56 protein-coding genes (1 of these 56 only partly in view) are annotated in these 55375 nt (G+C 70.1%); 27 read left to right on the plus strand and 29 right to left on the minus strand.

Annotated elements, in window-relative coordinates; all coding sequences use genetic code 11:
- Positions 1–282 (plus strand): NUDIX domain-containing protein (locus ACFPZ3_RS41565; RefSeq protein WP_379519871.1); only part of this gene is annotated, 282 nt, incomplete at its 5' end.
- A gap of 281 nt (positions 283–563) precedes the next feature.
- Here the strand turns inward: ACFPZ3_RS41565 and ACFPZ3_RS41570 are convergent.
- The 3 genes from ACFPZ3_RS41570 to ACFPZ3_RS41580 form a co-directional block, all read right to left on the minus strand.
- Positions 564–1304 carry a succinate dehydrogenase/fumarate reductase iron-sulfur subunit gene (locus ACFPZ3_RS41570; RefSeq protein WP_379519872.1) on the minus strand — a complete coding sequence of 247 codons (741 nt, stop codon included), beginning with the start codon at positions 1302–1304 and terminating at the stop codon, positions 564–566.
- 76 nt (positions 1305–1380) lie between these two features.
- Positions 1381–3303, minus strand: a complete 1923-nt coding sequence (locus ACFPZ3_RS41575) for a fumarate reductase/succinate dehydrogenase flavoprotein subunit (protein WP_379519873.1) — start codon at positions 3301–3303, stop codon at positions 1381–1383.
- Complete coding sequence (locus ACFPZ3_RS41580) at positions 3300–4049, minus strand: succinate dehydrogenase cytochrome b subunit (protein WP_379519874.1); 750 nt, start codon at positions 4047–4049, stop codon at positions 3300–3302. The genes ACFPZ3_RS41575 and ACFPZ3_RS41580 overlap by 4 nt, the downstream gene beginning before the upstream one ends.
- Positions 4050–4183: 134 nt before the next feature.
- Between ACFPZ3_RS41580 and ACFPZ3_RS41585 the strand changes: the two genes are divergently transcribed.
- The 7 genes from ACFPZ3_RS41585 to ACFPZ3_RS41615 all read left to right on the plus strand — a co-directional run bounded on the left by ACFPZ3_RS41585 (position 4184) and on the right by ACFPZ3_RS41615 (position 11510).
- Positions 4184–5113 (plus strand): LysR family transcriptional regulator, encoded by a 930-nt coding sequence (locus ACFPZ3_RS41585; protein ID WP_379519875.1) that lies wholly within the window; start codon positions 4184–4186, stop codon positions 5111–5113.
- 34 nt (positions 5114–5147) lie between these two features.
- Positions 5148–6281, plus strand: a complete 1134-nt coding sequence (locus tag ACFPZ3_RS41590; protein WP_379519876.1) for a PP2C family protein-serine/threonine phosphatase — start codon at positions 5148–5150, stop codon at positions 6279–6281.
- A complete protein-coding gene (locus ACFPZ3_RS41595) occupies positions 6278–7420 on the plus strand; it encodes a sensor histidine kinase (protein ID WP_379519877.1) in 1143 nt (380 codons plus the stop codon). Before ACFPZ3_RS41590 ends, ACFPZ3_RS41595 begins: the two co-directional genes overlap by 4 nt.
- Positions 7417–7866 (plus strand): response regulator, encoded by a 450-nt coding sequence (locus tag ACFPZ3_RS41600; protein WP_379519878.1) that lies wholly within the window; start codon positions 7417–7419, stop codon positions 7864–7866. Before ACFPZ3_RS41595 ends, ACFPZ3_RS41600 begins: the two co-directional genes overlap by 4 nt.
- 192 nt (positions 7867–8058) lie before the next feature.
- Complete coding sequence (locus tag ACFPZ3_RS41605; RefSeq protein WP_379519879.1) at positions 8059–8847, plus strand: hypothetical protein; 789 nt, start codon at positions 8059–8061, stop codon at positions 8845–8847.
- Between the two features lie 12 nt (positions 8848–8859).
- Entirely contained in the window at positions 8860–10761 is a 1902-nt protein-coding gene (locus ACFPZ3_RS41610) for a fumarate reductase/succinate dehydrogenase flavoprotein subunit (RefSeq protein ID WP_379519880.1), read from the plus strand.
- Positions 10758–11510, plus strand: a complete 753-nt coding sequence (locus ACFPZ3_RS41615) for a succinate dehydrogenase/fumarate reductase iron-sulfur subunit (RefSeq protein WP_379519881.1) — start codon at positions 10758–10760, stop codon at positions 11508–11510. The genes ACFPZ3_RS41610 and ACFPZ3_RS41615 overlap by 4 nt, the downstream gene beginning before the upstream one ends.
- A 30-nt stretch (positions 11511–11540) precedes the next feature.
- Here ACFPZ3_RS41615 and ACFPZ3_RS41620 read toward each other — a convergent pair whose 3' ends face one another.
- Positions 11541–12878, minus strand: a complete 1338-nt coding sequence (locus tag ACFPZ3_RS41620; protein WP_379519882.1) for a hypothetical protein — start codon at positions 12876–12878, stop codon at positions 11541–11543.
- 74 nt (positions 12879–12952) lie between these two features.
- Positions 12953–13786 carry a hypothetical protein gene (locus ACFPZ3_RS41625; protein ID WP_379519883.1) on the minus strand — a complete coding sequence of 278 codons (834 nt, stop codon included), beginning with the start codon at positions 13784–13786 and terminating at the stop codon, positions 12953–12955.
- On the opposite strand from ACFPZ3_RS41625, the gene ACFPZ3_RS41630 reads away from it, so the two are divergent.
- Positions 13767–14276: a hypothetical protein gene (locus tag ACFPZ3_RS41630; RefSeq protein ID WP_379519884.1), complete on the plus strand. Its 510-nt coding sequence runs from the start codon at positions 13767–13769 to the stop codon at positions 14274–14276. The genes ACFPZ3_RS41625 and ACFPZ3_RS41630 overlap by 20 nt on opposite strands.
- Positions 14277–14304: 28 nt before the next feature.
- Here ACFPZ3_RS41630 and ACFPZ3_RS41635 read toward each other — a convergent pair whose 3' ends face one another.
- From ACFPZ3_RS41635 to ACFPZ3_RS41675, 9 genes are all read right to left on the minus strand, one after another.
- Complete coding sequence (locus ACFPZ3_RS41635; protein WP_379519885.1) at positions 14305–14700, minus strand: (deoxy)nucleoside triphosphate pyrophosphohydrolase; 396 nt, start codon at positions 14698–14700, stop codon at positions 14305–14307.
- A gap of 14 nt (positions 14701–14714) precedes the next feature.
- Complete coding sequence (locus ACFPZ3_RS41640) at positions 14715–15806, minus strand: C40 family peptidase (RefSeq protein WP_379519886.1); 1092 nt, start codon at positions 15804–15806, stop codon at positions 14715–14717.
- Entirely contained in the window at positions 15803–16429 is a 627-nt protein-coding gene (locus tag ACFPZ3_RS41645; protein WP_379519887.1) for a hypothetical protein, read from the minus strand. Before ACFPZ3_RS41645 ends, ACFPZ3_RS41640 begins: the two co-directional genes overlap by 4 nt.
- A gap of 3 nt (positions 16430–16432) precedes the next feature.
- The gene (locus ACFPZ3_RS41650) at positions 16433–18718 is read right to left on the minus strand and encodes a type IV secretion system protein (protein ID WP_379519888.1); all 2286 of its coding nucleotides are present in this window, start codon (positions 18716–18718) and stop codon (positions 16433–16435) included.
- A complete protein-coding gene (locus tag ACFPZ3_RS41655) occupies positions 18715–21192 on the minus strand; it encodes an ATP-binding protein (protein ID WP_379519889.1) in 2478 nt (825 codons plus the stop codon). The genes ACFPZ3_RS41650 and ACFPZ3_RS41655 overlap by 4 nt, the downstream gene beginning before the upstream one ends.
- 47 nt (positions 21193–21239) lie before the next feature.
- Complete coding sequence (locus tag ACFPZ3_RS41660) at positions 21240–24617, minus strand: TcpE family conjugal transfer membrane protein (protein WP_379519890.1); 3378 nt, start codon at positions 24615–24617, stop codon at positions 21240–21242.
- 54 nt (positions 24618–24671) lie between these two features.
- Positions 24672–24917 (minus strand): hypothetical protein, encoded by a 246-nt coding sequence (locus tag ACFPZ3_RS41665; protein WP_379520119.1) that lies wholly within the window; start codon positions 24915–24917, stop codon positions 24672–24674.
- A gap of 81 nt (positions 24918–24998) precedes the next feature.
- Positions 24999–25718, minus strand: a complete 720-nt coding sequence (locus tag ACFPZ3_RS41670; RefSeq protein WP_379519891.1) for a conjugal transfer protein — start codon at positions 25716–25718, stop codon at positions 24999–25001.
- 620 nt (positions 25719–26338) lie between these two features.
- Entirely contained in the window at positions 26339–26638 is a 300-nt protein-coding gene (locus tag ACFPZ3_RS41675) for a hypothetical protein (RefSeq protein WP_379519892.1), read from the minus strand.
- Between the two features lie 193 nt (positions 26639–26831).
- Here ACFPZ3_RS41675 and ACFPZ3_RS41680 point away from each other — a divergent pair, with 193 nt between their 5' ends.
- Positions 26832–27020: a hypothetical protein gene (locus ACFPZ3_RS41680; RefSeq protein ID WP_379519893.1), complete on the plus strand. Its 189-nt coding sequence runs from the start codon at positions 26832–26834 to the stop codon at positions 27018–27020.
- 5 nt (positions 27021–27025) lie between these two features.
- On the opposite strand, the gene ychF is transcribed toward ACFPZ3_RS41680, so the two are convergent.
- Entirely contained in the window at positions 27026–28102 is a 1077-nt protein-coding gene (gene ychF, locus ACFPZ3_RS41685; RefSeq protein WP_379519894.1) for a redox-regulated ATPase YchF, read from the minus strand.
- Positions 28103–28113: 11 nt separating this feature from the next.
- On the minus strand, positions 28114–28830 hold the full coding sequence (locus tag ACFPZ3_RS41690; protein WP_379519895.1) for a hypothetical protein: 717 nt from the start codon (positions 28828–28830) through the stop codon (positions 28114–28116).
- Between the two features lie 87 nt (positions 28831–28917).
- Here ACFPZ3_RS41690 and ACFPZ3_RS41695 point away from each other — a divergent pair, with 87 nt between their 5' ends.
- Positions 28918–30183 carry a DNA recombination protein RmuC gene (locus ACFPZ3_RS41695; RefSeq protein ID WP_379520120.1) on the plus strand — a complete coding sequence of 422 codons (1266 nt, stop codon included), beginning with the start codon at positions 28918–28920 and terminating at the stop codon, positions 30181–30183.
- A 13-nt stretch (positions 30184–30196) separates the two neighbouring features.
- Positions 30197–30706 carry a DUF6542 domain-containing protein gene (locus ACFPZ3_RS41700; RefSeq protein WP_379519896.1) on the plus strand — a complete coding sequence of 170 codons (510 nt, stop codon included), beginning with the start codon at positions 30197–30199 and terminating at the stop codon, positions 30704–30706.
- Here the strand turns inward: ACFPZ3_RS41700 and ACFPZ3_RS41705 are convergent.
- A complete protein-coding gene (locus ACFPZ3_RS41705; protein WP_379519897.1) occupies positions 30703–31668 on the minus strand; it encodes a 4-hydroxy-3-methylbut-2-enyl diphosphate reductase in 966 nt (321 codons plus the stop codon). The genes ACFPZ3_RS41700 and ACFPZ3_RS41705 overlap by 4 nt on opposite strands.
- 101 nt (positions 31669–31769) lie before the next feature.
- On the opposite strand from ACFPZ3_RS41705, the gene ACFPZ3_RS41710 reads away from it, so the two are divergent.
- Genes ACFPZ3_RS41710 through ACFPZ3_RS41720 form a run of 3 tightly spaced genes read left to right on the plus strand, consistent with a single transcriptional unit; the run spans position 31770 to position 34305 of the window.
- Entirely contained in the window at positions 31770–32672 is a 903-nt protein-coding gene (locus ACFPZ3_RS41710) for a hypothetical protein (RefSeq protein WP_379519898.1), read from the plus strand.
- Between the two features lie 27 nt (positions 32673–32699).
- Complete coding sequence (gene xseA, locus ACFPZ3_RS41715; RefSeq protein ID WP_379519899.1) at positions 32700–33923, plus strand: exodeoxyribonuclease VII large subunit; 1224 nt, start codon at positions 32700–32702, stop codon at positions 33921–33923.
- Between the two features lie 25 nt (positions 33924–33948).
- Positions 33949–34305 (plus strand): VOC family protein, encoded by a 357-nt coding sequence (locus ACFPZ3_RS41720; protein ID WP_379519900.1) that lies wholly within the window; start codon positions 33949–33951, stop codon positions 34303–34305.
- Here ACFPZ3_RS41720 and ACFPZ3_RS41725 read toward each other — a convergent pair.
- Positions 34295–34894 (minus strand): TetR/AcrR family transcriptional regulator, encoded by a 600-nt coding sequence (locus tag ACFPZ3_RS41725; protein ID WP_379519901.1) that lies wholly within the window; start codon positions 34892–34894, stop codon positions 34295–34297. The two genes, ACFPZ3_RS41720 and ACFPZ3_RS41725, sit on opposite strands and share 11 nt — an antisense overlap.
- A gap of 84 nt (positions 34895–34978) precedes the next feature.
- Here ACFPZ3_RS41725 and ACFPZ3_RS41730 point away from each other — a divergent pair, with 84 nt between their 5' ends.
- Positions 34979–35392 carry a nitroreductase family deazaflavin-dependent oxidoreductase gene (locus ACFPZ3_RS41730; protein WP_379519902.1) on the plus strand — a complete coding sequence of 138 codons (414 nt, stop codon included), beginning with the start codon at positions 34979–34981 and terminating at the stop codon, positions 35390–35392.
- Between the two features lie 21 nt (positions 35393–35413).
- On the opposite strand, the gene ACFPZ3_RS41735 is transcribed toward ACFPZ3_RS41730, so the two are convergent.
- Genes ACFPZ3_RS41735 through ACFPZ3_RS41745 form a run of 3 tightly spaced genes read right to left on the minus strand, consistent with a single transcriptional unit; the run spans position 35414 to position 36841 of the window.
- A complete protein-coding gene (locus tag ACFPZ3_RS41735) occupies positions 35414–35641 on the minus strand; it encodes an exodeoxyribonuclease VII small subunit (RefSeq protein WP_379519903.1) in 228 nt (75 codons plus the stop codon).
- 49 nt (positions 35642–35690) lie between these two features.
- Entirely contained in the window at positions 35691–36221 is a 531-nt protein-coding gene (locus tag ACFPZ3_RS41740) for a DUF4245 domain-containing protein (RefSeq protein ID WP_379519904.1), read from the minus strand.
- Between the two features lie 11 nt (positions 36222–36232).
- A complete protein-coding gene (locus ACFPZ3_RS41745; RefSeq protein ID WP_379519905.1) occupies positions 36233–36841 on the minus strand; it encodes a TetR/AcrR family transcriptional regulator in 609 nt (202 codons plus the stop codon).
- Positions 36842–37010: 169 nt separating this feature from the next.
- Here ACFPZ3_RS41745 and glpX point away from each other — a divergent pair, with 169 nt between their 5' ends.
- Entirely contained in the window at positions 37011–38045 is a 1035-nt protein-coding gene (gene glpX / locus ACFPZ3_RS41750; RefSeq protein WP_379519906.1) for a class II fructose-bisphosphatase, read from the plus strand.
- A 3-nt stretch (positions 38046–38048) separates the two neighbouring features.
- Here the strand turns inward: glpX and ACFPZ3_RS41755 are convergent, their stop codons facing one another.
- Positions 38049–38699: a DUF1707 SHOCT-like domain-containing protein gene (locus ACFPZ3_RS41755; RefSeq protein WP_379519907.1), complete on the minus strand. Its 651-nt coding sequence runs from the start codon at positions 38697–38699 to the stop codon at positions 38049–38051.
- Positions 38700–38753: 54 nt separating this feature from the next.
- Positions 38754–39305, minus strand: a complete 552-nt coding sequence (locus tag ACFPZ3_RS41760; protein ID WP_379519908.1) for a TetR/AcrR family transcriptional regulator — start codon at positions 39303–39305, stop codon at positions 38754–38756.
- 73 nt (positions 39306–39378) lie between these two features.
- Here ACFPZ3_RS41760 and ACFPZ3_RS41765 point away from each other — a divergent pair, with 73 nt between their 5' ends.
- The 3 genes from ACFPZ3_RS41765 to ACFPZ3_RS41775 are packed head-to-tail and all read left to right on the plus strand — an operon-like array spanning position 39379 to position 41592.
- Positions 39379–40086, plus strand: coding sequence for an SDR family oxidoreductase (locus ACFPZ3_RS41765; protein WP_379519909.1), 708 nt, complete (start codon positions 39379–39381; stop codon positions 40084–40086).
- Positions 40083–40889, plus strand: coding sequence for an SDR family NAD(P)-dependent oxidoreductase (locus ACFPZ3_RS41770; protein WP_379519910.1), 807 nt, complete (start codon positions 40083–40085; stop codon positions 40887–40889). The genes ACFPZ3_RS41765 and ACFPZ3_RS41770 overlap by 4 nt, the downstream gene beginning before the upstream one ends.
- Before the next feature lie 34 nt (positions 40890–40923).
- Entirely contained in the window at positions 40924–41592 is a 669-nt protein-coding gene (locus ACFPZ3_RS41775) for a DUF998 domain-containing protein (RefSeq protein ID WP_379519911.1), read from the plus strand.
- 43 nt (positions 41593–41635) lie between these two features.
- Here ACFPZ3_RS41775 and ACFPZ3_RS41780 read toward each other — a convergent pair whose 3' ends face one another.
- Positions 41636–42226, minus strand: coding sequence for a TetR/AcrR family transcriptional regulator (locus ACFPZ3_RS41780; RefSeq protein WP_379519912.1), 591 nt, complete (start codon positions 42224–42226; stop codon positions 41636–41638).
- Between the two features lie 87 nt (positions 42227–42313).
- Here ACFPZ3_RS41780 and ACFPZ3_RS41785 point away from each other — a divergent pair, with 87 nt between their 5' ends.
- A complete protein-coding gene (locus tag ACFPZ3_RS41785; RefSeq protein ID WP_379519913.1) occupies positions 42314–43471 on the plus strand; it encodes an MFS transporter in 1158 nt (385 codons plus the stop codon).
- An 83-nt stretch (positions 43472–43554) separates the two neighbouring features.
- On the opposite strand, the gene ACFPZ3_RS41790 is transcribed toward ACFPZ3_RS41785, so the two are convergent.
- Genes ACFPZ3_RS41790 through pdxR form a run of 3 tightly spaced genes read right to left on the minus strand, consistent with a single transcriptional unit; the run spans position 43555 to position 46828 of the window.
- Complete coding sequence (locus ACFPZ3_RS41790; RefSeq protein ID WP_379519914.1) at positions 43555–44418, minus strand: Cgl0159 family (beta/alpha)8-fold protein; 864 nt, start codon at positions 44416–44418, stop codon at positions 43555–43557.
- Positions 44419–44445: 27 nt separating this feature from the next.
- A complete protein-coding gene (locus ACFPZ3_RS41795) occupies positions 44446–45384 on the minus strand; it encodes a Gfo/Idh/MocA family protein (protein WP_379519915.1) in 939 nt (312 codons plus the stop codon).
- 49 nt (positions 45385–45433) lie between these two features.
- Positions 45434–46828, minus strand: coding sequence for a MocR-like pyridoxine biosynthesis transcription factor PdxR (pdxR, locus tag ACFPZ3_RS41800; protein WP_379519916.1), 1395 nt, complete (start codon positions 46826–46828; stop codon positions 45434–45436).
- A 68-nt stretch (positions 46829–46896) separates the two neighbouring features.
- On the opposite strand from pdxR, the gene ACFPZ3_RS41805 reads away from it, so the two are divergent.
- The gene (locus ACFPZ3_RS41805) at positions 46897–47772 is read left to right on the plus strand and encodes a DMT family transporter (RefSeq protein WP_379519917.1); all 876 of its coding nucleotides are present in this window, start codon (positions 46897–46899) and stop codon (positions 47770–47772) included.
- A 52-nt stretch (positions 47773–47824) separates the two neighbouring features.
- Positions 47825–49477, plus strand: a complete 1653-nt coding sequence (locus tag ACFPZ3_RS41810) for a fumarate hydratase (protein ID WP_379519918.1) — start codon at positions 47825–47827, stop codon at positions 49475–49477.
- 158 nt (positions 49478–49635) lie between these two features.
- On the opposite strand, the gene ACFPZ3_RS41815 is transcribed toward ACFPZ3_RS41810, so the two are convergent.
- Complete coding sequence (locus ACFPZ3_RS41815; RefSeq protein WP_379519919.1) at positions 49636–50142, minus strand: GNAT family N-acetyltransferase; 507 nt, start codon at positions 50140–50142, stop codon at positions 49636–49638.
- Entirely contained in the window at positions 50139–50327 is a 189-nt protein-coding gene (locus tag ACFPZ3_RS41820) for a DUF5999 family protein (RefSeq protein ID WP_379519920.1), read from the minus strand. The genes ACFPZ3_RS41815 and ACFPZ3_RS41820 overlap by 4 nt, the downstream gene beginning before the upstream one ends.
- A gap of 582 nt (positions 50328–50909) precedes the next feature.
- Between ACFPZ3_RS41820 and ACFPZ3_RS41825 the strand changes: the two genes are divergently transcribed.
- The 4 genes from ACFPZ3_RS41825 to ACFPZ3_RS41840 form a co-directional block, all read left to right on the plus strand.
- A complete protein-coding gene (locus ACFPZ3_RS41825) occupies positions 50910–51137 on the plus strand; it encodes a Fe-Mn family superoxide dismutase (protein ID WP_379519921.1) in 228 nt (75 codons plus the stop codon).
- Between the two features lie 70 nt (positions 51138–51207).
- Positions 51208–52317, plus strand: coding sequence for a serine/threonine-protein kinase (locus ACFPZ3_RS41830; protein ID WP_379519922.1), 1110 nt, complete (start codon positions 51208–51210; stop codon positions 52315–52317).
- 35 nt (positions 52318–52352) lie between these two features.
- Positions 52353–54293, plus strand: a complete 1941-nt coding sequence (locus tag ACFPZ3_RS41835) for a serine/threonine-protein kinase (protein WP_379519923.1) — start codon at positions 52353–52355, stop codon at positions 54291–54293.
- Between the two features lie 119 nt (positions 54294–54412).
- A protein-coding gene (locus ACFPZ3_RS41840) for a class II fumarate hydratase (RefSeq protein WP_379519924.1) crosses the window boundary here: on the plus strand, positions 54413–55375 show its 5' portion. The gene runs 423 nt beyond the window's last position; 963 of the gene's 1386 nt are visible here — the first part of the coding sequence; its start codon is at positions 54413–54415; its stop codon lies off the right edge, out of view.

The raw sequence follows: 55375 nt of genomic DNA on the forward strand, positions 1-55375 counted from the left end.
GACGCCGCCCGTGAGGTCGAAGAGGAGACCGGCTGGCGACCCGGCCCCCTACGGCCACTGCTCTACACTCAGCCGACCAGCGGCATCTCCGACTCCGAGCACCACATCTTCCGCGCCGACACCGCCCAGCGCATCGGACCGCCCACCGAGGCATGGGAGGCCGAGCGCATCGAGTGGATGCCGCTTACTGATATCCGACGCTTGATCGACAAGCGCGACATCGTCAGCGGGACCAGCATGAACGCCTTGTTGTACGTGCTCACAGATGACCCTGTTCGGTGATGGCCGAGCCAACATTCCGAACAACCATCCCGGTCAACAACCCAGCAAGCCCCGGGGCGACACCATTGGAGGGCCACCACGGCTGACCACCACCGGTGCTTTCCAAGGTCGGGGTGGGCATTAGATGGCCCACCGTGTAGCTGGGCAACGGGTGGGCTCGATGGCCGGAGGCGGGGGTTGCGCCGGGAGGCGCCTCAAATAGAACAGCCTGAGCCCGACCCGCGCGAAGCGCTTCATAAGCGAAGCCCTTTTGCCGGGACGGGAATCAGGCGGTCTACGAACTACTTGGTGTTGGCTTTCAGGTAGTCGGTGTTCATTTGGGCGATGGTGTCCAGGGGGATGCCCTTCGGGCAGACCGCCGTGCACTCTCCCGTGTTCGTGCAGCCGCCGAACCCCTCAGCGTCCATCTGGTCCACCATGGCCTTCGCGCGCGACACGCGCTCCGGCTGGCCCTGCGGGAGCAGGCTGAGGTGGGTGATCTTGGCGGCGGTGAAGAGGGAGGCGGAGCCGTTCGGGCAGGCGGCCACGCAGGCGCCGCAGCCGATGCAGGTGGCCGCGTCGAAGGCCGCGTCCGCGTCCTCCTTGCGTACCGGGATGCTGTGGGCGTCGGGGGCCGAGCCGGCCGGGACCGAGACGAAGCCGCCCGCCTGGATGATGCGGTCGAACGCGCTGCGGTCCACCACCAGGTCCTTGACGACCGGGAACGGGGCCGCGCGCCACGGTTCGATGGTGATCTCGGCGCCGTCCTCGAAGTGGCGCATGTGGAGCTGGCAGGTGGTCGTGGCGCGCTGTTCGCCGTGGGCGACGCCGTTGATGACCATGCCGCACATGCCGCAGATGCCCTCGCGGCAGTCGTGGTCGAAGGCGATCGGGTCGTCGCCTTCGAGGATGAGGCGCTCGTTGAGGACGTCCAGCATCTCCAGGAAGGACATGTCCGGCGAGACCTCCTCCACCTTGTACGTCACCATGCGGCCCGCATCCGAGGGGCCGCTCTGACGCCAAACGCGCAGGGTCAAATTCATGCCCGGGGCTCCTTCGCTTCGCTCACTCGCCCGAACCCGGGCATCAATGGATTGCCGCGTCTGATGGTTCCCTCGCTCACTTGTAGCTCCGCTGGGTCATCTTGACGTACTCGTACTCGAGCGCTTCCTTGTGCAGCACGGGCCCGTCCGGGGAGAACTCCCAGGCCGACACGTGCGCGAAGTTCTCGTCGTCGCGCAGCGCCTCGCCGTCGGCGTCCTGCGACTCGGCGCGGAAGTGGCCGCCGCAGGACTCGGTGCGGATGAGGGCGTCCAGGCACATGAGCTCGGCCAGGTCGAAGAAGTCGGCGACGCGGCCGGCCTTCTCCAGCACCTGGTTGAGCTCCTCGGCGGTGCCGCTCACCTTGACGTTCTGCCAGAACTCCGCGCGCAGCTCCGGAATGCGCTCCAGCGCCTTGCGCAGCGACTCCTCGGTGCGTTCCATGCCGCAGTAGTCCCACATGAGCTTGCCCAGCTCGCGGTGGAAGGAGTCGGGCGTGCGGGTGCCGTTGACGGACAGGAGCCGGTCGATCTTGTTGCGGACCCTGATCTCGGCCTCGGCCACGGCCTCCTCGTCGACGTCGCCGAAGGGGCCGGCGGCCAGGTAGTCGCCGAGGGTGGTCGGAAGGACGAAATATCCGTCGGCCAGGCCCTGCATCAGCGCGGAGGCGCCGAGGCGGTTCGCGCCGTGGTCGGAGAAGTTGGCCTCGCCGACGACGAACAGGCCGGGAATCGAGGACTGCAGGTCGTAGTCCACCCACAGCCCGCCCATCGTGTAGTGGACGGCGGGGTAGATGCGCATCGGCACGTCGTACGGATTCTCGCCCGTGATGCGCTCGTACATCTCGAACAGGTTGCCGTATTTCTTCTCCACCGCGTCGCGCCCGAGGCGGTTGATGGCGTCCCGGAAGTCCAGGTACACCCCAAGACCGCCCGGTCCGACGCCGCGGCCCTCGTCGCAGACGTTCTTGGCGGCGCGGGAGGCGATGTCACGCGGGACGAGGTTGCCGAAGGCCGGGTAGATGCGCTCCAGGTAGTAGTCGCGCTCCTCCTCCGGGATGTCGCCGGGGGCGCGGTCGTCGTTCTTGCGCAGCGGCACCCACACCCGGCCGTCGTTGCGCAGCGACTCGGACATGAGCGTGAGCTTCGACTGGTACTCGCCCGACACCGGGATGCAGGTCGGGTGGATCTGCGTGTAGCAGGGGTTGGCGAAGTACGCCCCGCGCTCGTGCGCCCGCCAGATCGCGGTGGTGTTGCAGCCCTTGGCGTTCGTGGACAGGAAGAACACGTTCCCGTAGCCGCCGGAGGCCAGGACCACGGCGTCGGCCAGGTGGCGCTCGATCTCGCCGCTCACCATGTCGCGCACGATGACGCCGCGGGCGCGCCCGTCGGAGATGATCAGATCGAGCATCTCGTGCCGGGTGTGCATCTCCACGGTCCCGGCCGCGATCTGCCGCTCCAGCGCCTGGTAGGCCCCCAGCAGCAACTGCTGGCCCGTCTGGCCGCGGGCGTAGAACGTACGCGAGACCTGGGCGCCGCCGAAGGAGCGGGTGTCCAGCAGGCCGCCGTACTCGCGGGCGAACGGCACGCCCTGCGCCACGGCCTGGTCGATGATGTTCACCGAGACCTGGGCGAGGCGGTAGACGTTCGACTCGCGGGCGCGGAAGTCGCCGCCCTTGACGGTGTCGTAGAAGAGGCGGTAGATGCTGTCGCCGTCGCCGCGGTAGTTCTTGGCGGCGTTGATCCCGCCCTGCGCGGCGATGGAGTGCGCGCGCCTGGGCGTGTCCTGGTAGCAGAAGGACTTGACGTTGTAGCCCAGCTCGCCAAGGGTCGCGGCGGCCGAGCCGCCCGCCAGGCCGGTGCCGATCACGATCACGTTGAGCTTGCGCTTGTTGGCCGGGTTGACCAACTTGGCACCGAACTTGCGCTTCTCCCAGCGTTCCTCGACGGGGCCGGAAGGAGCCTTGGTGTCCCGGATCTCCGGGCCTTCGGTGTACTTCACTTGACGACTCCGAACGTGATCGCGAGGGGCGGGGCCAGGAAGCCGACGACCAGGACGATGGAGACCAGGCCGGCCGTGGCGCGCAGGACCTTGTTACGGTCGCGATTGGCCCAGCCCAGCGTCTGGAAGCTGCTCCAGATGCCGTGCCGCAGGTGCAGGCCGACCATGACGACGGCCACGAAGTAGATCAGCGTCACCCACCAGCGGGACGGCTCGAAGCCGGCGACCATCCGGTCGGCGGGGGCGGCGTCGAAGCCCTTGGGGTTCACGACCCCGAAGGTGAGGTCGAGCAGGTGCCAGACCACGAAGAGCGCGATGGTCAGGCCGCCCCATCGCATGATGTGCGTGGCATAGCCGTTGGCCTGCGACTTCTTGGCCACGTACTTGACGGGCCTGGCCTTGCCCGCGCGGCGGGACAGCGAGATCGCGGCCCACATGTGCAGGACGACCGAGGCCACGAGGACGATCTCCACGATCGTCAGCAGCGTGCGGTAGGGGGCGATCGGCTCCAGCAGCGTGCGCAGCGCGTGGGCGTATTCGTTGAACGAGTCCCGGCCGAGGAAGATCTTGAGGTTGCCGAGCATGTGGCCGAGGAGGAAGAGCACCATCACGGCGCCCGTGACGGCCATGACGACTTTCTTGCCGTTCGAGGAGCGCAGGAACCCGCCCGGCTTCTTCCTCGTCGGCGCTTTCTTGGGAGCGGTAACAGGCGCAGTGGCGGCGCCGCGCTCTATCGTGGCAGTCACGTCTTCAGACGCTAGGTATCCAGGGATGATCCGTCCAAGTCATGATGAGCCTGGTTTCGATAGCCGCCGGCTATGATGTGGGAAGGTGCGGCTTTTATCGGGGTCTTATGTCGTGCCGGTGCGAGGAAAATCACATGCAGTTCCAGCAGCTCGCGTACTTCGTCGCGGTGGCGGAGGCCAGGCATTTCACCCAGGCGGCCGAGCGCATGCGGGTCGCGCAGCCCTCGCTCAGCAAACAGATCAAGGCGCTGGAGGACGATCTCGGCGCGCGGCTGTTCTCGCGGGCGCGCGGAAACGTGACGCTCACCGCGGCCGGGGAGGCGCTGCTGCCGCTCGCCCGCCGCATCCTGGCCGACGCCGACACCGCCAGGCAGGAGGTGGCCCAGCTCGCCGGGCTTCGCCGCGGCAGAGTGCGTCTGGGGGCCACGCCCTCGCTCTGCGCCGGGCTGATGGCCGACGCGCTGGCCCGCTTCCACCGCTCCTACCCGGGCATCGAGCTGATGGTGGAGGAGGGCGGCTCGCGTGACCTGATCAGGGCGCTGGCACGGGGGCAGCTCGATCTGTCGCTGATCATCATGCCGCTGCAGAGCGACGACCCGTCGCTGGTCACCGAGGAGATCCTGCGCGAGAACCTCGTGGTCGTCTCCCCCTCCCACGAGCAGATCAGGGGCCCGTACCTGCGGATCGAGGACCTGCGGGGCCGCTCGATGGTGATGTTCAGGCGCGGCTACGACCTGCGGGAGGCGACGCTCGCGGCGTGCCGGCAGGCGGGGTTCGAGCCCAGGTTCGCGGTGCAGGGCGGCGAGATGGACGCGGTGCTGCGGTTCGTGGAGGCCGGGCTGGGAGTGGCCGTGGTGCCGTCGATGGTGCTGGACGGGCGCCCGGGGCTGCTGGGCACGCCGCTCGCGCCGCCGGGGCTCAGCCGTACGATCGCGCTGGCGCACCGCAAGGATGTCGAGCCGACGAGGGCCGCGCAGGCGTTCAGAGAGACGTTGTTGTCCTTCGTCGTGGAGGCCGGGCACGAAGGCACGCTTCCGCAAGGGGTCGAGCTCATCGCAGAATGAGCAACAAGTGCTCCCACTCCCATGAAGAGGCGCTTTGACGGCAAATCTCGCAGAAACGCTGACGCTGCTCCTCATCGAAGACGATGACGGCGACGCTTTCCTCGTCGAGGAGCTGCTCAAGCAGGCCGTGGCACCGCCGAAGATCTTCCGCGCGCGGAGTCTGGAGGAGGCCAGGGCGAAGCTGACCCCCCAGATCCAGTGCGTGCTCGTGGACCTGTCCCTGCCGGACGCGAGCCGATTGGAGGCCCTGGAGGCGGTGCTGGCGGTCGCGCCGCACACGGCGGTCCTGGTGCTCACCGGGCTCAACGACGTCCAGACGGCCCTGTCCGCCGTGCAGTCGGGGGCGCAGGACTACCTGGTCAAGGGGGACGTGGACGCCCGGCTGCTGGCCAGGTCCATCACGTACGCGATGGAGCGCAAACGCGCCGACGTGGCCCAGATCAAGCTCATGCAGGCGGAGCTGACCGCCAAGGAGAACGCCAGGCTGGAGAGCGCCCTGCTGCCCGGCCCCCTGCTGCGCGGCGCGCCGATCGAGCACATGACCCGTTACCTGCCGGGCAGCGGCGGCACCCTGGCCGGCGACTTCTTCGACACCGTGCAGACGCCGGACGGCTCGGTGCACCTCGTGATCGGCGACGTCTGCGGGCACGGCCCCGACGAGGCCGCGCTCGGGGTGGCGCTGCGCATCGCCTGGCGCACGCTCGTGCTGGCCGGGCAGACGGAGGCCACGCTGCTGCGTACGCTGGACACCCTGTTACGCGCGGAACGCAAGGCCCCGGAGATCTTCACCACGCTGTGCACGGTCACGATCACCCCCGACCTGCGGCACGCCAAGATGCGCGTGGTCGGCCACCCGCCGCCCGTGCTCGTGCGCGACGGCGTCGTGGAGGTGGTGGCCGGCACGCCGTCCGGCCCGCCGCTCGGGATCTTCCACGACGTGGAGTGGCCGGTGATCGAGGTGCCGCTGGGTGCGGAGTGGTCGATGATGCTCTATACGGACGGCCTGATCGAGGCGGTGGTGAGCGAGCCGGGCCGGCTGCTCGGCGTGGACGGCCTGCTCGACCTGGTACGCGAACACGGCGTCATCGACCTCGACCGGCTCATCACCCACGTGGGAACGTTGAGCGACGACCTGGCCGTGATCATGGTGCAGAAAGGGAGAGCATGAAGATCCACCCGCTACCTCCCCCCAAGGAGCCGACCGGCCTGGGCAAGCTGCCCGCCGCCCGCTGGTTCCTGGTGACCGGGACGGCGGCCGGCGTCACCTTCGTCGCCGGCGTGGTCATCATCATGGCGATGACCGCCAGGACCGCGGAGCTCAACCCGCGGCCGGAGGTGGGCGCGCAGCTCGACCGGCTGACCGTGGCCCTGATCGTGGTCTTCGTGCTCCTGCTGGCCTGCGGCGTCGGGCTGGCGCTGATCGTGCGCCACGCCGTGCTGAAACCCATCGCCCAGCTCACCGAGCAGGTGCGTACGGTGGCCGGCGGCGACTTCGACCACGCCCTGCACGTGGACCGCCCGGCGGAGCTGGCCGAGTTGTCCAGCCACATCGACTCCATGCGCGCCCGCATCGTCTCGGCCTGGCGGACGGCCTCGGACCAGACGGAGGAGCTGCGCAGGTCGAACGGCGAGCTGGAGCAGTTCGCGTACGTGGCCAGCCACGACCTCCAGGAGCCGCTGCGCAAGGTCGCCAGCTTCACCCAGATGCTGGAGCAGCGCTACGGCGAGCAGCTCGACGAACGGGCCAGGCAGTACATCCACTACGCGGTCGACGGCGCCAAGCGCATGCAACTGCTGATCAACGACCTGCTCGACTTCTCCAGGGTCGGCCGGGTCACCGGTGAGAAGGCCGAGATCGAGTCGGTCGAGCTGCTGGACCGGGCTATGGAGAACCTCGCGGCCACGATCGAGGACACCGCGGCCACCGTCACCCGCGACGAGCTGCCCCGGGTCACCGGCAACGAGCTGCAGCTCACCCAGCTCTTCCAGAACCTGATCGAGAACGCCGTCAAGTTCCGCTCCGAGGAGCCGCCGCGCGTGCACATCGGGGCCAGGCAGGTCGGCGAGATGTGGGAGTTCAGCTGCGCCGACAACGGCATCGGGGTCGAGTCCAAGTACGCCGACCGCATCTTCCTGATCTTCCAGCGCCTGCATCCGCGCGATGTGTACCCGGGGACTGGCATCGGACTGGCGCTATGCCGGAAGATCGTCGAGTACCACGGGGGTCAGTTGTGGCTCGACGGCGATACTGATGGCCACGGCGCCACGTTCCGCTGGACGTTGCCCGCGGCGGGAGGCGAAGGATGAACGAAGGGCGCCCGATCGAGGTGCTGCTGGTCGAGGACGACCAGGGGGACATTCTGCTCACCAAGGAGGCGTTCGACCTCAACAAGGTGCGCAACCGGCTCAACGTGGTCAACGACGGCGAGCAGGCGATGGCCTACCTGCGGCGGGAGGCCGGCTTCGCCGACGCGCCGCGCCCCGACCTGATCCTGCTCGACCTCAACCTGCCCAGGATGAGCGGCATGGAGGTGCTGAGCGAGGTCAAGGCCGACGCCGCGTTGCGCACGATCCCCGTGGTGATCCTGACGACCTCCGAGGCGGAGGAGGACATCCTCCACAGCTACCGGCTCCACGCCAACGCTTATGTCTCGAAACCGGTAGATTTTGAGCAATTTATCCGGGTTGTCCGTCAAATCGACGATTTTTTCGTGACTGTGGTTAAGTTGCCCGCCCCGGGTCAGCGCCTGTGACGCCCGTACGTGACAGGAATCACAGCCGGTCATCGAAAAAGTGAGTGACCCCGCTCACAAATCACGATCCTGTCGTCGTAACGTATCCCCCACCAACGCGCGCCCGACGCGGAGTACCGCCGTGAGCGCGCCCAGCGAAACGAACCACGGACCCCCTGCGCTAAGGGTCCGCGGGAGGTGGAGAGGTCCGCGATGACCCAGACGACGCCCGAAGCTCCAGTCCGAAGGCAGCGTGCGCAAGTAAGGGTGCGCACGCTGCGAACAGACAGATGGTGGCTGGTCCCGCTCGTGACATTCCTCGGGCTGGCCTCATTCCTTGTCTACGGCGTATGGGCGATCATCGACAACAGCATCTTTATCGAGCCGTACATCGCCCCGTTCGCCTCACCCTGCCTGGCCGAGCTGACGTGTCCCGAGGGGGCGCGACTGTTCGGCTGGGCGCCGATCGGCGACTGGTACACGCTGTCGCCAGGATTGCTCATCCTGGCGCTGCCCGGCGGGTTCCGGCTGACGTGCTACTACTACCGCAAGTCCTACTACCGCTCGTTCTGGCTGTCCCCGCCGGCCTGCGCCGTGCAGGAGCCGCACGGCAAGTACACCGGTGAGCGGCGCTTCCCGCTGATCATCCAGAACGTCCACCGGTACTTCTTCTACGCGGCCATCGTGATCGGCATCATCCTGGCCTACGACGCCATCCTGGCCGTCGTCCACAAGCCGCTGGGCCTGGGGAGCTGGATCCTGATCGCCAACGCCGTCCTGATCAACGCCTACACGCTGTCGTGCCACTCCTGCAGGCACATCACCGCGGGCAGGCTCAACCACTTCTCCCGTCACCCGCTGCGGTATCGGGCCTGGACGTTCGTCTCCAAGCTCAACGCCAAGCACCAACCCCTCGCGTGGGCCTCGATGTTCTCGGTCATGGGCGCCGACCTGTACGTGCGCCTGGTGGCCAAGGGCATCATCGCCTTCCCGTACGCGTAAGGACAGTTTTCAGTGGAAACCACGCACAACACAGAGCGCCACGAGTACGACGTCGTCGTCATCGGCGCGGGCGGAGCCGGGCTGCGAGCCGCCATCGAGGCCCGCCAGCAGGGCAAGCGGACGGCGATCATCTGCAAGTCGCTGTTCGGCAAGGCGCACACGGTCATGGCCGAGGGCGGCGCCGCCGCCGCGATGGGCAACGTCAACTCCGACGACAACTGGATGGTGCACTTCCGTGACACCATGCGGGGCGGCAAGTTCCTCAACAACTGGCGGATGGCCGAACTGCACGCCAAGGAGGCGCCCGACCGCGTGTGGGAGCTGGAGGCGTGGGGGGCGCTGTTCGACCGCACCAAGGACGGCAAGATCAGCCAGCGGAACTTCGGCGGGCACGAGTACCCACGGCTCGCACACGTGGGCGACCGTACCGGGCTGGAGCTCATCCGCACGCTGCAGCAGCGCGTCGTGGCGCTCCAGCAGGAGGACTACGAGACGCACGGCGACTACGAGGCCTACATCAAGGTCTTCGCCGAGTGCACGGTCACGCGGCTGCTGAAGGACGGCGACGCCATCTCCGGCGCGTTCGGCTACTGGCGCGAGACCGGAAACTTCGTGCTCTTCGACGCGCCCGCGGTCGTCCTGGCCACCGGCGGCATCGGCAAGTCCTACGTCGTCACCTCCAACTCCTGGGAGTACACCGGCGACGGCCACGCCCTGGCCCTCCTCGCCGGCGCGAACCTGATCAACATGGAGTTCATCCAGTTCCACCCCACGGGGATGGTCTGGCCGCCGTCGGTTCGCGGCATCCTCGTCACCGAGTCCGTACGCGGTGACGGCGGCGTGCTGCGCAACTCCGAGGGCAAGCGCTTCATGTTCGACTACATCCCCGAGGTGTTCAAGGACAAGTACGCCACCACGGAGGAGGAGGGCGACCGCTGGTACACCGACCAGGCCAACAACCGGCGCCCGCCGGAGCTGCTGCCGCGTGACGAGGTGGCCCGCGCGATCAACTCCGAGGTGAAGGCCGGTCGCGGCTCCCCGCAGGGCGGGGTCTTCCTCGACGTCTCCACCCGGCTGCCCGCCGAGGAGATCAAGAGGCGGCTGCCGTCGATGCACCACCAGTTCAAGGAACTGGCCGACGTCGACATCACCGCCGAGCCCATGCAGGTGGGCCCGACCTGCCACTACATCATGGGCGGCGTCGAGGTGGACGCCGACACCGGCTCGTCGAACGTGCCCGGCCTGTTCGCGGCCGGCGAGGTCTCCGGCGGCATGCACGGCTCCAACCGGCTGGGCGGCAACTCGCTGTCCGACCTGCTGGTGTTCGGGCGCCGGGCGGGCGCGGGCGCGTCCTCGTACGTGGACTCGCTCACGGCCCGGCCCAAGGTCGAGCCCGAGCTGGTGGAGACGGCCCTGGAGGAGGCTCTGGCGCCGCTGGGCCGCAGCGGCGAGAACCCCTACGAGGTCCACCACGAGCTCCAGCGCACGATGAACGAGCTGGTCGGCATCATCCGCAAGTCCGAGGAGGTCTCCGAGGCTCTGGAGGCCGTGGAGAAGCTCAAGGAGCGCGTGCACCTGGTCGGGGCGGCCGGCTCCCGCATCTACAACCCCGGCTGGCACCTGGCGATCGATCTGCGCAACATGGTGCTGGTATCGGAGTGCGTGGCACGCGCCGCGCTCCTGCGCGAGGAGAGCCGTGGCGGGCACACCCGCGACGACTTCCCGGGGATGAACCCGGGATGGCGCCGCAAACTGCTCGTCTGCTCCACCGAGGACGGCTCCGCCGTCACCGTCGAGGAGAAGGTCCAGCCGTCCATGCGCGACGACCTGATCACCCTCTTCGACCGCGACGAGCTGCAGAAGTACCTCACCGACGAAGAGATGACCGAGTTCGACGGGATAGCGGAGAAATGAGCTACAAGGCAAAGTTCAAGGTCTGGCGCGGTGAAGGTGGCGAGGGCGGACTCGAGGACTTCACCGTGGAGGTGAACGATGGCGAGGTCGTCCTCGACATCATCCACCGCCTCCAGGCCACGCAGGCGCCCGATCTGGCGGTGCGGTGGAACTGCAAGGCCGGCAAGTGCGGCTCGTGCAGCATGGAGATCAACGGCAAGCCGCGGCTGGGCTGTATGACCCGCATGTCCACCTTCGAGGAGGACGAGACCATCACGGTCACGCCGATGCGGACGTTCCCGGTCATCAAGGACCTCGTCACCGACGTCTCGTACAACTACCAGAAGGCCAGGGAGGTCCCCTCCTTCACGCCGCCGAGCAACGTGCGTCCGGGCGACTACCGGATGAAGCAGGTCGACGTCGAGCGCTCGCAGGAGTTCCGCAAGTGCATCGAGTGCTTCATGTGCAACAACGTCTGCCACGTGATCCGCGACCACGAGGAGAACAAGACCAACTTCTCCGGTCCCCGCTTCCTCATGCGGATCGCCGAGCTGGACATGCACCCGTATGACGTGGCTGACCGGCAGGAGGAGGCCCAGCAGGAGCACGGGCTCGGCTACTGCAACATCACCAAGTGTTGCACCGAGGTCTGCCCCGAGCACATCAAGATCACCGACAACGCGCTGATCCCGATGAAGGAGCGCGTGGTGGACCGCAAGTACGACCCGCTGGTGTGGCTGGGGAACAAGATCTTCAAGCGCGGCAGCTGATGAGAAAGGGGGGCCGCTGGCCCCCCTTTTCTACTTCTTCCTGCCGAAGCGCCTGCGCTTGGAGTCCGGCATCTCCTTGGTCGGCTCGGGCTCGGGCCCGACGGGCGGTAGCGGCTGGACCGCCGTCACGTCCTCGTCGGCCGGCACGTACGGCGGCGGCTCGTAGTCCTGCGGCTCCCTGGTGACCGGCTCGAACAACGAGCCGGGCTGCCACGGCTCCGAGTCGCCCTGCTCGGCGGCCGAGGCCGCCCCGAGGGGCAACTCCTCCCCGCCTTCGTACGGGCTCGCACCGCCCGGCGGGATGTCCGACGGCGGCGGCGTGGGCGGGACCAGCGGCTCGAACGGGTCGCGCTCGCGGGACCTGGGCGGCTCGTTGTAGGAGTCGAACTCGTCCGGGTGCAGCACCACCGGCTCGTGCAGGGGCTCCGCGGGCGGGAAATCCTCCTGTACGTAGCCCTGGGGCGGGTACGGGTGGTTCGGGTCCTGGTAGCCGTACTGCTGGGGCGGGCCGCCCGGGTAGGTCTGCACCGGCACGAAGCTGATGATCGGCGCGTACGCCGTGCCGCCCGGGTATCCGGGGGCCTGGAAGCCCGCCGAGGCGTACCCCGGCCCCGCCGGGTAACCGCCGCCGGGCGGAGGCGGCGGCATGTCGGACCGGCCCATCATCGGCGGGCCCATCGGCGGGCCCGCCTTCCGCACGGCCGCCGCGTGGGCCATCCTGCGCAGGCGTCCCTCGAAGATCAGCACGGCGAAGAGCGCGAGCAGGACCAGCACCAGAGCGGGGATGCTGAGCTTCTGCGTCAGCGTGCGCTGGTCGAACTCCGGCGCCGCGTTACGCAACTCCAGCGGCACCTCCTCGGTGGAGGCGGCCTCCGTCTGCGCGGGCGGTGCGGTGGTCAGCGTCTCGGACGGCGCGATGCTCGGCATCTCGACCGACGCCTCGGGCGTCGACGACGTGGGCGTCGCGCTGGGCACCTCGACGCTCTGCGAGGGCAGCGGCTGCAGGTTCTGCGACGGCGTGCTCTCGGGGGTCGGCGCGGGGGGCGAGGTGGTGGTCTTCTTCGGGGTCGGCGACTTGGTGGTCTTCGTCGGAGTCGCGGTGACGGTCTTGGTGACCGTCGTCTCCGGCGCCCCGTCCTCCGGCTGGTCAGGCGCCGGCGAGCCCAGGGTGGTGGTGACCGTGACGGTGGTCTCCGGAGGATCGACGTCGCAGACATCGCCGGGGTTGCAGCCGGGCACCTCGCTGCCCGGGTCGTACGCCGACACCGAAGCGCTCGCGCTCTGCACGATGAACGGTGTCGCGCCGGCGCCGGTCAGTCCGAGCGCAAGGACGATAGCGGACACGGCCGTCGCTCGTGTGCGTGCCACCGGAGCCCTCCGCGTAGTCCCGTAACCATGGTCAAGGGAATACTAGCCGGGTAAAAGGAACAGTAAAGACGGAATTACAACACCTTTTTCCGTTTACTCCCTCGTTGTACCGTGACAATCAGCCACAGGCTCCCCATCAGTACTCCGATGGCTCCGGCGACCACGGGCAGAGCCCCGGGCCCATCGAGCGGACTTACCCATCCGACAGGGCGAACGGGCTCCTTGGACACCGCCATTCCCCACGGCAAAGGCGCCTCGCCGCCCGCGCCCGCCGCTTGGAACGAGACAAAGGGATTCGGCTGGGCACTGATCGCGCCGCTGGGCAAGGTCTGCGGGATCGCCCCAGGGCTCGGAACGGCGCTGGGGGACGTCTGAGGCACCACGGCGGGCTGAGCCGCCGGGGCGGGCTGCGGCACGACTTCCGGCAGCGTCAGAGCGGCCTCCGCGCCAGTCGGCCGCGCCTCGACGTCGCCGCCGCTCCTCGTGCCGGGCTTGGTGGCGGCCTTGGTGGCGGCCTGGGTGGCGGCCTGGGTGGCGGCCTGGGCGGTGGCCTGGGCGGTGGCCTGGGCGGTGGCCTTCGTGGTGGCCTGGGTGGTGGCCCGCCCTTCCGGCCGCAGGAGCCGGGCGAGACCGCTGAACGTCGCCGCGTCCCCCGTGATCGCCTTCTGGTCCGTGATCGCCTTCTGGTCCGTGACCGGCTCCCGGACCCGTACGGCCGTGGTCCTGCTCATGATCGTCAGCCCGGCACCCTCGGCGCTCCGCAACCTGGCCACCGCCGCCAGGACCACTTCCTTCGCCCCCACCGGCGCCTTCACCGTGATGTCCAGGGCCCGTTCCCCGGCGACCCTCCCCAGCCTGCACACCCGCGCCCCAGGAAGGACGGCGCCCGTGAGAGCCGAAACCCCCATGACGGTCAGCGCCCCGGCCGCGACGGCCCCCGTAGCGGGTGGCACCGCGGAGGACCCGGTTACAGCCCCGGAGGATCCGGCGGCGGCGCCCGAGGATCCGGCAGTAGCGCCGGAAAGCCCGGCGGCGGCGTCAGAAGGCCCCGCCACCGCCCCGCCGACAGGCGGGCTGCTGGCCTCCGGGCGGGCCGTCCGTGAGGCCTGCCCCGGCGACGGCAGGCAGGCCACCTCCGACAACGCCTCGGCCGGGCTGGCCGCCACCGCCACCCTGGCGCCCCTGGCCATCCCGTTCAACCGCACCCGGAACCGCTCCATGTCCCCGGTCCTGACCCATTTCCCGACACCGTCGGCCGAGTTCACCCGTTCGAGCACCAGCGACACCCCGGCCGCCGCCACGGGAACGGAGGGCACCGCCGCCAGGACCAGCACCCCGGCGACGACCCACCCACGCCGCATCGTCAACATCTCCCCCGCCGTGACAAATTACGCCTAGTAACCATTGTGTCACAGAGAGGGATGTCCTAATCACGTAGGAGCAGATTCTCCACGGTCTTCATGATGGCCAGGTCCGCCCCCAGCCACTCGACGTCGTAATATTCGCCGGGCCCCAGCCAGCGCAGCGCCAGGTGCTCCTTTGCCTGCGGTGTCCCCGAGGCCAGGGAGCAGAGCCAGACGCGCACCACGTACCCCCCGTCGATGGGCCAGTCCTCGCCCACCCGCTCGCCGACGGAGACCTCCACGCCGAGCTCCTCACGGCACTCCCTGACCAGCGCCGCCACCTCGCTCTCCCCCGGCTCCACCTTCCCGCCGGGGAACTCCCAGCCACCGGCCAGCGCGGCGGGCTCGGCCCGCTGAGCGGCCAGCACCCGGCGGCCGGGGGCGACGATCACCGCGGCGACAACCACAACCGTGCTCACAAGGGGTACGTCCTCTACAGGGATGAGTTCAGCTTCTGGACTTGGCCGAGCACGTCGGCGTTCTGGAGGGGACGGGTGAAGCCCACGCGGTTGTCGCGCGCCTGGTAGCTGGTGACCTTGATCGGCCCGCACAACGTGCACCGGGCCTCCAGCATCTTGCCCTTCGACACGACCAGCCCCACGTGGCCGGGGCTGCCCGCGGAGGTGCCCGGTCCCGCGTTGAAGAACACCAGGTCGCCCGGCTGCTCCTCGCCCTCTAACACCTTCACGCCGAACGGCCACTGCGTGAACGTCGTACGCGGGATCGTCAGCCCCGCCGCCTTGTACGCCGCGTAGATGACCCCCGAGCAGTCGAAGGCGTCGGGCCCCGTGCCGCCCCACAGGTACGGCTTGCCGCGCTGCGCCAGGGCGAACTGCAGGATCTTGGCCACGACGTCGCTCGGCGCGGCCTCGACCAGCGTGTCGTCGCACTCCGGCGATGCCTGGGGCGGCACCTCGACCGCGCCCGACTTGGCGTATTTCCTGGCGATCTCCTCGACCTGGTCCACGTACCACCAGGCGCGGTTGTAGACGAACAACGCACTCCGTACGTTCTCGGGGGCGCCGTTGCGCTTGAGCATCTTGGCTGCGCCCAGGATGGCGTCGGCCGGGTTGTACACATCGGCCACGCCGTCGCCGTCGCCGTCGGAGGCGTACCCGTTGATCGAGCCTGGGAACGGGAGCCTGGCCTTGCCGCCCCACGTGGAGATCAGGAACTGCATCGGCCCGGCCGCGCCCGCGGAGTTCGTGCCGCTCTTGACGCCCGGCAGGTCGGAGCGGCCGTGATCGGTCTCGCGCTTGCCGACGGCGGCCAGGATGTTCCACTGGACGCCGATCTTCTTGCCGTACTCCTTGTACAGCTCCAGGTATTCGGCGGGGATGTCGGACGCGGCCGAGTCGGACGCCTCCTCCACGTGCGCCGTGTCCTCGCAGTCCACGGTGGCGCCGCCGTCGCTGAGGAACGAGGGCATCGACATGAGCAGCAGCGGCGACACGATGACCGCCACCAGGAGCAACATTCCGGCCAGGCCGATGACGAGGGCCAGGCGCGCTCGTGAGAGTTTCACCCGGGTGTGTCTCCGTCCTGGCCCGCGTCGGACGGCAGGATGTCGTAGATCCGCCAGTCGGCTCCTGACTGGCTGACCGTGACCGCGTACTCCTCCGTGGCCGCCTTGTTGCCGCTCTTGGCGTTGACCTGCCTGATCGCGGTGACCACGAAGACGATGGAGGACTTCTCCACCTGCCTGATCTCCTTCAGACTGGCCGTGGCCGTGGAGACGATCTCGTCGTTGCGCTTGTCCTCGACCGCGCCCGCCGACGTCATGGTCCTGGCCAGGGTGTTGCCGAGCTCGGCCGTCGTGTACGCCTTCAGCCGGCCCGCGTACGCCGCCGGGTCCTCGTCGTAGCGGAAGGTGCCGTACGCGGCGGTGAACCGCTCCGCCAGGTCCGCCGCCGCGGCGAGCTGCTCCTTCTTCATCGGCAGGTAGGAGTACACGTCGAACGGCGCGGCACTCGCGGTCGCCAGCGGCGTGCTCGACGCCACGGCGGAGCTCGTGACGCGGGGCGCCTCCTGCTCGGGCGCGGCCTGCTCGGAAGCGTCCGGCCACATCGTCAGGTAGATCCCGACCGCTGCGATGACCACGACGATGGCGGCGAAGGCCACCCCCCGCCTGTCACCTGGCTGCGCCATGTTTTAGTCCTTGTCCGGATTGCTCGCCTTGAGCCAGAAGGGCACGGAGGGGCTGTCACCGCCGGAGCCATTGCCGTTACCGCTGCTGCGCAACCAGAGCGGGGGCGCGTCGGAGGAACGGGAGGACGGCTCGTCGGAGCTGAAGATCCGCGGGCCTGAGGAGGCGCCGCCGCCGGACCGGGACCCGCCGCCGCCCGACCTGGCGCCGCCGGACCCACCGGACCCACCGGAGCCGCCCGACCTGCCCGAGCCGCCCGACCCGCCTGACCCACCTGATCCGCCGAAGAGCCCGCCCGAGCCGCGTGAGCGTGTCCCGCCCGTACGCGAGCCACCCGAGCCGCCGAAGCGCGAGCCGCGAGAGCCACCGGAGGCCGGGGTACGTGAGCCGCCCCCCGAACCGCCACGCCGGGCCCAGCCGCCACCGGACCCCCCGCCGAACCATCCGCCGGAGCCACCGGAGCCACCGCCTGAGCCGACTGCGGACCCTCCGGTCGCGGACGTACCGCTCACCTGGGGACCCGCCGCCGGGCCGCGTGAACGGGTGGGCGCGCCCAGGTTGAGCGGCGGCGCCGTGCCCCTGCGCGGTTCGAGCGGAGCCCGCCCGGCCTTGCCGCCCTGCTGGTCGGTGTCGAGCGGCGCCGCCGTGGCCGGGATCCGGGTGCCGGAGGACACGCCCTCGCCTTCCTCGCCGCGCACGCGGACCTGGCCGCTCGCCGCGGCCGTCGCCGCCGCGCCCGCCGGGTTGGCCGCCCCTGCCGCCCTGATGAGCGGCTCGGCCTTGCGCAGCCCCCAGCGTCCGATCCGGGCCGAGGCGACCGGCGGCAGCACGCCCGCCGACCGCTCCAGGACCGACGAGCTCGCCGCCTCGCCCAGCATGCGGGTGGCCACCGTGTGGCCGTTCATCGAGGCGAACAGGTGCTGGAACGGACGCCGGTAGAAGAACACCGCGATCGTCAGCAGGGCCATGAACAACACCTGCATGCCCCAGGGCATGGCGGTGGAGATGATGAGCGCGTACCCGTACACGAGGACGCTGAGGACGATCGTCAGCACGGCCTGTCTCAGCAGCGTGCCGACGAGCATCTCCACCCAGCGCATGGCGACGATCCGCCCGCTGCCCGGATGCACGCCGATCAGCAGGAAGATCGGCCCCAGGATGAGCAGCAGCAGGAAGCCCACCTTCAGCACCAGCAGCGAGACCGCCACGAGGAAGATGAGCGTCCCGGCCACCAGGGCCGCGATGAACGCGCCGACGGCCACGCCGAGCCGGTTGGACCAGTCGCGGCCGGAGAAGGTGGCGTAGCGGGGGTCGTTCCTGAGCTTGTCGGCCAGCGAGGCGTACTCGGACTGCCGCGCCCCCACGTCGGGAGCCGGCTGCCCGGCCACGGCCTGTGGTACGGACTGCATCTCCAGCACCTTGCGGCCCCAGTCGCGCACGATCGGCTGCTGCGGGTCGGCGGTGCCGAACAGGCCGACCAGCCAGGGCTTGCAGACCAGGGTGGACCACAGCGCGTCGGCGTTCTGGTCGACGCCCGGCGTGCCGGTCTGGGCGTACCCGCCCGCCTTGACCTGCGCGTCGCCGCTTCCGGGCGGCGGCAGGCAGGACGCGCCGCCCGCGCCGGGCAGGCCGGAGAAGGCCGAGTTGACGACCTCGCCGGTCTTGTCGGTGATGACCTTGCCGAGCCCGGTGAAGTCGCCGGGACGGCTGAAGAACCAGACCGCCACGGTGACCGCCAGGACCATCCAGATCACGCCCTCGGCGGTCGTGGTGGCGCGCTTGCGGATCAGGCCGTACCAGGCCAGCCAGATGGCGCCGAGGATGACGATCGGCTGGAGGTACTGCCAGTACATGGCGTCGGCGAGGTTCTTGACGATGTCGTCGACGACGTCCTTGATCGACTGGAGCGGTCCCTCCGTGGCCGCCGCCTGGTACGTGGTGATCGTCAGCCTGTCCACGGCCTTGGCCGCGGTGAAGACGCCGTTGGCCCACATGTTGCCGAGCACGGCCACGTAGTCGGAGCAGGTCAGCTCGTGCGTGTTCCAGAACTGGCCGCTCATGCCGAACTGGCCGTAGTTGGTGGTCGGCGTCTGCGGGCCGCCCTCGGGGGGCGGCGGCTGGATCAGGCCGTCGAGACCGCTGCCGACCATGTCCGGCTGGAGCGGGCCCGACAGGTCACACGGAGCCGCGGCGACCGGTGTGGCGAACGCGCCCAGCACGAGCGGCACCACGAGAACGCCGGTGACGAGCGCGAGGAGCAGCGCGAGTCGTCGGGATAGCCGGATCTTCATGACCGTACCTCCTGCGCTCTGCCCACGCCCCCTCGAAGATCATCATGCCCGGCGCCGTCGGGTTTGTCGTGTGTCGGGTTCGTGTCGAGCCAACGGAGAAGTTCCTCGGAGATCAGGTCTACTCCGATGCGGCCCGCCCTGCCATCCAGATCGCGGAATACGCATTCGCCGTTGCCCAGCGAGCGCAGCACGGCCTTGTGCTCCTCCGACGGCTCCACCCCGAGCAGGGACATGACGTGGTCCACTTCCACCCGTTCCGTGGACCTGAACGCGAAGACGGACGACAGGCAGTTGGTCACCTGCTCGTTCAGCAGGTCTCCCGCGTTCTGCGAGACCAGCACCAGAGCGGTGTTGCGGGAGCGGCCCATCCGGCTGACCTCGGGCACCAGCTTGGCGCCCTCGGGTGTGGAGGTGATCGCCCACGCCTCGTCCAGGAAGATCGCCTTGGGCGAGCGCCGGTCGAGGCCGTTCATCAGCCTGCGCGCGAACTGGGACACCAGGTAGAGCAGCGCCACCGACAGCCGCTGCTCGTAGGAGTAGTCCTCCCTGGTCGTGGCCACGTCAGGCAGCGTCAGCCCGCCCAGCGTGAACACGGTGGTCCACCCCTCGGTGTCGATCTGGTCGCCGCCCGAGGGGTCGAAGCAGAGCCGGGCCAGGTGCATCTCCGACATCGAGCGCAACACCGCGCCCAGGTTCTTCGAGGCGGGGTCCTCGGCCTGCTCCAGGAAGTCCACGACCTTGCCCAGCGAGGGGTCCTCGCCGTTGGACACCGCCGCCACCGCCTGGATCATCGCCGACTCGCGCTCCTCCGACATCCGGGGCAGCAGCAGCCGCAGCGTCTCGGTGGCCATGGTCTTCTTCGCCGCGATGTCGTCGCCGAACGAGAACGGGTCCAGCAGCCCCGGCGCCGCCGAGCCGAGCGGGATCACCCGGGCCTTGCGCCCCCGCTTCTCCAGCAGTTGCACCAGCGACTCCGCGTCGCCCTTCGGGTCGATCACCGCGACCGTCACGCCGCGCAGCGACATCTGGTAGATCATCAGCAGCGCGAGCGTGGTCTTGCCGCCGCCCGGCTCGCCGGTGATCGCGATGGCGGTCGGCCGGTTGCGGGTGGCCGCCACCAGCGGGTCGAAGTGCACGATGCTGCGGGCCCTGCCGACGCTTTCACCGATGTACGGGCCGAGCCAGCCCTCGCTGCCGTCATCCAGCCGGTCGCCGAGGTCCACGGTGGCCGTGGCCATGCCTCCGGCGATCGTGCGCAGGGGCTGGCGCTGGGCGTAGGCGTTGACGCGTACCCGCTCGCCCGGCAGCGCCTCGCTGAACAGCGAGAACTGGTCGCCGGTCGAGTTCACCACGTCGATGCCCATGTCGCGGTAGTGCTCGACCACCGCCTCCACCCGTTGCACGCAGATCTCCTCGGTGGGGGCCGAGATGATCAGCCGGTGCCAGCCGTACACGAAGGGCAGCCGCTCCTTGGTGATGCCGTGCTCCAGCATCCGGGCCGCGTCGATCTGCTCGGCCAGCGCCAGCGGCGCCTCCGCCCCCGCCTCACGGATGTGGTGGTCCATGTCACGGGCGTGCGCCAGCTTGCGCGCCACGTCCTTGGACGCCTTGACCGGCGGGATCAGCCGCATCCGCGAGGAGACCTCCACCGGGAACGGGAGCTGGTCCGCGAAGTGCATCCACGGCTCCCCGTCGGGGAAGGGCATGAGGTCGGGGAAGCGGGCGAACGACAGGTGGGCCACGTACGAGTCGCCCTGCGACTGCACGATCCGCAACAACGACCTGCCGTTGTGGATCTCGCCCTCGACCAGCGACTCGATCTCGCCCCTGCCCCAGCGCCGCCGCGGACTGGCCGACGGCGGCGGGTCGCCGAGCGCGCCCGAGGCCGCGTGCTGGAACAACCACGCCACCTCGACGGAGGTGGCGTGACGCGCGTAGAGGGCGCTCGATGCGAGCGCCCGGCCGAGACGTTCCGCGGACTCGGTCCACCGCCCGATCTCACTGTCGGGTACGTGGTCGTCCTCCATCCCCAGCGCCTTCTCCGTCTTCTGGTAGAAGCCGAAGAGCTGGGACAACACGCCGCTGCCGAGCTGCTTGCCCCGCGGGCCGAGCCGCACGCCCAGGTAGACCTCCTTGGACCAGAAGTCCTTGGCCCAGACGTGCCGGTACATCTCCTCCAGGTAGTCGCGCCAGCCAGGCCCCTCGTCGGACGTGGCATTGAGCGCCATGGCCCACTCCGCCGCTGGGTACGTGCGGTGCGCGACCCTCAGGTGGACCTCGGCGTCGGGCATCCTGATCGCGGCCAGCGCGATCGTGATGTTGGTGGCCAGCGCCTCGCGCTCTTCCGGCGTGACGAACTCGTAGCTGACCGTCGGGAGCCGGAAGTACGCCCATGCGCAGGTGTCTGTGAGCAGGATGCGGTCGTCGAAGTAGCGGACCGCCAGGCGCTGGTGCGCTCGGGACGCCCTGCTCATGCCGCCCCCTCGGCGCATGAACGGGCCAGACCTGCTCGCTTGTTCACTTATCGCTCACCGATTCTCGTGCCCGGGGGGTCACTCGCCAACTCCTCTTCGCTCGGTCGTACGGTCTGTGCCGCGAAACCCGCGACCACCACACCGGCGAGGGCGAGGTAGGCCCGCCGCCCGGCCGCGCGCAACTGCCCTGGATCGACGACCTCCGCGCCGCCAGGCGCCAGATCGTCCTCCCAGGGGACCCTGACGATGGCCCGGCACCTGCCTCTGGCCACCGACTCCGCCTGCTCGACGTCGGTCATCGAACGCCTGCTCACGCCGTTGACCACCATCACGGCCCGCCTGCGCAACTCCGCGCAGCCGTGCCCGTCGAGCCACTCGTACGTCATCGCCACCGCCTCCGACGCCTCCTCGCTCGCCGGAACCACCAGGACGAGCTGGTCCGCGTACGGCAACAACCGGGCCGCCAGCGCGGCGGCCGGGTCGATGACGGCCAGCTTGTAGTGGCGGTCGAGCAGGCGCATGGATTCGCCGAGCCGGTGGTCGGAGAAGAAGGATCGATCCGCGAGCCGCTGCTCGGCGCCCGCGTCGGTGTCCGCGCTGATCACCTCCAGGCCGGAGGCGGTCCGCGTGGTGTACCCCCGCATCGTCAGATAGCCGCTGACCCGATCGAGCCCCGACAGCAGTGAGGTCAGGGTCTCGGGGGTCTCCGGCTGAATCTTGCTCGTCAGCGTGCCGCCACCGGTGCTGGCATCGACCGCCACGACCCGGTCGTCCCGGTAGTGGGCGAAGGCGTGCCCCAGCATCAGCGCCGTCGTGCTCTGCCCCGCGCCCCCGGTGCACCCCAGCACCACGATCCTCCGGCTCCCGCCGAACACGCCCCTGGCCCTGGCCTCGTCGATCTCGGACCCGTCGGTACGCACCCCGCCGCCGCCGACGACGACCTGGGCGATCCGCCGCCACCCCCCGGAGTCCCGCCCCACAACGGACTCGACCCTCCGCACCCGCCCGTCACCGGCCCTCGGCACCGGCACACCGATCTCCCCGACAGGCTCCCCCTGCCGCCCCGCACCATCACGCCCCACCACCGGCTCACGCGCATCCACCACGGAACCGTCACCCACCGACTCGTCAGCAGACGCCGCCGACGCCATACCCGTACGCCCCACCTCACGACCACCCACCGACTCGTGAGCGGACACCGCAGGCACCACGCCCTTACGCCCCGCCCCACGACCACCCACCGACTCGTCAGCCGGCACAACGCCCTTGCTCGGCACCTCACGACCGCTCACCGGCTCGTCAGCCGACACCGCCGGGGCCACGCTCTTGCGCGCCGCCTCACGCCTGCCCGTCGTCTCGGCCGTCCGCTCACTCGCCGCCTCACGAGCGCCTTCGTCCGTGGTGCCGCGCCCGCTCACCACTTCGCGAGCGTCCGCTACCGGGGCCGTGCGCTCGTCCGCCGGCGTCTCGTGGCCGACTTCCGTCTTCACGGCGTCGCCTGCTGCGGGCGCGGGACGATCCTCCGACGACGTGGCGAGGCTGTCTGCCGCTGCCTCGCGATCGCCCGTCGGCGCCGCGCTCTCGCTTCCCACCGCACTGTTGCCGTCGGCCGTCGCCCTGTCGCCGCGCTCGCCCTTCTTCGCGCCGCCACCGGCCGTCGCCGCGCCGCCACGATCGCCCTTCTGCATGTCACGGCCGTCGGTCTTCGCTGCGCCGCCACGATCGCCCTTCAGCGCGCCGCCACCGGCCGTCGCCCTGTCGCCGCGATCGCTCTTCGGCGCATCGCTGCCATCGGCCGTCCCCGGTCCGATGTGGTCGCCCGTCTCACCGGGCTTCTGCACTGCACTGACGACGTCTGGCGCCTCGGTGGCCTCGCCCGTCCGTCGCGAGCCGTCACCCTCCGGCGCTCCACCGACGGCACCGACCACCCGGTCGGCGACCTGCGCCTCAACAACCGGCTGCGGCGCAGCCTCCTGCGGCGCGCCCTCCTGCGACACGGCCTCCTGCACCGCGGAGGCATGCGGCGCGGCCTCCCGCTGCCCGGCCTCCTGCGGCCCGGTGCCCTCCGGCCCGGTGCCCTGCGGCGCGGTGCCCTGCGGCGCGGAGACACGCTCCACGGCGTCCTGCTGCAGGGGGACGGGTTGCACGGCGTCTCGTGGGGTGTCCACGCGGCCTTCGGCTCGGCGGGTGCTGGGGCGGGGGATGGGCTTGGCGTCAGGGTTGAGCGGGGGCCAGACCCGCTGCGTGCCCGACAGCACCAGCCCAGGGCCGAGCCTCGGCGGCTGCCCCTTCCGATGCTGGTCGCGGGCGCGCTCGTCCTCCGGCCGCTCCCCTTCGCGCGCACCGCCCTCGACGCGCCCCGCCACATCAGCAGGGACGTCGGCGGTGGCCGCGAGCCGGCGCAATCTCCGCAGCGCCTCGGTGTCGATGGGCTTGCCCGCCGCGGGCTTCAGGCTCTCCGCCGTCTTGATCGGCACCCCGGCCTCACGCGCGGCCAGCGCCTCAGCGCTCATCTCCGCGTGCACGACCTCGGCCGCACGCCGTCCCTCAGCGGCGACGTCCCGACCCGGTACTGCGGCGGCCTCTCGGCCCGTGTCCTCTTCGTTGGCGGTACCGCCAAAGAAAACCTGCGGGGCGGCGCCTTCCTGGCCGTGGGTCCCGGCTCGTACGCGGCGGACCGGACGGCGAGTGCCCGAACGCCCCTCATCGCTCACGACTTCGCGGACAGCGGTTCCGCTGTCAGCGACATGTTCCACCGGTGTGGCCGCCGCTGCGGGCGCGGACCCCGTACCCAAGGCTTCTTCCACCAGCGCCCGCTCCCGACGCGGCCCAGGCCCCCCTGAGCCCCCCTCAGCGGCACGCACGCGGCCCTTGAGCGCGGGTGCGGTGCCGCGGCGGGAACCCCAGCCTGTGCGGGGAGGCTCGGCGACGGGCGCGGTCGAGGCGGCGGCCGCCGCGGCGGCGACGGCGGGGCGGACCTGACGGGGGCCCGTGACGCCCTCGCGCCTGCGCTGCGGGTGGCGGACCTTGCGCGGCCCCTTCGTCCTGGCCCGGGCGGGCATGGTGCGCCAGACGCGACCGGAGAACGTGACGGCCTCGGGCTCGGAGGTGGGCGCCATGCGGTACCACGCCTTCGGCTGCCCCAGGTAGCGCAGGTGGGACTCCAGGAGTTCGGTGAGCCGCTTGCCCTCGATGACAGGACGGGTGGACAACCACGTCACGATGCCCGGCGGCACCAGGAACAGCACGTGCCAGGGCATCTCCACCGGCACGCCCACCAGGACCAGCAGGAGCGACCACGGTACGAACACCCCGACGAACACGCCGATCCAGACGATCGGCAGCGGCATCGGCAGGCGTAGGTCGTACAGCTTGTAGAGCCGCTTCTCGATCCGCCAGATGTTCGTATACGTGGGCAGGTCCACGCGGTCCTCCTCTCCACCCGCTCGTACATGACCGCCGCGGAGCGGTCTCAACCCTTACTTGATGCCCAGTGCGCCCGCGATTGCCCTCGCCGTCACCTCAATGATGTTGGGAACGTAGAAGATCACTCCGATGGCCACGGCCAATATCAGGAACTGTACGAATCGCGTGATCTCGCGGGTGAAGAGGAAGAAGAGCGCGACCACGGACACGACGACAAGGAACAAGGGGGCGAAGAACGCGCGCAGGAAGTTGGCCAGCCCTCCGGTGTCTATGCCGGTGGGCGTCGGTGTCGGCGTCATCTCCACCAAGGTGAGCAATACGGTCTTCAAGATCACTTCTTGTCCTCCCGGGGGGTACCGATCAGCAGCGCGGCCGTGCGTCTATCCAACAACCCGGCCGCCGCCGCGGATGTCAGCGACGAACCACTTGTCGCCCTGCTTTTCGACGGTCAGGCGATAGACCTGCTCCAGCGTGCCGCCGACCGCCGCTGGGTCGGTGGCGTTGGGAGTGGGCGGGGCGTCGCCTGCCGGCACAGCCCACACCACGACCGCCTGGATCTCTCGGGTGGCACCCCCCACAGGCACCACGACTTCCTTGAGCTGCGAGAAGGTGAACGCGCCGCCGAAGCTGGGCAGGCTCTTGCCCGCGGCGACGTAGCGCTGCAGCCCGGCGACGTTGCCGGAGGCGTATTCCTGGAAGAAGCCCTCCAGTTGAGGCTTGAGCTCGGCGGCGGCCGCGTCGTCGGCCTCCGGCGCGGCCACCTGGGGCAGGTCGGCCGGAGCGGGGGCGGGCAGGATCGCCGGGCGGCCGGACACGACGAAGCGCCCGCCCTCGTCGTCGCCGGAGTAGTAGATCGGCACCGACAACATCATCCGGCGGGGGCCGGACTGGAAGGCCACGCTGACCACGGCGTTCTTGCCGTCGCTCGGCTCGACGTCGTAGGGCTGCACGGCGACGGCCGCCAGCTTGCCGTAACCGTCCCAGCCCATCTGCGGGTCCATGCCCTCGGCCAGGAACGCCTTCAGCTTGTTCGACCTGCTGGCGGCGTCTTCCGGGCTGAAATTGAGATAGACCCCGGCGAACTGGGCGGCGAATGCCATGCCGCGGTCCGCGGGGAATCCCTTGTCGGCCTGCACGGCGCCATTGGGCGTAGCAGGCTCTTGCTGGGTAAACCGCTCAAATGGGGCACGAACCCCATTCACCACGATAACCAGAATAAGCGCCCAAAGAACGATGCGGCCGGTCCACACCAGCCATCGTCCGCCGCCACCCGACCAGCCACCGCGCCGCGGCCTGCGGGGCGGCGGCGCGTCGAAGTCAGCCGTATCGAGGGTTGCGGAAAGCCCGGGCCCGTCAGCGATCCGAGGATCGTGCTGGACGGTAGACCTACGAGCCATCACGCCTCCGCTCGCGCCGATCCCCCCGGCTGGCGCGGTGTCGTCCGTTGCCGATCCCCATCATCCGCGGTGAAGTCACCCTATCCGGTCTCCGCCATTGTTCCAGGAAAGCCACGCCCATGCTGCGGCATGACCGTCCTGAACGGCAAACCGGGCCCGTATGACAGGCCACAGTGCCGATTCCTGTCACTTCCCGGTTGAATCGGCTTTTGACCAGGCCAGACGCCTAAAATCGCATAGCGCGGCGGCCACGGATTCCTGTCCAAAATAGGCATGGACCGCTCGCGACCTGCGGATTCGGCATGGGTCGGGCGGAGGGCGCGTCAGGCCGGCTCGGGGTCCTGCGAGGTGCGCGCCTGACGCCTGCTGTGCAAATCGACGACCGTCGGCCCGACCGCCCGCTCCAGCGAGCCGCGCAGATCGGCCAGCATCTCGGCGGGCTCGCGCTCTCTCATCCGGTTCGCCATCTCGTTGCGCTCGTCGACCTTCCTGCGGAGGTACGCCTCGCGGTTGACGCGCAGGCCGTACATGAGCTCGACCCTGATGAGGGCGAGCTCCTCCTCAAGGCTGATGCCGGCGAGCGTGGGCGCCGGGCGTCGTTTCCGGATGATGCGACGGATCATGATGGCCTCCCGAGTCAGCGTGAACGCCGTGACGATTCGACGCGCGGGGGCCCAAAGTGGTTGACGCATCAGTTGTCCCGGGATCAAACATCCGGTCGCATCCGGGAATCAGCCGTCCAAGAGGGCTTCGCCGCCGTTCGCCGTCGGTAACCTACTGTAACGAAGACTCGCTCTACGTGATTGGACTCATGACATGCGACGAATGGCCGCCGCGCTCCTCACCGCCTACGCCCTCACGGGGTTCTCCCCCGCCGCCGCCGCGCCCGCCTGGGTGACCGCCGGCGAGTGCACGGACGACGGCGGCAAGATCACCCCGGTCGGGGAGGGCATGGCGATCTGCAGCGGCGGCATGTGGGACCAGGAGATGGTCCACCCCGACTGACCGGCTCAGACGTTGAAGCGGAACTCCACCACGTCCCCGTCGCGCATGACGTAGTCCTTGCCCTCGACGCGGGCCTTGCCCGCCGAGCGGGCGTTGGCGATGGAGCCGGCGTCGACGAGCTCGGCGAAGGAGACGACCTCGGCCTTGATGAAGCCGCGCTGGAAGTCGGTGTGGATCACGCCGGCCGCCTCGGGCGCCGTCGCGCCCTTGCGGATCGTCCAGGCCCTGGTCTCCTTCGGCCCGGCCGTCAGGTAGGTCTGCAGCCCCAGCGTCTCGAACCCCACCCTGGCGAGCTGGCGCAGACCCGACTCCTCCTGGCCCACGGACTGCAGCAGCTCCAGCGCCTCGTCCTCGTCGAGCTCGACCAGCTCCGACTCGATCTTGGCGTCGAGGAAGACGGCCTCGGCCGGGGCGACCAGCGTGGAGAGCTGCTCCCTGAGCGCGGCGTCGGTCAGCTCGTCGGCGTCGAGGTTGAACACGTACAGGAACGGCTTGGCCGTCAGCAGGTGCAGCTCGCGCAGCTCGTCGCCGTCGAGGCCGCTCTCGAAGACGGTCTTGCCGGTCTCCAGGACCGCCAGGGCGGCCTCCGTGGCCTCCAGGGCGGCCTTCTTGTCCTTGTTGTTGCGCGCCTCCTTCTGCAGGCGCGGGATGGCCTTCTCGACCGTCTGCAGGTCGGCCATGATCAACTCGGTGTTGATGGTCTCGATGTCGCGCTTGGGGGAGATCTCGCCGTCCACGTGCGTGACGTCGGGATCGCCGAAGACGCGGATGACCTGGCAGATCGCGTCGGTGTCGCGGATGTTGGCGAGGAACTGGTTGCCCCTGCCCTGCCCCTCCGAGGCGCCCTTGACCAGGCCCGCGATGTCGACGAACTCGACCTTGGCGGGCAGGATGCGGGCCGAGTCGAAGATCTCGGCCAGCACGGGCAGCCGGTCGTCGGGCACGCCGACGATGCCCACGTTGGGCTCGATGGTGGCGAACGGGTAGTTCGCCGCGAGCGCGTTGCCGGTCTTGGTCAGCGCGTTGAAGAGCGTGGACTTACCGACGTTGGGCAGGCCGACGATGCCTATCGAGAGACTCACGGAGAGCGAGTTTACTTGCTGAGGACGTACAAACAGGTCACCGGACGATAGCCGCCGTCGGCGCGCAGGTAGCGGCGCGTGGCCTGCGGGCAGTGGGCGTGCGAGACCTCGAAGGACAGGACCCTGGCCCAGGCGTGCGGTGAGTCGCAGGGAAGCCTGGTGACGGCGGATCTGGCGATCACGTCGGTGGCCGGCTCGGCCACGCACGCGCCCCGGTCGAGGACCTGCCCGCCGGGTCCCAGGCAGATCACCCGGTAGTCGGCGTCGAGGGTGTCCAGGGTGCCGGCGGGGCAGACGGTGGCGTCGGGGACGATGGCGACGGCCCTGCCGTACCAGCCGGAGCCGGCGCACGCGCGCTCGCGGGCGTCCAGGGTGATGCAGTCGCCCGCTCTGAGCAGGCCGCCGCCGCCTCCTGGGGCGCCCGGGTGCGGGTCGAGGAAGTTGCGTACGCACGCCGTACGGCCTCCGTCGATCCGCAGGACGTCGTCGGTGTCCACCGGGCAGTCGCCGGGCCCCGGCGGGTCGGGCGCCAGGGCGACCACCTCGGAGTCGCCCCCGTTGCACGCGGTCAGCGCGTACTCGCCCGTCACGCACGCCCCCGGGGACCAGCGCAGCACCGGCCGGGGCCGGTCGGCGTCCCCCGAGCCGGCGATGACGGCCCCGGCCAGCCCGATCAGGGTGACCGCCACGGCGGCGCAGGCTGCGGCCAGCTTCGGTCCCGTGTTCATCCCAGTACTTTGCGTGACCGTCAATGTGCCGCACAAGCGGAATGCCCAAGCGTGTCGGCAAGATACGCACCCCGGAGTCCTGCAATCATCGATGGAGTGGATGTCGTCTCGCTTCTCATAGGTCTCGCCGTCGGGCTGGTCATCGGGTTCCTGGTGGCCAGGACACGGGCGGCGGTGCGAGTGGCCGAGGCAGACGCGCGGGCCAGGTCGGCCGCCGAGAAGCTGGTCTACGTCGAGGGGCAGCTCACCGAGCGTTTCCAGGCGCTGTCCACACGCGCGCTCGACGTCAACAACGTCCGTTTCCTCGAACTGGCCGAGACCAGGCTCGCCGCCAGCCGCGCTGAGGCCACCGGCGATCTGGAGCAGCGCAAGCAGGCCGTCGAGCACCTGGTGGAGCCGCTGAAGGACGCTCTCACCCGGGTCGAGGCGCAGCTCCGCGACACCGAGTCAGGCCAGCGGGCGGCGCGGGCCGAGCTGGCCAAGCAGATGGAGTTCGTCCGTCAGAGCCACGAGCAGCTCCGCTCCCAGACCACCGCCCTGGTCAGGGCCCTGCAGCGGCCCGAGGCGCGCGGCAGGTGGGGCGAGCTGCAACTGCGCAGGGTCGCCGAGATCGCCGGCATGCAGCGCCACTGCGACTTCGACGAGCAGGTCACCGAGGGCTCCATGCGGCCCGACATGGTCGTCAGGCTGGCCGGCGGCAAGAACATCGTGATCGACTCCAAGGTCTCGCTGGCGGCCTATCTGGAGGCCGCTGAGGCGTCCGACGAGTCGCTCGCGACCGTACGCCTCGACGCCCACGCCCGGCACGTGCGCGAGCACATCGACCGGCTGGCCGCCAAGTCCTACTGGCAGGGCTTCAATCCCTCGCCCGAGTTCGTGGTGCTGTTCATCCCCGGGGAGGCGTTCCTGGCCCCGGCGCTCGAACGCGATCCCGGCCTGCTGGAGTACGCCATGATCCGGCGCGTGCACATCGCCACGCCGACCACGCTGATCACGATGCTGCGCACCGCGCACTACGCCTGGCAGCAGGCCGCGCTCAGCGAGAACGCGCGGGCGGTGTTCGAGCTGGGCAAGGAGCTGTACGAGCGGCTGTCGTCCCTCGGCAGGAACGTCGAGTCGCTGGGCAAGGCTCTGACGCGGTCCGTGGAGGCGTACAACAAGTCGGTCGGGTCTCTCGAAAGCCGCGTCCTGGTCACAGCGCGCAAACTGCACGATCTGGGCGTCGTGGACGGTGATCTCGAGTCTCCCGAGATGCTCGAAACGCTGCCCAGGCCCCTGGCCTCCCCCGAACTGCTCGAAACCTCATCTCTGATTTCCCACGCGAACGGTAAGTTGGCCAACGGGTCGCAGTGAACGGGGAGGGCCAGTGGGTGAGAAGGGCAGGCGTGCTGCCGTCAGGCTGACCGCTCGCGGCGCCATCGCGCTCGCCCTGGTGGCCACCCTGGCGGGCTATGTGCTGACGGCCGTGTTCGAGGTCGAGCAGATCGTGGGCGCGGCGTTCGTGCTGGCGAGCCTGCTCGGGGCGCTGCTGGTCAACCGGCGCGAGCTGCTGTCACTGGTGGTGACGCCGCCGCTGGTGTTCTTCTGCGCCACGCTGTTCGTCGAGCTCGGGCGGGCGTTCGGGTCGGTGTCGATCGTGCAGTCGCTGGCGCTGGGCCTCTACACGTCGATGACGCGGGGGGCGCCGTGGTTGTTCGCGGGCTCGGCCATCGTGCTGGGCGTCGCGTGGCGGCGCGGGCTGCGCGAGAACGTGCGCGAGCTTCGCGAGGAGCTGAAGGCGGGCGCGGAGGTGTCGCGCCCGCGCCAGCCGTTCGTACCCGAGCCTGAGGGCTATTTCGAACCCAAGATGTACGGGAGCCCACGCGGCGAGGACTAGGACGCCCGCAGGTCCTTGCGCAGCTCGTGGGGCAGGGCGAAGCGCATGCTCTCCTGCACCGGCTCGACCTCGCGCACGTCGTCGAACCCGTGCTGGGCCAGCCGCGCCAGCACCTCCTCGACCAGCTCTTCCGGCACCGAGGCGCCGCTGGTCACGCCGACCGTGGTGACGCCGTCGAGCCACTCGTCGCGGATGAACTCGGCGTTGTCCACCAGGTAGGACTCCTGCGCGCCGTAGTCCTTGGCCACCTCGACCAGCCGCTTGGAGTTGGAGGAGTTCTCGGAGCCGACGACGATGACGAGCTGCGACTCGGCCGCGATCTCCTTGACCGCCACCTGGCGGTTCTGGGTGGCGTAGCAGATGTCGTCGCTGGGCGGGTCGATCAGCGTCGGGAAGCGCTCCTTGAGCCGGGCCACGGCCTCGGTGGTCTCGTCGACCGACAACGTGGTCTGCGACAGCCACACCAGCCTGCTCGGGTCCTTCACCTGCACCTGGTCGACCGCGTCGAGGCCGTCGACGAGCTGGATGTGGTCGGGCGCCTCGCCGGAGGTGCCCTCGACCTCCTCGTGGCCCTCGTGCCCGATCAGCAGGATGTCGTAGTCGTTGGCGGCGAACCTCTTCGCCTCGTTGTGCACCTTCGTCACCAGCGGGCAGGTGGCGTCGATGGTGCGCAGACCGCGCTGCTTCGCCTCCTCGTGGACGACCGGGGATACGCCGTGAGCGGAGAACACCACGATCTCCCCCTGCGGGACCTCCTCGGTCTCGTCGACGAAAATGGCGCCCCTGGCCTCGAGCGTCTTGACGACGTGGGTGTTGTGAACGATCTGCTTGCGCACGTAGATCGGCGCGCCATACTGCTCCAGAGCCTTCTCGACCGCTACGACGGCTCGATCGACTCCGGCACAGTAGCCTCGCGGCTTGGCGACGAGGACTCGGCGGGAAGTGGGGGTCTGGGGCTCCATAGTTTCTATGCTACGTGGAGCGGCCATCTGGCCCGCGCGTGCGTGGTCGCCCGCTGTGCGCCAGACTGGCCGTCCAATACTGACCTCCCAGGGAGACGTTCATGTCCCTCAGCGACGTGATACGCAACATCGCAAAGACCGTCACCAACAAGGACGAACTCAAGGAGAAGGCAAAGGATCTGCCTCTTCTGGTCGTCCAGACCACACTGAGCGCCGCGGGGCAGGCGCTGCTGCTCGTGGACCGCGTGAAGAACTCCATCAAGGGGCTCGGCGGCAAGGAGCAGCGCGAGGAGGAGGAGTACGACTCCCGCCCCTCCGCGGCCCAGCAGGTTGCCGCCACCCCGGCCGAGGATGAGGAGAAGGCCGCGCGCAAGGAGCCGGTCATCTTCTCGCCGCGCCCCGGCACCGCCGAGCCCAACGGCGTCGCCAAGACCAAGCCGGACCCGGTCATCTTCGCGCCGGCGGGCAAGACGGAGTCCGCGACCGCCACCGAGCCTGAGACCGCCCCCAAGGCTCCCGCCCAGCCCGAGAGCGCCCCCAAGGCCGCCAAGACGGACGTGGCCCCCAAGCCCGCCGCCGAGCCCGAGACCGCCCCCAAGGCAGCCGTCGCCGAGCCGGAGACGGAGGCCACCCCCAAGGTCGCCGAGCCGGCCGTCGCGCCCGCAGCCCCCAAGGCCGTCAAAGAGCCCGTCGCCGTGGAGGAGCCCGCGCCCGCCGCCGCTCCTGAGACCAAGGCCGCCGAGCCGACCCGCGCGCCCGAGCCCGCCAAGGCCCCCGAGCCCGCCAAGGCTCCCGAGCCGGCCGCCTCCCCCGTGGCCGTGGACCTGACCGAGCCCCTGCCCGGCTACGGCGACCTCACCGTCGCCTCGCTGCGTGCCAGGATGCGCGGCAAGAGCGCCGAGCAGATCGGCGACTTCCTCGCCTACGAGAAGGCCACGACGGCGCGGCCCGAGGTCATCCGGATGTTCGAGAACCGCCTCGCCAAGCTCCAGGCCGGGGAATAGGTCACACCGAACCCGTAGTCTTCCGCCATGACCTCGAAGACCACGCCCGAGTCCCCTCTGCCGATCCGCACGGTCCTGCAGATGGTGGGCGGCTGGATCGGCAGACTCGGCACGGTCTGGGTCGAAGGCGAGATCACCGACCTGAGCGCGCGTGGCGGCACGGTGTTCCTGACCCTGCGTGACCCGGTCGCCAACGTGTCCGCCAGGGTCACCGCCCCGCGCGGTGTCTACGAGGCGACCGTCCCGCGGCCGGCCAACGGCTCCAGGGTGGTGCTGCACGTCAAGCCGGACTTCTGGGTCAACAAGGGTTCGTTCGCCTTCACCGCGCTGGAGATGCGCCCGGTGGGCGTGGGCGAGATGATGGTGAGACTGGAGCGGCTCAGGCAGCTGCTGGCCACCGAGGGGTTGTTCAACGCCGACAGGAAACGGCGGCTGCCGTTCCTGCCGGGCACGATCGGGCTCATCTGCGGCCGCGAGTCGGCGGCCGAGCGCGACGTGCTGGAGAACTCCCGCAGGCGCTGGCCCGCCGTGCGGTTCAAGGTCGAGGAAGTGGCCGTGCAGGGGCCCTACGCGGTGGCCGAGGTGACCGAGGCGCTGCGCAAGCTCGACGCCGACTCCGAGGTGGAAGTGATCGTCGTGGCGCGCGGCGGCGGCTCGCTGGAGGACCTGCTGCCGTTCTCCGACGAGACGCTCGTGCGCGCGGTGGCCGCCTGCCGCACGCCCGTGGTCAGCGCGATCGGCCACGAGCAGGACAGCCCGCTGCTCGACATGGTGGCCGACGTGCGCGCGTCCACCCCCACCGACGCGGCCAAGAAGGTCGTGCCCGACGTCGGGGAGCAGCTCACGCTGGTGCGCCAGCTCCGCGACCGGGGCCGCAGGGTGCTGAGCGGCTGGCTCGACCGGGAGATGTCCTGGCTGACGTCCGCCCGCTCGCGGCCCTCGCTGGCCGATCCCGTACGCGAGCTGGAACGCCGGGCCGAGCAGGCCGAGGCGCTGCGCGACCGGGCCAGGCGCTCGCTGTCGGGCTCGCTCGACCGCGCCACCGACGACCTCGCCCACCTGCGCGCCCGCCTCGTCGCCCTGTCGCCGGCGGCCACGCTGGAGCGCGGCTACGCCATCGTGCAGCACCAGTCCGGCGACGTCGTGCGCCTGGCGAAGGACGTCTCCCCCGGCACGGTGCTGACGATCCGGCTGACCGACGACCGCCTGACCGTGCGCACGGAGGAGCCGGACGAAACCGGGGGCGCGTGACGGATCCGGGGTCTACCTTCGGCGCATGAGAGGACTCACCCAGGTCGCGCAGCACGCCGACGACCTCGACAGAGCCACCGCCTTCTACCGCGACGTGCTGGGCCTGCGGCACATCGCCACCTACCGGCCGCCGGGGCTGGCCTTCTTCGACCTCGACGGCGTACGCCTGCTGATCGAGAAGGGCGCGCCCTCCGCGGTGCTCTACCTCGCCTCCGACGACCTCGAAGCGGACGTGGCCCGGTTACGTGCCCACGAGGTCGCCATCGTCGAGGAGCCGCACCTGATCTTCACCGACGACGGCACGTTCGGCACACGTGACAAGGAGATCAGGATGGCCGCGTTCAGAGACTCGGAGGGCAACCTGCTCTGTCTCATGACCTAGTGACGGCCTCGGCCAGGACGGTCAGTCCTGACTTGATCTCCTCGATCGTCATTCCGCGCTCCTCCCGCTGGAAGGCGATCAGCCAGGCGTTGATCGGCGCGAGCAGGGCGTCGGCCGCGTACGCGGCGTCGATCCGCGGGCACGCCTGCGCGAGCAGGGTGGCGAGGTGGACGTGGTGCACCTGGTAGGGCCCGGTGAACCGATGCGTCTTACCCCGCTCCAGCAGCAGGAACAGCCCCTGCTGCGCCACGATCCGATCGACCAGCGCGTGCAGGAACGCGATGATCCGCTCGCCCGCGGGAGCGCCGGGGCCGAGCGGCGGCGGCCCGGCGAAGAAGGCGGCCTGGAAGCGCCTCTCGTGCTCGTCCAGCAGCGCCAGCGCGAGCCCAGCGCGGTCGCCGAAGCGCCGGTAGACGGTGCCCACGCCGACTCCGGCGACGATGGCGACCTCGTCGAGTGAGAGGCTCTCCGCGCCGCACTCGTCGACCATCCTGGCGGCCACTTCGACGATCTTCTGCCGGTTCCGCGCGGCATCGGCCCGCTCGGGCTGGGATTGCCCGAGAACAGGAAGCGACCGGCGTTCACGCACGGGCCTGAGCATACAACTTGTAAACGGAGAATTCTCCAGTTAGGCTTCCAAGCGGAGAATTCTCCGATTATTAGGGAGCCAAGGATGGCCAGCGATTTCAACGAGAAGATCATCGAGGAGTTCCGGGCCAACGAGGGCCGGGTCGGGGGCATGTTCGAGGGCTCCCCGCTGGTGCTGCTGACCACCACGGGAGCGAAGAGCGGCAAGCCCACGACCACGCCGGTGATGTACCTGGTGGACGACGACCGCTACGTGATCATCGCCTCCAACGGCGGCGCCGACCGTCACCCCGCGTGGTATCACAACCTGCTCGCCGCCCCCGAGGCGAAGGCGGAGGTGGGGACGGAGGCCTTCGAGGTGAAGGCCGTGTTCATCGAGGGCGAGGAGCGCGACCAGCTCTACGCCCGGATGGTGGCGCAGGCGCCGGGGTTCGCGGAGTACGAGGCCGCGACCACCCGCCGCATCCCGGTGGTGGCGCTGAACAGGACCGCCGCCTGACCTGATCTCCCCCCGAGGTGGCTAGAAGGGGGTGTCATCGGAGGTGGGCTCGGAGCGGCGGGCCATGGCGGCGGCCAGCTTGACCCGAGCCCCCTGCAGCCACTCCTCGCAGACGGCCGCCAGCTTCTCCCCGCGCTCCCAGAGCTCGATCGACTGCTCCAGGGTGAGCCCGCCGGTCTCCAGGCGGCGCACCACCTCGGTCAGCTCCTCGCGGGCCTGCTCATATGAGGGTGCCTTCTCGTCTGCCACGGCACCACCCTAAAGGTGCCCGCCGACAACATCGGCCTCAAGCGCGCGATCAGCCCTGGGGTCGTTGTTGCAGGAGTGCCGCCAGTTCGCCCAGCTCCGTCCAGTCGGCGGTGCCGGTGATGACGAGCGTCACGTCGGGCAGCACGCGCACCAGCGAGCGCTGGTTCTTGTCCTCGCGGAAGCGCTGCTCCCACGCCACGCCGCCGACCTGCTGCGTGCCCGTGGCCTTGTCGCTGTTGGCCATGCGGCCGGCGAACCCGGCGGCCGGCTGCTCGTTGCTCTGCGCGAACATCGCGTGCTGGCGCTTGGCGGTGGCGTATCCCAGGTAGAGGACCTGCGCGCCGCTCTCGCCCTTGGCGATCCTGTTGCTGTTGGGCACCCAGTTGACCGGGTCCTGCCGGGGAGCCCACACGCCGAAGGGCACCGCGTGGCCGAAGTTGGCGACGGTGATGGAGTATTCGACCCGGGGAATGTGCTCCTCCCGGCTCTGCGGGGTGACCAGCAGGAACACTCCGGCCCCGGCGAGGCAGACGAAAAGGGCTACCGCGTAGCCGTACAGACCTTGGGTGAACCGTCGCACAGTTGGCGAGGTTACCCGCTGGAGGGGGCGGTCGCCGAAGTGGCCGGGCGGATCTGGCCGATGATGGCCAGCACCTCCTCGGCCAGAGCGCGGTCGTCGGCGAGCACGACCTCGGACACGGCGGCCGCCAGCGCCCCGGTGACCACCACGACCAGGGCGGGCTCGTCCTCGAACAGCGCCGCGTTGCGCTGCGCCCACTTGCGCAGCCGATCGCGCATGACCACCTCGAAGCCGGGCGGCCCGTCGCCGCGCAGGAACAACGCGGCCAGCTCGCGCTCCTCCAGGCAGCCGTCGAGGTAGGCGCGGGCGGCGCTGACGAACACGCGCATCGGGTCGCTCTCGCCGGCGGCGCGGGCCGTACGGGCGGCCTGTTTGGTGCGCTGCGTCTGCCTGGCCTGGAACTCCTCCCACAACGTGAGGTAGAGATCGGCTTTGCCGGAGAAGTGGTGGTAGAGGCTGCCCACGCTCGCGTCGGCCTTGGCCACCACGTCCGTCACGCCCGCCTCGGCGAACCCTTTCGAGACGAAGACCTGCCTGGCGGCGCCGAGCAGCGAGCTGCGCGTGGCGGCCCCCCGCTCGGACGTGCGCGGTTGGGCGACCTCGTTTTCCACATCGCTCATTCGGGATCTCCTCCACGGCGGGGCGCCACGCTCCATCTTGGAGGCAAGATCCTTGGCGCGCACAGCGGACGTGCAAAGTCCGTTCTTCGTAAGCAGATTATCCCCCTCTGTCCGGGAAGAGGCTGGCAACTACGATCGACATAGATGTCCCACGAGGAGGCCCTTCACCATGTCCGACCAAACGTCCGTGCCGCCGGCGCTCGCCACCAGCGAGCACGCCCCTGATCGAAACCTGGCGCTGGAGCTCGTCCGCGTCACGGAGGCGGCCGCGATGGCGGCGGCCCGATGGGTCGGCCGGGGAGAGAAGAACGGCGCGGACGGCGCCGCGGTCAACGCCATGCGCCAGCTCATCAACACCGTCTCGATGAACGGCGTGGTCGTCATCGGCGAGGGTGAGAAGGACCGCGCCCCGATGTTGTTCAACGGCGAGCGCGTCGGCGACGGCAGCGGCCCCGACTGCGACGTGGCGGTGGACCCCATCGACGGCACCCGGCTGACGGCGCTGGGCATGCCCGACGCGGTGTCGGTGATCGCGGTGAGCGAACGTGGCTCGATGTACGACCCGTCGGCCGTGTTCTACATGGAGAAGCTGGTCACCGGGCCCGAGGCGGCCGACATGGTGGACATCGACGCCCCCGTGGCCGCGAACATCAACGCGGTCGCCAAGGCCAAGCACTGCTCGCCCTCCGACGTCACCGTGGTCGTGCTCGACCGGCCCCGGCACGAGAAGCTGGTCGAGGAGATCAGGGAGACGGGCGCGCGCATCAAGTTCATCACCGACGGCGACGTGGCCGGCGCGATCATGGCGGCCCGCGCGGGCACCGGCATCGACCTGATGCTGGGCATCGGCGGCACGCCCGAGGGCATCGTGGCCGCGTGCGCGCTCAAGTGCCTGGGCGGCGTGATCCAGGGCAAGTTGTGGCCGCGCGACGACGCCGAGCGCGGCAAGGCCATCGACGCGGGTCACGACCTCGGTCAGGTGCTCACCACGAACGACCTGGTCAAGTCCGATGACGTGTTCTTCGCGGCGACCGGCATCACGCACGGTGAGCTCATGCAGGGTGTGCGCTTCCGTGCCGGCTCGGCGGTGACGGAGTCGCTGGTGATGCGCGGGCGGTCGGGCACGATCCGCAAGATCGAGAGCGAGCACCAGCTCTGGAAGCTGCGGGCGTACAGCGCGATCAACTTCGACACGGCCGGCTGAGCACTAGCGGCGGCGCTTGCGGCGGGGCGGTTCCTTGACCTTGACCTCGCCCGCGAAGTTCGTCGTGCGCACCTCCACGACGGGTGCACCCGGCTCGGTCGGCTGCTTGGTCAGGCGGACCGTCTTGTCCTTGGTCACCCGGATCACCTCCAGCCCCTCAGGGACGTGGATCTCCAGCCCGCCGAAGACGAGGGTGGCGTTGATGACGATCCGGTGGTTCTGCAGGATGGCGTCGCGGAAGTCGAGCTTGGTGGTGCCGAACATGGCCGTCACACCGAGCTCGGCGGGCACCACCCAGCGCCCGCCGCGCTGCTCCTTCTTGAAGATGGCGGAGACCGGCCGGCCGTCGAGGTTGAGCGGCTGCTGGTCGGCGGGCAGGAGGTCGGTGGTGAGGGCGGCCAGTTCGCCGAGCGTGCGCGCGGAGTAGAGCACGCCGAGCCGCTCCTCCAGCTCCTCCAGTGTGATCCGCCCGTCGGCGTGCGCGTCCTGCAGCACCTGGGCGATGCGTTCGCGGTCGGCGTCGGACGCGCGCAGCTCGTGCGGCTGCGGCACGTCCTCCGGTGCCGGAGGACGGCGAGCCGACACCCACTCTTCGGCGATCCGTTCCCCGACTTCCTGCAGCTTCGGCAACCACGATCCCGCGCGTTCGTTCACACTTCTGACGATATCCGGCGCTCGCCCAGTTCGCTTGCCCCGAATGGGCTGGTGTCAGCGGATTCTGGCGAGCAGTCCGGCTATCTCCTCCGCGAGTTCCGCGTTCACCTCGGCGTGGCGGTTGAGCAACCGGTACCACATCGCCCCGAAGACCAGGTCGACGGTCAGTTCCAGATCCACGTCCGGGGGCAGGACGCCGCGTTCCAGCACGGACCGCAGGGCGGCGCGGCGCGGCCCGATGATGGTGGCACGCAGGTCGGCGGCCAGCTCGGGATCGGACTGCGCGTCGGCCATCAGCCCGACCACGATGTGTCCCGAGACCCCCTGCGCCAGCGTGAACGTCTGCTCCAGGAACGCCACGAGGTCGGCCCGCGGGTCGCCGCTGTCGGGCGTCGGTGGCATCCGCTCGGCCATGACCTCGGTCAACGCCTCCAACAGGACCTGCGCCTTGGTCTGCCACCACCGGTACACCGTCTGCCTGCCGCTCCCGGCGGCCTGCGCGATGCCCTTCATGGTGACGCCCTGGTAGCCGTCGCGGGCGCACAGGTCGAGCGCCGCCTGGAGGATCGCTTTCCTGGCCGCTTCGCTGCGCGGTCTGCCTGTCATGGCGCCACTTTACAAGACACGATGCCTCGTTTATATTCGAGGCAAGATGTCTCGTATTGAGAGGAACGCAGCGATGCGAGTAGTGATCGTGGGTGGCACGACCGGTATCGGCCTGGCGGCGGCGGAGCGGCTGGCCGAGGGCGGCGCCGAGGTGTTCGTGACGGGCCGCTCGGAGGAGCGCCTGGAGGCGGCGCTGAAGCGGCTCGACATCCAGGGCGCGAGCGTGGACGCGCGCGACCCGGAGGCGACGCGGGCGTTGTTCGAGCGGATCGGCGCGTTCGACCACCTGGTCGTCACGGTGACGAGCCGCGGGGGTGCCTCTCCGCTGAGTGAACTGACCGGCGAGCGGGTGGCCGCCGCCGTGAACGACAAACTGATCCCGCACCTGATGACCGCGCGGGCCGCGCTCGCCGGCGGGTTGAGCCAGGAGGGGTCGATCACGTTCGTGTCGGCGGCGTCGGCGGGCGCGGCCTACCCCGGCACCTCCCTGCTGGCGGCGGTGAACGGGGCGATCGAGGCCACGGTGCCCGGCCTGGCGGTCGAGCTCGCGCCCGTGCGCGTGAACGCGGTCTCCCCCGGCGTGATCGACACCGACTGGTGGGAGGGCCTCGGGGAGGAGGCGCGGACCGCGTTCCTGGCGGGCACCGCCGCCGGACTGCCGGTCAGGCGCGTCGGCACGCCGCAGGACGTGGCACTGACGATCGAGTACGCCGTCCGCAACTCCTTCCTGACCGGCACCGTGCTGACCATCGACGGCGGAGGGCGGTTGAAGGCCGCATGAGAACGATCCTGATCACCGGCGCCACCGACGGCCTCGGCCGGGAGCTGGCAGCCAGGCTCGCGGCCGCGGGCGACCTCGTGATCGTCCACGGCCGCGACCCCGGGCGGGTGCGCGAGGCGCGGGAGCGGGCCGGCGGCCGCACCGAGGGCATCGTGGCCGACCTGGCCGAGCTGCATCAGGTGGAGCGCATGGCGGCGGAGCTGCGCGAGCGGTTCGACCGGCTCGACGTGCTGGTCAACAACGCCGGGGTGGCCGGCGGCAAGCCGTCCTCCGGCCGTCGGGAGAGCGCGGACGGCATCGAGCTCTGCTTCGCGGTCAACTACCTGGCCGGATACCACCTCACGCGACGGTTGGCGCCGTTGCTGACCGCGTCGGCGCCGGCCCGCGTGGTCAACGTGGCCTCCGCCGGCCAGCAGGCCATCGACTTCGACAACCCCATGCTGACCACGGGATACAGCAGGCAGCGCGGCTACGCCCAGAGCAAGCTGGCGCAGATCATGTTCACCTTCGACCTGGCCGAGGAGCTGGCGGGCACGGGGGTGACGGTGAACGCGCTGCATCCGGCGACGTTCATGGACACCTCGATGGTGCGCGAGGCGGGGGTGCGGCCGATCAGTAGTGTCGGCGAGGGGACGGCGGCCACCCTGCGGCTGGTCGACGAGCTCGACGGGGTGACCGGGCGCTACTTCGACCAGCGGCGCGAGAGCCGGGCCGACGCGCAGGCGTACGACGTGGAGGCCAGGAAGCGGCTGCGTCGGCTCAGCGACGACCTCATCGCGGGGGCTTTCTCAGGAAATTCTTAGGAATCCCCGCCCTTGTCCGGCCGTTGTCCAGAACATGCATCAACCGGCGCGATGGGGTCTGGGCGCGGCAGGCGCGGGCGTAGCGGTGATCGTGGGCCTGGAGGTGACGAGCTTCGGCGAGATGAACCTGCTCAGGCGGACCATCAGCGAGCACGGCATGGGGCCCGGCGGCTGGATCTTCGGGCTCGGGGTGGCCCTGCTGGCGGCCGGGTCGGTGGCCATCGGCGTGTCGCTGGCGCGCAAGCGACACGCCGGGGTGTTCGGCACCGTCGCGCTCATGGGCTGGAGCCTGGGGCTGTTCATGACGGCCTGGTTCGAGAAGCACGACTGGTCGGTCGGGCCGAGTGTGAGCGGCAGCATCCACCGGGCGGGCAGTTTGGTGGCCTTCCTCTGCCTGCCGCTGGCGGCGGTCGTCATCGCCAGGCCGTGGCGGCACCGGGAGCGGTCACGGGCGACGCTGATGGCGTTCGGGTTCGGGATCTGCTCGGTGCTCTGGGTGCTGGGCATCGGCACCGCGGCGCTGGTCGGGGCCGGGTACGGGCTGCCGTGGTATCGCGTCATGCCGCTGGGGCTGGTGGAGCGCGGCCTGGCCGTCACCGAGGTCGCGGCGCTGCTGGCGCTCGGCGTGTGGGCGGCGGCCGGCAAACGGCTCGACGCGCCCGAGCCTCAGGGGCGCGGCATCGCGATCAGGTCGTCCACGTAGCCTTCAGGGGCGCAGCATCGCGATCAGGTCGTCCACGTAGCCTTCAGGGGCGCAGCATCGCGATGAGGTCGTCCACGTAGCCGCGGAAGACGGCCGCCATGTCCACCTGCTCGGGGTCGATCAGCCACTGCGTCTGCAGGCCGTCCATCATCGCGATCAACCGGTCGGCGTGCGCCTCGGCGTCGAGGCCGGCCAGGAACTCGCCGCGCTCGGCGCCCGTGCGCAGCGCCGCCGCCACGTTCGCGCGCAGGCGCCGGTAGCGGCGCCTGGCCCACTCGTGGCCGGGGTGCCCGGGGGTGACGGCCTCGCCGCTGATCACGGAGAAGAGCTGCACCAGGCCCGGTACGCGGGTGTTGTGCTCCACCACGCCCACCAGGGCCCGCAACGCGTCGGCGCCGCTGGTCAGGCCCAGGTCGAACCTGCGGGAGTCGAGTTCGTCGCGGTGGTCGAGCACCGCGATGAGCAGCAGTTCCTTGCTCTTGAAGTGGTGCAGCAGCCCGGCCTGGGACAGCTCGGCGCGCTCGGCGATGCGGGCCAGCGACGCTCCCCGGTAGCCGTTCTCGGCGAACTCCAGCAACGCGGTGGCCAGGATGCGCTCCTTGCGCGCCGCGCCGGTCGCGTAGCCCCGTTTCACTCCCGGGAGCCTATCTGGTGCTGACGGACCGCCTCCGCTAACCTGACCGCGCCTCACGTTAAGATTCCCCCCGATCAGGAGGCCGCTGTGCCGTCCTTACGTGATCGCCAGGCCCGCGTGGCCACGTACGTCGTCTACGGCGTACAGGGCCTGTCGTTCGCCTCGCTGCTCATCCAGGTCGCGAACCTGCAGGCCAAGCACCGGCTCGACGAGGGCACGCTCACGTTGCTGCTGCTGATCGTGCCGGTGTTCGCCGGGGTCGGCAGCGTGGCGGCGGGGGCGTTCGCCGCCCGGATGGGCAGCAAGCTGCTGCTGCGCGTCGCGCAACCGGTGGTGGCCGCCGCCGTGGTGCTGGCCGGGCTCGCGCCGAACGTGCCGCTGCTGGTGCCGGTGCTGCTGGTGTTCGGAGTGGCGGTCGGCGCGGTGGACGCGGGCATGAACATGCAGGGCGTGGCCGTCGAGCGCCGGTACGGCGTCAACGTGCTGAACGGGTTCCACTGCGTCTGGAGCGTCCTCAGCCTGGCCGGGGCGCTGTGGGTGTCGGCGGCGGCCGACCTGCCGCTGCCGCTCATCATGGCCATCCCCATGGTCCTCGCGGTGGCCGGCTCCCTCTACGCCGGGCCGAACCTGTGCACGATCGAGGAGGAGAAGACCGAAGGCGCGGCCACCGCCGCCGGCGGTTTCCCGTGGCGGCCGATCATCCCGCTCTGCCTGGCCATGGGCTTCCTGTACGTGGGCGACGCAGCCGTCTCCAACTTCAACACGGTCTTCATGAAGGACGTGCTCGAAGCGGGGCCCAGGGTGCTCCCGCTGGCCTACGCCGCCTACCAGGCCACCACGCTGGCCGTCAGGCTCGGCGGCGACCTGGCCGTCCGGCGCTACGGCCCCGCCGCCGTCGTCAGGATCGGCGGTGTGCTGGCCACGCTCGGGTTCCTCGGCGTCGTCCTGGCCCCGAACCAGGTGCTGGGCATCGTCGCCTTCGGGCTGACCGGGGTGGGACTGTCGGTGGTGGCGCCGCAGTCGTTCTCGGCGGCGGGCAAGCTGGACCCGGCGGGCACCGGGGTGGCCATCGCCCGGGTGAACCTCTTCAACTACGTCGGCTTCATCGTGGGCGCGGCTCTGGTGGGCGGGATCGCGGAGGCGGCGGACATGCGGGTGGCGTTCGCGGCGCCGCTGGTGCTGGCCGCCGTGATCATCGTCCTCGCCCCCGGCTTCGAACCGAAGCGCACAGCGGTCACCGGCTGATCGGCCGCGCCTCCCGGCACCGCGCCGATCGGGCGATCCGGCCTGATGCCGCGCTGATCAGCCGAGCCGTCTGGCCGCGCTGATCAGGCGGGCTCCAGCAGGGCGACCGCGGTGTCCACGGCCGCCGCCACGTCGTCGTCCGGCGGGTACAGAAGTGCCCGCCCCACCACCAGCCCGCGCACCCCCGGCAGCCGCAGCGCCTTGCGCCAGGCCGCGTACGTCACCTCGGGGGCGTTCCCCGGATCGCCGCCCAGCAGCAGCGTCGGCAGCGTGGTGGCCCGCATGACGCGCTCCATGTCCGCCACCACCGGGATCTTCAGCCAGGTCCACGCCGAGGTCGCGCCCAGCCCCTGGGCCACGTTGACGGCCCTGATCACGCCGTCGGGCGACAGGTCGGGCCCCGCCCTGCTCGACCAGAACGGCTCCACCATGGCCACCAGCCCGCTCCCGGCCAGGTCGGTGATCGCCCGGCCGCAGGACTCCAGGGTCGCGGCGGTGCCGGGATCGTCGAGGGCGATCCTGCAGAGCATCTTGCCGCCGTCCAGCCGCATCCTGGCGATGGCCCCCGGGTCGTACGCGGTGAACCGGTCGTCGAACTCGAACACCGCCCCCTGCAACCCCCCGCGGTTCATCGACCCGATGACGATCAGGTCGTCGAGCGCCCCCAGCAAGAGCAGGTCCTCGACCACGTCGGGCGTGGCCAGCAGCCCGTCCACGCCGGGCCGCCGTAACGCGACCAGCAGCCGGTCGAGCAGCTCGACCCGGCTGCCCATGGCCAGCGGCCGGCCGCCGACGGCCAGCGATCCCCTGGCCGGATGGTCGGCGGCGATGATCATGAGCTGGCCGCGCGCCCTGAACAACGGCCTGCGCCGCCGGGCCGCCGCCACCTCCGCGATCCGCTCGGGGAACCTCGCCCGCACCTGCCGCAGCTCGCGATAGTCAGCCAACCCCCAGCACCCCGTCCAGGACACGCCTCATCGCCGCACCTCCGCGACCTCGGCAGGACGGCCCTCACGCAGCGACAGGTCGGCGGCCTCGGCCACGTACAGGGCCTCCAGCGCCTCCTCGATCGGGCACAGGCTCCGGTCGCCGCGCAGGAAGGCGTCGATCTCGTCGCGGTAGGCGGTCTCGAAGCGGGTGACGAAGTCCGGCCAGGGCTCCTCGGAGCTGGGAACGTCCTCGGTCGTGTGGAGGGGGGCGCGGGAGCTGAGGCCGACGGCCTGCGTGCGCCGGGTGCCCGCCAGCTCCATGCGCACGTCGTACCCGCCGCCGTTGTAGCGCGAGCCCTGCAGGGTGGCCAGCGTGCCGTCGTCCAGCGTCAGGAGCGCGGCGCTGTTGTCCACGTCGCCCGCCTGCGCGAAGAACGCCGCGCCGCGATTGGCCCCCTTCGCGTAGACCGACACCACCTCGCGGCCCGTCACCCAGCGCAGGATGTCGAAGTCGTGAATGTGACAGTCGCGGAAGATGCCGCCGGAGAGCGGGATGTAGGCGGCGGGCGGTGGCACGGGATCGGCGGTGACCAGGTGCACGCGGTGCAGTTCGCCCAGCTCGCCGCTCCTGAGCGCCGTCGCCGCCGCCACGTAGCCGGGGTCGAACCTGCGCTGGAACCCGATCTGCACCCGATGACCGGCCGCGACCTCCATCACCTTGACGGTCTCCGCCACCGTGCCCGCCACCGGCTTCTCGCAGAAGGCCGGGATGCCGAGCTCGCACGCCTTGACGATGAGCTCCGCGTGCGTGGTGGTCGGGGTGGCGATGACCACGGCGTCCGCCTCGAACGGGTCACCCGGCCTCCCGTACGGCGATGTGCGTACGGGATCGGCCACGATCAGCTCGTCCACCAGGGGATGCGCGGCCAGGGTCGCGGCGTGGAAGGCTCCGATCCGGCCCAGACCCAGCAGTCCCACACGCATGGCGCCTCCAATCGGGATCAGGCTTTCTTTCTAAGCGAGCGGTTCTCCCTCAGTCAACGCTTTGTCCTGACATTCGGACTTTCAAGCCTCGTACGGCCTCCATCGCCCGGTAAGCGGGCAACCGCGCGAACCCCACCACCACGGCCGCCGGCCCGGGCAGCTCCCGCATCGGCCCCACCGGCTCGGCGGACAGTCCCAGCTCACGGGCGGCCCGCGCCGTACGCGCCTCGTCCCACCGCCCCGGCAGCTCCAGGTAGACGTGCAACCCCGCGTCGATCCCCCTCACCCGGATCTCGGGCAGCTCCTCGCCCAGCGCCGCGACCAGGGCGTCCCTGCGGCGGTGGTACTCCCTGCGCATCCGCCGCAGATGTTTGTCATAGGCGCCGGTACGCAGGAAGTGCGCCAGCGCGTACTGCTCGATGACCGGCGAGCCCAGGTCCAGCTCGCCCCGCGCCCGGCGGATCGCCTCTGCCAGGTCGGGGGGCGCCGCCACCCAGCCCAGCCGCAGCCCCGGCGCGAGCGCCTTGCTCACGCTGCCGGAGAGGATCACCCGGTCGGGCGCCAGGCCCTGAAGGCAGCCGACGGGGTCGCGGTCGAAGCGGAACTCGGCGTCGTAGTCGTCCTCCAGGATCGGCCGGTTGCCCGCGTACGACCACTCCATCAGCGCGGCCCGGCGCGCCGGGGACAGCACCACCCCGGTCGGGTACTGGTGCGCGGGCGTCACCAGGACCGCGTCCCCGCTGAGCCTGCGCACGTCCAGCCCCTGCTCGTCCACCGGCACCGGCACGAGTCGCGCGCCCGCCCTGCGCAGCAGCGGCACCTGGCGGTGGCTGGTCGGGTCCTCCACGGCCAGCCGCAGCGGGCGCTGCTGGCACAGCACGTGCAGGACCAGGCTCAGCCCCTGCGCCACGCCGCCCACGACGACGAGGTTCTCCGGGCGCACATCCGCGGCCCTGACCCGCCTGAGGTAGCCGGCCAGCTCTTCTCGCAGCTCAGGCACGCCGCCGGGGTCCCCGTAATCGAGGGCGTCCGAGGGTACGGTGGTCAGGACGTGCCTGACGGCCGCCAGCCAGCGTTCACGGGGGAAGTGGCTGAGATCGGGGGAGGTGGGGCGATGACCGTAGTACGAAGCGCCGTTGTGCGACACCCGGCGGACATGCTGGTCCGGCATCGGCGGGACGGCGGCGCGCGGCCTGGAGTTCTTGGGCGTGACCTGGGTGCCGACGCCCACTTTGGAGACCAGGAACCCCTCGGCGACGAGTTGCTCATACGCCTCCACCACCACGCCCCTGGACACCTGGAGGTCGGTGGCGAGGTCGCGGGTGGCGGGCAGGCGGGTCCCGGGAGTGAGCCGCCCGCCCCGGATGGAGTCGCGCAGCTCAGACGCGATCTGCCCGGCGATGGCCCCCTTACCGCGACTTATCTGGATATGGAGGTCAGCCATATTGGTCCTGTCTTCGGGCGGGACATTGGACTGTTTATGCAAACCATTGTCTCCCTACCCTCCTTCACATGAGAAACGGAATCGTGGGGGCCACCGCGGCCATGTTCCTCGTCGGAACGCTGGCCGGGGTCTCGGGGCTGGTTGGCGCGTACCCCATATACGGCGGACAGGCTGTTCGGTATCTCGTGGCCGCGGTCATCCTGCTTGTCATAACGCGAGTGCTCGGACTGCGGTTCGTCCGCATGACGCGGCGCGAGGTGTTGTGTCTGGGCGGGCTGACGCTGCTCGGCCTGGTGGTCTTCAACGTGTGCGTGGTCGAGTCCACCCGCGCCTCCGGGCCCGCGCTGGTCGGGACCGTGCTGGGCACCGTGCCGCTGGCGCTCGCGCTGGCCGGCGGGCGTCCCGCGCCCCGGCTGCTGCTGGGCGCCGGCGTGGTGGTGGCAGGGGCGACGCTGGCCACAGGGCTCGGCAGCGGCACCACGGAGAGCCTGCTGTGGGCGCTGGGGGCGCTCGTGGGCGAGGTGAGCTTCTCCCTGCTGGCCATCCCCTTGTTGCCCAAGCTGGGGCCGATCAGGACCTCGGCGTACTCGACCGCGCTGGCCGTGCCCATCCTGGTGGTGGTGGGGCTGATCGACGCGGGCTCGGGCATGCTCCGCACGCCGACGCTGCCCGAGGTGCTCGGGTTCGCCTACCTGGCCGTCATAGTCACCGTGATCGCCTTCTTCCTGTGGTACTCCTCGCTGCCCAAGCTGGGTCCCGGCAGGGCGGGGCTGTTCGCGGGGCTGATCCCGGTCGCGGCCATCGTCACGGGCGCGGTGCTGGGGGTCGCCATGCCCACCGCGTACGACCTGCTGGGCGCCGGACTCGTCGTCGTCGGCATCCTGGTCGGTCTCAGCGCCGAACGCTCGCCCGCGGAGGCGGCCGTCAGACCGTCCGAGGCGTGACGTCCTCGGTCATCCCAGGGGCGTAATCTCTTGGACGACCGAAAGGATGGACATGGGCGAGTTCGACTACACCGATCTGCTTCCGCTTGGAGCCGATGCGACGGAATACCGGCTGATCACGTCGGAGGGGGTGCGGAAGGTCGAAGCCGCCGGGCGTACGTTCCTTGAAGTCGAGCCCGAGGCCTTGCGGCTGCTGACCGAGACGGCCGTCCACGACATCTCCCACTTCCTGCGCTCCTCGCACCTGACCCAGCTCAGGAAGATCGTCGATGACCCCGAGTCCAGCGGCAACGACCGCTTCGTCGCCCTCGACCTGCTGAAGAACGCCTCCATCTCGGCCGGCGGCGTGCTGCCGATGTGCCAGGACACCGGCACCGCCATCGTCATGGGCAAGCGCGGCCGCCACGTGCTGACCGACGGACTCGACGCCGAGCACATCTCCCGCGGCGTATACGACGCCTACACCAGGCTCAACCTGCGCTACTCGCAGATGGCCCCGCTGACCATGTGGGAGGAGAAGAACACGGGCGACAACCTCCCCGCCCAGGTCGAGCTGTACGCCGAGGACCCCCACGGGCACCCCGACGAGTACAAACTGCTGTTCATGGCCAAGGGCGGCGGCTCGGCCAACAAGTCGTTCCTGTACCAGGAGACCAAGGCCGTGCTCAACGAGAAGCGCATGCTGGCCTTCCTGGAGGAGAAGATCCGCTCGCTGGGCACCGCGGCCTGCCCGCCGTACCACCTGGCCATCGTCGTCGGCGGCACCTCCGCCGAATACGCGCTCAAGACCGCGAAATACGCCAGCGCCCGCTACCTCGACTCGATCCCGACCGAGGGGTCGCCGTCCGGGCACGGGTTCCGGGACCTGGAGATGGAGGCCAAGGTCTTCGAGCTGACGCAGAAGCTCGGGATCGGGGCGCAGTTCGGCGGCAAGTACTTCTGCCACGACGTACGCGTCATCCGCCTCCCCCGCCACGGCGCCTCCTGCCCGGTGGCCATCGCCGTCTCCTGCTCCGCCGACCGCCAGGCCCTGGCCAAGATCACCCCGGAGGGCGTGTTCCTGGAGAAGCTGGAGACCGACCCGGCCCGCTTCCTCCCGGAGACGACCGACGAGCACCTCTCGGACGACGTCATCCAGGTCGACCTCAACCGCCCCATGCCCGAGATCCTCGCCCAGTTGACGAAATTTCCGGTCAAAACCCGCCTCTCCCTCAGCGGTCCCCTCGTCGTCGCCCGCGACATCGCCCACGCCAAGATCGCCGAACTCCTGGACAACGGCGGCGAGATGCCCCAATACCTCAAGGACCACGCCGTCTACTACGCCGGTCCCGCCAAAACCCCCGAGGGCTACGCCTCCGGCTCCTTCGGGCCCACCACGGCCGGTCGCATGGACTCGTACGTGGGGCGGTTCCAGGCGGAGGGCGGCTCGATGGTCATGCTCGCCAAGGGCAACCGCTCCAAGCAGGTCACCGAGGCCTGCCAGCAGCACGGCGGCTTCTACCTGGGCTCCATCGGCGGGCCGGCGGCGCGGCTGGCGCAGGACTGCATCAAGAAGGTGGAGGTGCTGGAGTATCCGGAGCTGGGGATGGAGGCGGTGTGGAAGATCGAGGTCGTGGACTTCCCCGCGTTCATCGTGGTCGACGACAAGGGCGACGACTTCTTCACCGACCGCACCGGCCCCGTCCTGAGCATCGGCCGCCGCTGACCATCACCGGTGGCGGCCTGACACGTCGGGGAGCGTCGGTCGGAGGATGAGAACCGCGGACCGACGCGGGAACCTCAGCCGGAGAACGCGGGCCGGCGCGGGCGGGCCGGCGCGGAACCTCAGCCGACGCGGAACCTCAGCCGACGCGGGCTGGTGGGTCAGACGCTGAACGGGGCCGGGTAGGCGATCGTTCCGGAGGGCACCGGCCGGGAGGCGTCGAGCACGAGCGCCATCATGGCCTCATCGGGCACGTCGAAGGCCGCCCGGATGCCATGGGAGGAGGCCCGGGCGAAGCCGAACCTCGGGTAGTAAGAGGGATGCCCGAGCACGAGCACCAGGGACTCACCTTGGGAGCGGGCGGCGGCCAGCCCGGCGGCGATCGCGGCGGAGCCGGCGCCCTGCCGCTGGCGGGCGGGCAGCACGGCGCAGGGCGCGAGGGCCAGGGCCGGCGAGTCGCCGACGTGGCAGCGGGTGAGCAGCGCGTGCCCGGCCACGACCCCGTCGTGCTCGGCCACGATGGACAGGCCGGGCAACCAGGCGGGGTCCTTGCGAAGTGCGTCGACCAGGTCGGCCTCGAGCGGGGTCGGGAACGCCGCGAGCAGGATCTCGCGGATCGCCGGGACGTCTCGCTCCTCCTCCGGCCTGGTGACCCAGGAGATGCTCACGCAGCCACCGGAGCCCGGTGCGGAGCCACGACGGAGCCGTCGGGCAGCAGCAGGCCGGTGTCGTCGAACAGCACGACGCCGTTGCAGAGGAGGCTCCACCCCTGGTCGGGATGGGACGAGATCACGTGTGACCTCTCGCGGTCGAGGGAGTCGGCATTCGGGCAAACGGGGTAGTGACTGCACATCGCGCACCTCTCAGATTGCGCTACTGCTTGCGGATACTCAAAAGGGCAGCTGGCGCCCTGACGGAGTGCGAAGGTCCAGGCTGGCTCTGGTCGACTTCCTGGGCCGGCGACGAATCTGGGTCTGGCGCATCTTCATCACGTCCTCAACGGTCTGTCTTCAGTGGACCTCGGCGTATGCCTTCAGTCTGACGATCGGGACCGACAGTTTGTTGCAGCTACCGGGTGTCCTGTGGGAGCTCGCCTTCTTGTTTGGCTTAACCATGCCCCCACCCCCTTACGGCACCCTTACAAGTGGCTGACCTTCACCCCGTGGTTCCTGTCAGTCAGCCTGCCGTACGCCTGAAAGTCCCCTACCAGGCATCATGCACAAAATTTCGTCAAGTCGTTGTGCTGATCGACACACCTGCCCGCTGAGCTGCGGAAACTCTTCCGGAGAGCCGGGCGGAAAATGTGCGCGCGGGCGGGGGTCGAGCTGCCCGCGCGGCGGGGCCCAATCTGACCGTCGTGAGACCGTCAAGGGAAGACCTAGGCTCGCCAGTCCAAAGCAGTTGCGAATCACACGCAGGACAAGCGCCGGGCCGCGTGCCGACGAGACGCTTCGGTACCTTCCAGATCCGCGAGGGGCTCCGGCCGGCCCGGGAACCGCTGAGCCGCGGGCTCCGCCTCCGGGGCGCGCTCTACGCTTGGGAGCTTGCGTACTATCTTCGGTATCGCAACGTCCGCCCGGACTACGTCGAGAAACTGTGGGCCCTCATCAACTGGGAGGATGTGGCCTGGAGGTTTGCTGACGTGACGAGTCAGGCGGGTTGACTTAAGTTCGCAACAAATTATCGGCCCCGCCTCTACTGGTCGGTTTACACAAATAGGTAAGCTGCCTGGCATGCGTGCGCCCTCCGGTTACCTACTCGCCGCGCGCTACCGGCTTATGGAGCCGGTTGGTCGTGGCGGCATGGGCACCGTTTGGCGGGCACATGACGAACTGCTCGACCGGGACGTGGCGGTCAAGGAAGTGCGGCTGCCCACCGTGCTGGACGAGGACCTGCGGGCCGAGCTGTGCGCGCGCACCGAGCGCGAGGGCCGGGCGACCGCGATGGTCACGCACCCCTCGGTCATCACCGTGTTCGACGTGGTCACCGAGGACGACCGCCCGTGGATCGTGATGGAGCTGCTCCGTGCGAGGTCCCTGGAGCAACTCATCCAGGACGAGGGACCGCTCCACCCCCGCAGGGCCGCCGAGATCGGCCGTCAGATCCTGGGCGCGCTGCGCGCCGTGCACGCCAAGGGCATCCTGCACCGCGACGTCAAGCCGAGCAATGTGCTGGTGACCGAGGATCGCGCGGTGCTCACCGACTTCGGACTGGCCGCGCTCGAAGGTGACGTTTCCATCACCCAGGCGGGCATCGTCCTGGGGTCGGCGGGATACATCGCTCCAGAGCGGGTGCTCGGCTCGAAGGCCAGCCCCGCGGGCGATCTGTGGTCGCTCGGCGCGACCCTCTACACCACCGTCGAGGGCAGGGGCCTGCACGGCCGGCGCACCGCGGCCGCCGCGCTCGCGGCACTCACCAGTGGCGAGCCGATCCCCATGTCCAAGGCGGGACCGCTGGCGCCCGTTCTCGACGCGCTGCTCAGGATCGACCCCGCGACCAGGCTCGATTCCGTACGCGCTTCGCTCATGCTGGCCAGGGTGGCCGCGGGAGGCTCGGCCGAGGAGCCCCTGGCCCCGCGCAAGCCGATCCGTGTCCCGCCGGCGATTCCACAGCCCCCTTTCCCACGCAGGCCCTCGCATCGGGGGCTGCACAGGGCCGATCCGCCGGCGGCGCCCGTGAGCGTTCCCGCGCCCAGGGTCGAACGTAAACCCGGCGAGGGGGTGCACAGGAAGCGCGTTGAACAGCGACCGGCTCCGTCCGCTTATGCCCGTTTCAAAGCTACGGTGATAAAGTTGTGCCTTCCTCGACGGTTCTGGCCAAGAGAACTTCGCAAGCGAGGGTAAAGCACTTCCCAAGCGAGAATCGATATCTTCTTCTCATGCCGGAACAGCAGACACGCCTGCTCGCGGAGCGCTACGAGCTCGTCGCCCCGCTCGGTCGCGGCACGATGGGCACCGTGTGGCGCGCCCGCGATCGCGCGCTCGGGCGCGAGGTGGCGGTCAAGGAAATCCGCCAGGACCCTGGACTCACCGATGAACAGCGGTCCGAGCTGCGCGAACGCATGGTCCGCGAAGGCCGCATCGCCGCGCGGATCAACCACCCGTCCGTAGCCGCCATCCACGACGTGCTGATCCAGGACGACAGCCCGTGGATCATCATGGAACTCATCGAAGCCCGCTCGCTGGAGCAGGTGATCGAGGAGGAGGGGCCGCTGCCGCCCCGGCTTGTGGCGGAGATCGGCGTGGACCTGCTCGGGGCACTGCGCGCGGCCCACGCCCAGGGGATCACCCACCGTGACGTCAAACCGGGCAACGTGCTCATCACCGAGAGCGGCCGCGTGGTGCTGACCGATTTCGGCATCGCCAAGGCGGAGGGCGATTCGCGGCTGACGAAGACGGGCATGGTCATCGGCTCGCCCGGCTACACCGCCCCGGAACGTGCCAGGGGCGAATACACCGGCCCCGAGTCCGACATCTGGTCACTCGGCGCCACTCTTTACTTCGCCGTCGAAGGACGGCCGGCCTACGAGCGCTCCACGATCGCGGAGACGCTGGCGGCGCTGCTCACCGAGAGCGCCGACCCGCCCACGCAGGCGGGGCGGTTGCGGCCCGTGCTGAACGGGCTGCTGAGCAAGGATTACCGGCAGCGGCTGAGCGCTGCCAAAGCGGAGACCCTGATGCGCATGGTCGCCGACACCCCGACGAGCGAGATGCCGGTGCTCACGGCCGAGGCTCTTATGGCGCAGGAGGCCGCTTTGCCCGACCCGTTCACCGACCCCGAGACCCCCGGCCCTGAGGGCCCTGGAGGCCAGGGACCCGCAGGTCGCGGCCGTCCCGGCGCCCCGACCGGCCAGCGCCCAGGACCAGGACAAAGCAGAGGCGCCCCAGGAACACAGGGGCCGGGAGGACGCGGCACGCAGGGGGCAGGGCCGCCCAGCGCACCCCAGCACCCCTACGGCACCGGCGGGCCCGACAGCCCTGGCGGACCCGGCAGGCAGCCCGGGCAGCGACCGGCGGGAGCCCCAGGAGGCCCCAGAGGCGCTGGAGCACCAGGAGGCGCGGCAGCAGGTCCAGGAGGCGTGGGATCCGCGTTCGGACCGGGTGGAGCGCCGACCGGACCGAACCAGGCGTACGGGCAGGGTGGAGCGCCGACCGGACCGAACCAGGCGTTCGGGCAGGGTGGGGCCCCGTCAGGACCGAACCAGGCGTTCGGACCTTCCGCGTCCGGGCCGAACCAGCCGTCCGGGCCGCAGGGGCAGCCGCGTGGCGGTCCGGGCTCGCCCACCGTGCCGCAGAACACCAGGCCCGGCCGTCCCCAGCAGGGACAGCAGTTCGCCTCACAGGCCCCCGGCGGCGGCTCAGGGCCGCACGCCGGCACACCGGGCAACGCGGGCCGGCCCACCGGGCCGCACGCCGGCATGCCGGGCGAAGGCGACTACGACCCCGACAAGACGGTCAACATCTCGCGCCGCAAGGGCCCGCTCCCCGCGGCGCCCGAGCAGGGCCAGCCCTACCGCCCCGCGGACGAGGGCTCCATGGCCACCACGCGCCTCCCGACGCAGAAGCCCGGATCGCCCGGACACCAGGTCTATCCGCCCACCGCACCCGCGAACCAGCCGCAGCCCGGCCCCCAGCAGCAGGCGGGCCAGCAGCAGGTGCCCTATGAGAGCCAGGGTCTTGGCACGGACCTGTTCTCCATTGCCAGCCAGGAGGAGCAGAAGCCCGCGGGCAACCGCAACGGCATGCTGGTGCTCATGGCGGTGGCCGCCGCGGCCGCCGTGGTGATCGCCGTCCTCATCGTGGCCCTCCTCTCAAGCTGACCAAGACCTCAAGCTGACCAACCCTCAAGCTGACCGGCCTCTCAAGCTGACCGGCCTCTCGAACTGACCGGCCCGGGTGCCTTCCGGGGGATCGCGCGGCCGTGAGCCAGACTGAAGTCATGAGCGAGTTCCGAATCGAACATGACTCGATGGGTGAGGTACGCGTGCCCGCGGGCGCCAAGTGGCGCGCGCAGACCCAGCGGGCAGTGGAGAACTTCCCGGTTTCCGGACGGCCTCTGGAGCCGTCCCACATCGCCGCGCTCGGCCTGATCAAGGCGGTGGCCGCGGAGGTGAACGGCGAGCTGGGCGTGATCGACAAGGACATGGCGGAGGCGATCGCGCAGGCCGCCGCCGACGTGGCGGAGAACGAGCACGACGCCGACTTCCCGATCGACGTCTTCCAGACTGGCTCCGGCACCTCGTCCAACATGAACGCCAACGAGGTGATCGCGACGCTGGCCGAGGAGCGGCTGGGCCGGCCGGTGCATCCCAACGACCACGTCAACGCCTCCCAGTCCTCCAACGACGTCTTCCCGACCTCCATCCACGTGGCGGCGGCCACCGAGGTGACCTACCACCTGCTGCCCTCACTCAAGCACCTGGCGGAGGCGCTGCGGGAGAAGGCGATCGAGTTCGACGGGGTGGTGAAGTCGGGGCGCACGCACCTGATGGACGCGACGCCGGTGACGCTGGGCCAGGAGTTCGGCGGGTACGCCACGCAGATCGACCACGGCGTCGTCCGCGTCATGGGGGCGCTCAAGCACGTCCTGGAGCTGCCCCTGGGCGGCACCGCCGTGGGCACGGGCATCAACACGCCGCAGGGCTTCGCCCATGAGGCCATCGGCAAGCTGCGCGAGGCGACCGGCATCCCGTTCGCGGAGGCCGTGGACCATTTCGAGGCCCAGGGGGCGCAGGACTCCATCGTGGAGCTCTCGGGGCAGCTCAAGGTGGTCGCGGTGTCGCTGACCAAGATTGCGAACGATCTGCGCTGGATGGGCTCGGGGCCGAGGGCCGGGCTCGGCGAGCTCAACCTGCCCGATCTGCAACCCGGCTCGTCCATCATGCCCGGCAAGGTCAACCCC

The sequence above is a fragment of the Nonomuraea insulae genome (assembly GCF_042656245.1).

Excerpts from the sequence above, each read along its gene's own strand:
- ACFPZ3_RS41650 (WP_379519888.1), bottom strand. The coding sequence starts at position 18,718 with ATGAAGATCCGGCTATCCCGACGACTCGCGCTGCTCCTCGCGCTCGTC.
- ACFPZ3_RS41775 (WP_379519911.1), top strand. The coding sequence starts at position 40,924 with ATGCATCAACCGGCGCGATGGGGTCTGGGCGCGGCAGGCGCGGGCGTA.
- ACFPZ3_RS41690 (WP_379519895.1), bottom strand. The coding sequence starts at position 28,830 with ATGAACACGGGACCGAAGCTGGCCGCAGCCTGCGCCGCCGTGGCGGTC.
- pdxR (WP_379519916.1), bottom strand. The coding sequence starts at position 46,828 with ATGGCTGACCTCCATATCCAGATAAGTCGCGGTAAGGGGGCCATCGCC.
- ACFPZ3_RS41585 (WP_379519875.1), top strand. The coding sequence starts at position 4,184 with ATGCAGTTCCAGCAGCTCGCGTACTTCGTCGCGGTGGCGGAGGCCAGG.
- ACFPZ3_RS41805 (WP_379519917.1), top strand. The coding sequence starts at position 46,897 with ATGAGAAACGGAATCGTGGGGGCCACCGCGGCCATGTTCCTCGTCGGA.
- ACFPZ3_RS41570 (WP_379519872.1), bottom strand. The coding sequence starts at position 1,304 with ATGAATTTGACCCTGCGCGTTTGGCGTCAGAGCGGCCCCTCGGATGCG.
- ACFPZ3_RS41835 (WP_379519923.1), top strand. The coding sequence starts at position 52,353 with ATGCCGGAACAGCAGACACGCCTGCTCGCGGAGCGCTACGAGCTCGTC.
- ACFPZ3_RS41600 (WP_379519878.1), top strand. The coding sequence starts at position 7,417 with ATGAACGAAGGGCGCCCGATCGAGGTGCTGCTGGTCGAGGACGACCAG.
- ACFPZ3_RS41615 (WP_379519881.1), top strand. The coding sequence starts at position 10,758 with ATGAGCTACAAGGCAAAGTTCAAGGTCTGGCGCGGTGAAGGTGGCGAG.
- ACFPZ3_RS41770 (WP_379519910.1), top strand. The coding sequence starts at position 40,083 with ATGAGAACGATCCTGATCACCGGCGCCACCGACGGCCTCGGCCGGGAG.
- ACFPZ3_RS41820 (WP_379519920.1), bottom strand. The coding sequence starts at position 50,327 with ATGTGCAGTCACTACCCCGTTTGCCCGAATGCCGACTCCCTCGACCGC.
- ACFPZ3_RS41730 (WP_379519902.1), top strand. The coding sequence starts at position 34,979 with ATGGCCAGCGATTTCAACGAGAAGATCATCGAGGAGTTCCGGGCCAAC.
- ACFPZ3_RS41625 (WP_379519883.1), bottom strand. The coding sequence starts at position 13,786 with ATGGGGGTTTCGGCTCTCACGGGCGCCGTCCTTCCTGGGGCGCGGGTG.
- ACFPZ3_RS41665 (WP_379520119.1), bottom strand. The coding sequence starts at position 24,917 with ATGACGCCGACACCGACGCCCACCGGCATAGACACCGGAGGGCTGGCC.
- ACFPZ3_RS41720 (WP_379519900.1), top strand. The coding sequence starts at position 33,949 with ATGAGAGGACTCACCCAGGTCGCGCAGCACGCCGACGACCTCGACAGA.
- ACFPZ3_RS41760 (WP_379519908.1), bottom strand. The coding sequence starts at position 39,305 with ATGACAGGCAGACCGCGCAGCGAAGCGGCCAGGAAAGCGATCCTCCAG.
- ACFPZ3_RS41680 (WP_379519893.1), top strand. The coding sequence starts at position 26,832 with ATGCGACGAATGGCCGCCGCGCTCCTCACCGCCTACGCCCTCACGGGG.
- ACFPZ3_RS41705 (WP_379519897.1), bottom strand. The coding sequence starts at position 31,668 with ATGGAGCCCCAGACCCCCACTTCCCGCCGAGTCCTCGTCGCCAAGCCG.
- ACFPZ3_RS41645 (WP_379519887.1), bottom strand. The coding sequence starts at position 16,429 with ATGGCGCAGCCAGGTGACAGGCGGGGGGTGGCCTTCGCCGCCATCGTC.
- ACFPZ3_RS41765 (WP_379519909.1), top strand. The coding sequence starts at position 39,379 with ATGCGAGTAGTGATCGTGGGTGGCACGACCGGTATCGGCCTGGCGGCG.
- ACFPZ3_RS41745 (WP_379519905.1), bottom strand. The coding sequence starts at position 36,841 with ATGAGCGATGTGGAAAACGAGGTCGCCCAACCGCGCACGTCCGAGCGG.
- xseA (WP_379519899.1), top strand. The coding sequence starts at position 32,700 with ATGACCTCGAAGACCACGCCCGAGTCCCCTCTGCCGATCCGCACGGTC.
- ACFPZ3_RS41795 (WP_379519915.1), bottom strand. The coding sequence starts at position 45,384 with ATGCGTGTGGGACTGCTGGGTCTGGGCCGGATCGGAGCCTTCCACGCC.
- glpX (WP_379519906.1), top strand. The coding sequence starts at position 37,011 with ATGTCCGACCAAACGTCCGTGCCGCCGGCGCTCGCCACCAGCGAGCAC.
- ACFPZ3_RS41605 (WP_379519879.1), top strand. The coding sequence starts at position 8,059 with ATGACCCAGACGACGCCCGAAGCTCCAGTCCGAAGGCAGCGTGCGCAA.
- ACFPZ3_RS41595 (WP_379519877.1), top strand. The coding sequence starts at position 6,278 with ATGAAGATCCACCCGCTACCTCCCCCCAAGGAGCCGACCGGCCTGGGC.
- ACFPZ3_RS41670 (WP_379519891.1), bottom strand. The coding sequence starts at position 25,718 with ATGGCATTCGCCGCCCAGTTCGCCGGGGTCTATCTCAATTTCAGCCCG.
- ACFPZ3_RS41710 (WP_379519898.1), top strand. The coding sequence starts at position 31,770 with ATGTCCCTCAGCGACGTGATACGCAACATCGCAAAGACCGTCACCAAC.
- ACFPZ3_RS41675 (WP_379519892.1), bottom strand. The coding sequence starts at position 26,638 with ATGATCCGTCGCATCATCCGGAAACGACGCCCGGCGCCCACGCTCGCC.
- ACFPZ3_RS41810 (WP_379519918.1), top strand. The coding sequence starts at position 47,825 with ATGGGCGAGTTCGACTACACCGATCTGCTTCCGCTTGGAGCCGATGCG.
- ACFPZ3_RS41830 (WP_379519922.1), top strand. The coding sequence starts at position 51,208 with ATGCGTGCGCCCTCCGGTTACCTACTCGCCGCGCGCTACCGGCTTATG.
- ACFPZ3_RS41655 (WP_379519889.1), bottom strand. The coding sequence starts at position 21,192 with ATGAGCAGGGCGTCCCGAGCGCACCAGCGCCTGGCGGTCCGCTACTTC.